This is a genomic window from Pseudomonas sp. R1-15, from assembly GCF_051132085.1.
Classification (GTDB): Bacteria; Pseudomonadota; Gammaproteobacteria; order Pseudomonadales; family Pseudomonadaceae; genus Aquipseudomonas.
Genome location: NZ_CP071660.1, coordinates 152,501 through 210,171, shown reverse-complemented (window position 1 = coordinate 210,171; position 57,671 = coordinate 152,501). Strand labels below are relative to the sequence as shown.

Here is a 57,671-nt window from a genome sequence, read left to right as displayed (position 1 = left end):
CAACGACACGCTCATCGGTGGCCTGGGCGGCGATACCTTCGTCTGGAAATCCGGCGACACCGGCACTGACGTGATCAAGGACTTCAAGGCCGCCGAAGGTGACCGGATCGACCTGCGAGACCTGTTGCAGGGCGAAACCGGCAGCACCATCGACCACTTCCTGAAGATCAGCACGGTCGATGGCGTGTCTTCCCTGCAAGTCAGCACCACCGGTCAATTCAACGCGGCCAACACTGCGGCGACGCCGGACGTGACGATCAAGCTGGAAGGCAACAACTGGTCGAACATTAACCTGAACTCGCTCATCGCCGGCAGTGACCCGACCATCAAGATCGATCACAACAACAGCTGAACCTGACACAGACTCTGTGGCGAGGGCGCTTGCTCCCTCGCCACAGGATAAGTGTTCATAATCCCCACAGTTGGCCTATGCTGCCCAGCATGACGCCGCTTCATACATGAGGGATGCCCGATGTTTTATGTGCAACGCGATGCGCAAGGCCTGCTGGTGCGCGTCGAAGCCGCCGCTTATGCCGAGGCCACCGAGACCTTGCCGGCCGACAACCATGAGATCCAGGATTGGTTCGCCAACCAGGCGGTAGAGAACAGCCTCAAGCAACTCAAGCAGAGCGACCTGGAGATGATCCGGGTACTCGACGACCTGATCCAGGTACTCACCAGCAAAGGCGTCATCCGCGTCACCGACCTGCCGCCAGCGGCCCAGGCCAAGCTGATGGACCGCAACCAGGCACGGGAAGCGCTGGGCGGGTTGAGTCGGTTGATCGATGACGATGAGAAGGGGTTGATCTGATTCACCGCTGACCGTGGCGAGGGAGCTTGCTCCGTCGCCACGGGTTATACGGTGCCTGAGCTGGCGCCATCGCGAGCAGGCTCGCTCCCACAGTGAGTGGGGGTAGATTTCAAGCCTCAGCCCAACAAAAAACCATGTGGGAGCGAGCAGGCTCGCGAAGGCTCACTGACAGACAACGCAGCACTCATCCCCAACGCTTAGGCTCGCCCACCAACTGCCCTTGCACCCCAAACAACCCCATCTCGCGAATCACCGCCAGTTCGCCTTCCGTCTCAACCCGCTCGGCAATCAGCGGCAGGTCGATGCTGTGGGCGGCGCGCTGGATGGCTTCGATGAACAGGCGCTTGTCGCTCTCCTGGTCGATGGCGCGAATATAACTGCCGTCGATTTTCAGATACGCCAGCCCCAGCCGCGACAAGTTGCCGATCATGCTGAACCGTCCGCCGAAACGCTGCAGGCTCAGGGAGAAACCGAGCTCGCGCAACTGCCGGGTCAACTGCTCCAGCACCGCTTGCTCAGGTAATTGCTCCTCACCGATCTCCAGGGTCAGGCGCGCCCCGAGATTGCCGTGAGCCCGCAGGATTTCAAAGACCTTGTTCAACGCCTGTGGGTCGGCCAGCGTGGCAGAGGACAGGTTGAGCGCCAGGGATTGCTCGTGCCCGGCCATTTGCTTGAGCACCTGTTCGAGCATCAGGCGGTCCAGGCGCGCAGTCCAGCCGAAGCGCTCCAGCCATGGCAGGAAACGCCCGGCGGGGATGCTCTGGCCCTGATCGTCGAGCAGCCGCGAAAGCACTTTGTAATGCAGCACCACCTGGGTGTCCTGGGCGGCCACCACCGGCTGGAAATACAGCTCGAAGCGCTGGTTGCTCAGCGCCTGGTCAAGCAGGTTGTGCCAGGCATGGTGATCATCGCCAACGCTGGCCGACGCGCTGTGATCCAGGCAGGCCCAGCCCGGTTCACCCTGGGTTTCGGCCTGGGCCAGCGCCTGGTCGCCGAGCTGGAGCACCGCTTGCGGTGAGTCGCCGTGGACGAACGGGGCCAGCCCGATGGAGGCCACCGATGCGACGTCCGTCGCGCCGGTGGCGTGCAGGCTCGCCAACGCGCCTTCGAGATTTTGCGCCAGTTGCAAGGCTTCCTCGCGCACCAGCCCGGGCGCCAACACGGCGAACTCTCCGCCGCGGATGCGCGTCACCAAGTTATGGGTTTCCGGATAACGCGCGCACTCACGCAGCAATTGCTCGCCCACGGCCTTGAGCAACTGATCGGTGCGCTGCCCGCCCAGCCGCTGGTTCAACCCGGCCAGGTCCCTGACCCGCAACAACAGCAGATAACCGGAACTGGCCTGCTCGGGATTGCTCACCCGGGCATGCAGCTGCATTTCAAAGTAACGTCGGTTGGCCAGACCCGTGAGGTTGTCCTGATAGGACTCGACCCGCAGCTTCTCGCTGCGCTCGGCCTGCTCCTGGAACAGCGCCTTGAGCTTTTCGACCATCTGGTTCATCGCCTGCACCACCCGGCGAAGCTCAGGGGTACGCGGCAGCTCCGGCAAGCTGAGGAACTCCCGACGGGCGATGGCATGGGACTGATGCACCATGTAATCCAGCGGCTTGAGCTGACGGCGCAGCAGCAAGGCCCCCAACACCGCGCTCACAGCGCCGCACAGCAACAGCCAACCCAGGCTGCCCAGCGCGCTCTGCCACAGCTTGGCGAGGGCGAACATAGGGTGGCTGACCACTTCGACCCGTGCTGCCTGCTCCCAGCCCCGACTGACGAGCGCATCGCCGCCGGCCGGCTCCAGGCCAATGAGCTTGATGAACCACTGCGGCACGTTGCCGGCGTCCGGAATGCCGGTGCGTTCGACGATGGTGCTGTCGTTCTTCACGTCGACCACGCGGATACTCGCGTAGTAGCCACTGTCGAAGATCGAGCTGACCATCAGCTCGACCATTGCCGGGTCGTCGATATTCGGCGTCAGCGACAAGGCCAGCGCCGTGGCCGCATCCTGCGCGTGCGAGCGCAATTGATTGACGTACTGGGTCCGCGAGCTTTCCAGGCTGACCATGAAGCTGCCGCTGAAGGCAACCACCAGGAACAGACAGATAGCGATCAACAGCTGTTTGAACAAGGACATCTGAGCGCGCGCTCCTAGTTAGTCGTCTCGACCGGAAAACCTTCGGCCTGCATTTTTTTCAACACATCCTGCCAGCGGGACAGGCGCTTGGTGTCACCCACTTTTTTGTTGCCCTTGGCGCCCGGCAGCCACAGCCCTTCGGCATTGAAAGAGTAGACCGGCAGCAGGTCGGTTCGCTGGCTGGCCGGCTGGATACCGTCGATCAGGCTGTCGAGTACCAGGGGCATGGCATCGGGGGTGGCGTAGTAGGTCAGCACCATGTGCGCCCGGTTCTGCCGCAAGGCCTTGACGTAGGTGATGCGCAGCTTGTCACTGGACACCCCGAGCCGGCGCAGGCTGAAATACTTGGCGATGGCGTAGTCCTCGCAATCACCTGCGCCCTTCCATAAGGCCTGGATAGGGGTTTCCCAGTAATCAACCTCACGCCACAGGTCGATGTCTTCGACGTAGCGCACCTGCTTGTTGAAAAACAGGTTCACTACCTTGAGTTGTTCCAGTTCCGGAATCTGCTTCTGGGTCGCCAACAGTTGCTGCCACGCGTCGATCCGTTGCTGCCCTTCGCCCAAAGGCCCATATAACGCTTGCGCCCGGCGGCTGATCTGCGCAAAGTCCCAATCGGCCCGCAGGCCGCCCAGCAGCAGGCCGGCCAGCAACAATGCCGAACACAGCCAACGCATGGACCTGAGGACAGGAAAAGGTGCAGCCAAGGGGAATACGTCCGAAAAGGGCCGTTGGAAAATTCGTTGGATGGTGAAGCCTGGCCGGGCAAAAGACAATGGCAGGATGCAATCACCGCAAGCAGTCTAAACTTTAGTTCAGGAACCGGCGCCGCGAGACTTTGACGGCTTGGCAATCTGTAACTAATGTTGGCTTGGATCCAATTTCGTTACTACCAGTCAGGGTGTTGTCGTGACAAAGAAGCCCAACCCGTTAAGCACTATCCAGGTCAACGGCCCCATTCCCGCATCCCAGGCCCGCGCCGTGATCGAAAGCTCGCTGCGCGAAGCCATTCTCGATGGGCGCCTGCCCAGTGGCACCGCGCTACGCCAACAGGAACTGGCCGACCTGTTCGGCGTCAGCCGCATGCCGGTACGCGAGGCATTACGCCAGCTCGAGGCGCAGTCATTGCTCAACGTGGTACAGCACAAGGGCGCCGTGGTGGCTCCGCTGATCACCAGCAATGCGATCGAGACCTATGCCTTGCGTTCGGTCCTGGAAAGCTTCGCCCTGCGCCTGTCCGTTCCGCTGCTCAACGATAACGACCTGACGATGGCCGCCCAGTACATCGAGCAACTCGAGGCGCAAACCGACTACGCCGAGATCGCCAGGCTCAATCGGCTGTTTCATATGTCGCTTTACCACAGGGCACCCAACGCCAAGCTGCTTGACCTGGTCGAGCACGAGCTCAATGAGGAAGAGCGTTTCCTGCGTTTTCACATGTCATCGATGGGCCTGGGCACGCTGACCCAGGACGACCACCGCGCGATGCTCGCAGCCGCGGTGGCGAAGGATGTCGACACAGCGGTCGCCTTGCTGGAGCAGCACTTGGAAAAAGCCTCCGTCACCATGCGCCGATACCTCAACCAATAAGCGCAACCCCATCTCTGCGCCGGCGACGCGGTCGGCGTAGCACTTTTTTACACATCCTTCCCACACCCCCCATGGCCTTGCCCGGCGCGGTCTGTCTGCGCCCGCGTTCCATCGCGACGTCAGTCCGATGGAACTGCTATCCATTTGGGCTCACTCTTGCGTTTATCGATTCAAAAAAGACCTGAAGAAGTCAGCGCCTGGCTGTGGCCCAGGCGAATCGAAGCCATCACGCAAGGAGCGTCGTCCGAACGGCGAGATGACCCGCAAGTCTGGTCGGTCTCCCGCCCACAAAACATCACTTACTTAATTCCCGTTCTCTGAAGTGCTCCGGGTGAGGCATTCACTCGTACCATTCGATTCTGATAGTTATAAATCGGAAGGAGCAACTTCGACCCAGTAAAACTTATATGAAAAGTTTTAACGGCCCTCTTCACGCCCAAGAAATACGCCAACTTAAATATATAAAAAATAACTTGCAGAGCCTTTGTTACATGCACTAACTTTTTCTACGTCGAGTTGCCTTCGGCCCCGAAACTCATGACAGAAAGGCCTCCAGCAGGCCTTTCAACCCTGAGCAAAAATAAAACATCTGTATCAAGAAAACATGGACTCCGGTTCACGCGCTCGCTCGCACCGAAAAAACTGGCGAAGCAACTTCCGGACAAAAATCATTGATGAGGACGTTCCAATGCAGCCAACCAAAGAACAACTATTCCTGAAGAAACTCGAACTTGGTGAACACCCGGTTTTTTCTGAAATAACATCAATCGACCTGTTGCGCCGTTTTATGGAAAGTCATGTTTTTGCTGTGTGGGATTTCATGTCCCTGACCAAGCGCCTACAGCGCGAGCTGACCTGTATCCAGTTGCCGTGGCTACCTCCGGCCGACCCGCACGCAGCACGGCTGATCAATGAAATCGTCTTGGGGGAAGAATCCGATGACCGTCCCGGAGCGGGCTATTGCAGCCATTTCGAGCTGTACCTGGACGCCATGCGCGAGGTCGGCGCGGATACCCGGGCCATTGAGCAATTCATTGCCCTGCAACAGGAAGGCGTCAGCCCCGAGACCGCGCTGGACAGCGTCGAGGTAGACCCGGCCGCGGCGCGCTTCGTACGCCAGACCTTGCACAATGCCTTGCACGCCCCGGCCCACAGCGTGGCCGCCGCGTTCGTGCACGGTCGCGAAAGCGTCATCCCGCAGATGTTCCAGCGCATGCTGGATGCCTGGGGCATCGGCCTGGACCAGGCACCGACGTTTCGTTATTACCTGCAACGGCATATCGAAGTGGACTCCGAAGACCACGGCCCGGCGGCGGAAAAACTCCTGGCACGGCTGATCGATGGCGACCCCCAGCGCGAGCGCGAAGTCCTTGCCGCCGCCCTCGCCGCCGTCCACAGCCGCGCGGCGTTGTGGGATGGCTTGCGCCAGAGCATGGCCCTGCCGGTTGCGCAGGTGACGCCATGAACGCCATTTCATACCAGTCCTTCGCCGACACCTGGGAAAGCCGCGCCACCATCCGTACCCGACCACGGCGCCGGGTCGAGGATGACGACAAGCTGATCTTCCCCATGAGCCGTCAGCCTCTTGTGCACAGCCAGACCTTTCTCAGCCACTGCCCGCAGTTGCGCGATTTTGTCCTGGTGCAGAGCCTCTACAAATTCATCAATGACGTGGTGATTTTCGAGACTGAGCTGGTGGACCACACCGCGCGGCGCATCGCCAAGAACCGCTTCGGCATCGAGTTTCCGTTCGCCTGTCGCTACGACGCGATGACTGTGGTGGTGGATGAGGACTATCACGCGCTGGTGGCCATGGACTTCATGCAACAGACCATCGACATGACCGGCATCGAGCCGATCCCGCTGCCCGACCAGATCGAACTCAGCCGCGCGGTCCCAGCCACGCTGGCGCGCGCACCGGAGCATTTGCTCAGTGCCGTGGAGCTGATCTGCATCGCCATTGCCGAGAACACGGTGACCAACGAAGTGGCGGCCTTTGCCCGGGATGATTCGGTCAAGGCCTCGATCAAGGGTCTGATGGCGGACCACTTGCAGGATGAGGGCCGACACTCCGGTTTCTGGACACGGCTGGTGCAGATTTACTGGCGCACCGCACCGGAAGAAGACCGCCAAGCCATCGCGCAACTGATGCCCGGCTTCATTGCCGAGTACCTGGCGAGCGACCTGCAACAACAGTTCGATTTCGAGCTGATCGCCCATCTGCCCGTCGATGAATCGGTACGTCAGTCGCTGCTGGATGAGGCCAGTGCGTTGGCGTACCCGATCAATCGCTTTCACCCGCTGGTGGGCAACATCACACGCTTTTTTCGCACCAGCTCGATGCTCGCTTCACCGTGCGTGCGCGATGCCCTGGCCGACTACCTGACACCATGAGGAGCTTTCGATGAAACGCCTCGAAATTGCGCTATCCGGCACCAGCCAGGCCATGGCCGAACTGGCCCGGGAACTTGAACTTCACGGTCATTCGGTCAGGGATTTTCGATCGCCAACCGCCCACGGCGCGGTAGACCTGTCGATCGATGACGGTACGCTGCCGTGTGCCACGCAGGCGCGCTTTCGACTTCATGTGCGCGTGGCGCTCCAGGCCCTGCCAGGCCAGGCATTACCGCAACCGGTGGTGGTTTTCCGCGACGCTGCACAGCGCCTGTTATCCGAGGCCGTGGTTGCCCCGCCAAACCGGGGCAACGGCCAGTCATTGCGCCTCTGCGCAATGGCGGCGGTGGTCGAGCACGGCGCCCGGCTGGTCAGCCAGCTCTCGAGGGACGAGACCCGCTTCGACACCTGGCCGACGCTGGAAACCGACGTTGCAGACGAGCTCCTGCACGGGCTCGATGCGCTGGAGCCGCTGGCTTTGGAACACCACCTCAACCGCGCCCCGGTGCCCTGGCTCCTGGCCGCCGCCCAAGTGCCAGTGATGCACAGCATCGAACAACGCATGCTTGATCAGCCGACGCAACCGGCCCTGTGGGTCGACGGTCAGCTCATCGACTACCGATCCTTGCGCGACCTGACGCTCAGGTTGCAACAATCGATGCTGGAAATCCTGCCGGGCGCGACTGACCGCCCGAGGATAATCGGCGTGTGCCTGCCCAAATCCGCGCCGCTGTATGCAGCGATCCTGGCGGTGCTGGGATGCGGAGCGGTGTACCTGCCGCTGGACCCGCAACACCCGGCGCAGCGGCGGCGCTTCATCCTGGAAAATGCCCAGGCCGATCTGCTGCTGCATGACGTGCAAAGCGATCTGGACGACTGCGCGGTACCCAGGCTGAACGTCCATCGACTGCCCACTTCGAAACCGGCCATCCCGCTCTCGACAATCCGGCGCGTGGCGGGCATCGACGAGCCGGCCGTGGCGATCTACACCTCCGGCACCACCGGCCAGCCCAAAGGCGTGTTGCTCAGCCAGCGCAACCTCAGCCATTTTTGCGCGTGGTACTGCGACCATGTCGAGTTGAAGCGCGACAGTCGCGCACTGCAGTTCTCCACCATTAACTTCGACGCGTCGCTGCTGGACATCCTGCCGACGTTCATCCAGGGCGGACTGTTGGTCGTGCCCAGCGAAGACCAGCGCCGCGACCCGCAGCAACTGGTCGCGTTGATTCGCGCACAGCGCGTCAGCCACGCCTTCCTGCCACCGGCACTGCTGAGCGTACTGCCGCTGGACGCGCCGCTGGGGCTGGAACACCTGGTCACCGGAGGGGATGTCTGCGAGCCGTATGTGATCGAGCAACTGGCGCCACAGTGCTGCTTCCACAATATTTATGGCCCGACCGAAACCACGGTGCTGGCGACCACGCGGCAGTTCGGCAGCGGCGACAACAACCGCAACCTTGGCAGGCCCATTGCCAATGCCCGGTTGCTGATTCTGGACGAGCAACGGCAACCGGTGCCCGACGGCACGCCCGGTGAGCTTTACATTGCCGGTCCGGGTGTCGGCCTGGGGTACCTGAACGCTCCGGGACTGACCGCCGAGCGCTACCTCAACCTGACGTTGCCCACCGGGCAGACGCTGCGGGCCTATCGCACCGGTGATATCGGCCAGTGGACGGACGCTGGGATCGAGCTGTGTGGACGTCGCGATAACCAGGTGAAGATCCGTGGCTTTCGGGTCGAGCCCGAGGAGATCGAACATTGCCTGCGCGACAGCCAGCTGTTTCGTCAGGTGGCGGTGGGGGTGGATGAACGACGGCGGATCCTGGCGTTCCTGGTGAACCCTGTGCAAGAACTTCCCGGCGCGGCTCTTCAGGCATTGCGCGAACATGTGCAGGAAAGGTTGCCCAGCTACATGCACCCGACGGCCTACATCGAGCTGCCCAGCCTGCCTTACACCAGCAACGGCAAGGTTGATCGCCGGGCGTTGCTTGCCTCGGCGGTGCTGGTCCAGGCCGGAGGCCAGGGACGCCAGCCGCAGAACGCCTTGGAAAACCAGCTGCGAGCGCTTTGGGCCGAGCTGCTGGAACTGCCGGCCGAGGACATCGCCACCGACGAGAGCTTCTTCAACCTCGGTGGGCATTCGATTCTGTTGTCGCAATTGCTGCTGAGCGTCCGCCAGTCGTTCGGCCGTAGCCTGTCGATCAATCGCTTCATCGAAGCGCCGACACTGATCACCCTGGCGAAGCTGCTCGACGACTCCGAACAGAGCGATACGTCAACGCTGAGCCCGCAGGCTTTCATCGACGCCGAGGCGGAGCTCAACCTTGATCCACTGCCCATCAGCCAGAGCGGTGACGTGCACAAAGTGTTGGTGACCGGTGCCAACAGCTTTCTCGGCGTACACATCGTCGAGGCGTTGCTGGCGTGGGGCGCCACCGAGGTTGCGTGCCTGGTGCGTGAGTCCGGCGGGCAAAGCGCGGCCGAACGGTTCGCCCAGGCGCTGCGGGACAATCGCCTGGAGCACCTGGACCTGAGTCGCGTCAGCGTCTACGCCGCCGACATCACCCAACCGCAACTGGGTTTGCCGGACGACATCTACCAACGCATCGACAGCACCTTCGGCGCGCTGGTGCACAATGCGGCCCACGTCAACCACGTGCTCGACTACGAGTCCCTGGCGCGGGACAACGTCGAGCCGATCTTCGAATGCCTGCGCCTGTGCGAAGGCCGGCGCAAGAAGATCTTCAACTTCGTCTCGACGCTTTCGGCTTCCAGCGCCCTGGACGCCGATGGCCAGGTGTTGGAGCAGCCAGCGGCGCAGACACCGCCGATCTACATCAAGAACGGCTACAACCTGTCCAAATGGGTCGGCGAGCGGATCCTGCAGCGGGCCCGTGACCTTGGCGTGCGGGTGAACCTGTTCCGCCCCGGTAACATCAGCTTCAACAGCCAGACGGGGGTCTGCCAACCCCACAAGAACCGGTTGATGCTGATGCTCAAGGGCTCGATCCAGCTCGGCCAGGTGCCGGCCCTGTCGCTCAACTTCGACCTGATGCCGGTGGACTTCCTGGCCCGTTTCATCGCCTTCCACGCCAGCCGCTACCAACCGAACCAGGCCGTGTTCAACCTGCACAACCCCGAACCGCTGAGCTGGGACGCCTACGTGGCGTCGTTCCGTGACAGCGGCCGGGCGTTTTCCCTGGTGAGCGTCGCCGACTGGCAACGGCAATTGGCGCGGGTCGATGCCGACAACGCGTTGTTCGGCGTGCTGGGCTTCTATCTGAACGGCTTCGAGGAGGACATCGGCGACATCTCGCTGATCCGTCATGACAACGCCCGGTCCGGCGTGCGGCAGATGGGCGCGCGCTACCCGGAAAAGTCCCCGGCCCTGCTACGCCGTGGCGCGGACTACCTCAAGGCCATTGATTTCATCTGAACCATCCCACCCCAAAGCAAGGAGCAAGACCATGACGACATTTCAACCCGACACACTGATCAAGAATCCTCAAGCCTGCCACGTTGAAACCTCGGTGCAAGTGTCCGCTGACGCGGCGCGAGTCTGGGAAGTAGTGGGCGACTTTGGCGGGTTCAACCGCTTTATTCCCGCGCTTGCGCGCATCGAGATGACAGGCGAAGGGGTGAGATCCCTGCGCAAGAAATTCTTCGTCGACGGACAGAACCTGGTGGTGGAACAGCTCAACAGCCGTGACGACCAGGCCATGCACATGACCTGGACGCTGATCTACAACACCCTGGGCATCGACAACCTCTGGGCGGCCATGCGCGTGGAGCCCCTGGCGGACAACCGCTGCCGCGCCACCTGGACCATCATTGCCGACCACACCGACGCCCATACCCCGTCGGGCTTCAGGGATTTCCTGCAAGGGTTCGCCGATGAAGCGATGGAGAACGTGGTGAAGATGTTCACCTGACCACTACTCCCTTGTGGGAGCGAGCCTGCTCGCGAAAGCGTCAGCCCGGACACCGCCCCCTTATGGACAACCCAAAACCCCCGTGGCCAGGGAGCTTGCTCCCGCTCGGCTGGCAGCAGTCGCCAAACCGGCTGATGCGGTCCGCCTGGAGACTGCCGGGGCCCGCTTCGCAGGCCAGCGGGAGCAAGCTCCCTCGCCACGAGGAAAGCCATGGAGAACCAGCGCGATGGCGCTGGTTCGGCTGGATCAGATCTTGAAGCTGTCCACCAGTTGCTTCAACCGATTGGCCTGTTGGGACAAGGCATCGCAATCCTTCAGCGTTTCGTTGAGGTTGGCGACGCTCTGCTGGTTCAGCAGGTTGATGTGGCTGACATCCATGTTAAGGGTTTCCACCACGGCGGTCTGTTCTTCGGTCGCGGCGGCCACCGACTGGTTCATGCCGTCGATCTCACCGATACGCTGGGTCACGCTGACCAGGCGCAGGCCGGCCTGGTTGGCCACTTCCACGCTTTCTTCGCTGGAAGCCTGGCTGGCGTTCATGGTGGTCACCGCTTCACGAGAACCGACCTGCAACGAAGTGATCATCTTGTGGATCTCCTCGGCCGACTCCTGCGTGCGGTGCGCCAGGTTGCGCACCTCGTCGGCCACCACCGCAAAGCCACGCCCGGCTTCACCGGCACGGGCCGCTTCGATGGCGGCGTTCAAGGCCAGCAGGTTGGTTTGCTGGGAGATGCCCTTGATCACATCGAGGATGTGCCCGATGTTGTCGGTGCTGGCGTTCAGGGTTTCGATCTGGGTGCACGACAGGCTGATCTTCTGCGACAGCGCGGTCATCGCCTGGATGGTTTTTTCCACCACCTGGCGCCCGTCATCGGCTTGCTCGCTGGCGCCGCTGGCCTGTTGCGAAGCATCGGCGGCATTGCGGGCGATTTCCTGGGTCGCGGCGCCCAGCTGGTTGATCGCGGCGGCCACGCTGTTGGTGCGGGCGCTCTGCTCATCCGAGCCGACAAGCGAGGCGTTGGACGATGTCATCACCCGTTGCGACAAATCGTGCACCTGCCGCGTGGCCGAAGACACTTCGGCGATCGATGCATGGATGCGCTCCACGAATTGGTTGAACGAGCCACCCAGCACAGCGAACTCATCCTTGCCCTGCACGACGAGACGGCGGGTCAGGTCGCCTTCGCCCTGGGCAATGTCCTGCATGGCACGGCCCATGGTGGTCAACGGACGCATCAATACCTGGATCAGCAGGCTCAGCAGCAACGCAATCGCCGCCACCGCGACGAACATCGCAATCAATGCAGACGTACGGAAATGGCTCAGTGGCGCGTAGGCCTTGGCTTTGTCGATCGACAGTCCGATATACCACTCGGCGTTCGGCAAGCCTGCCACCGGGGTAAACGAAAGGATGCGGTCCTCCCCGTTCAACTCGACTTCCTGGATACCTTTGCCGATGCGCACCGGCGTGCCTGGGTAAATGTCCTTGAGATTCTTCATCACATGGTCTTTGTCAGGGCTGACGATCACCTGACCGTCGCCGCTGACCAGGAATGCATGGCCGATGCCACCGAAATCCACCGAGTTGATGATCTTCACCAGGGTTTCCAGGCTCAGGTCGCCACCCACCACACCGAGCAGTTCGCCGTTGTGCTTGACCGGCAGGGCAATGGTTACCACCAGCCCGCCGACGGCCGCCATGTAGGGCGGGGTCAACATGGTTTTATCCGCGGCGACCGCCTGCTTGTACCAAGGGCGCTGACGCGGGTCGTAGCCGTCGGGCATCTTGGCGTCAGGCCGCTGAGTGAAAACGCCGGTGTTCTGGCCGACGTAGGTGAACTGGAAATTCGAGGTCAAGGCCGGCTGGTCGACGAGCCCCGGCAAATCGGCCCCCGCGCCCTGGTGTGCGATGTTCTGCGCCAGGTTCTCCAACACCAGCACACGACCGCTCATCCAGTTCTGGACGCTGCTGGCTGTCAGGTCGCCGGATTGCTCGATGGACGATTCCAGGCTTCGACCGATGGTGTTGCGCTGCAGGTAATCGTTGTAGAGGGTGAACAGGGCAAAAGCCAGGACCACCACACCAGAGGCGGCCAGGAGGATTTTGTGACTGAACTTGAGATTCATGGGTGGGCTTCTTATGCAGGAAGTGGAGTGCAACTGCCATGTAACCGGTGGGCGCGATATTGGATCCGCTCCATTTTGGTGCACCTATATCACTCTGTCGGCCAATGCCTACAAAAAATTAGGCCGCTGTTCGATTGTCCGACGGAACGGCTTGATCGGCGTCCCGTGACGCCCGCAGGCGAATGAATGGTGGTTGCAAAATTGACCCGCGCTGATGACAATGCGACCTATTATCATTTGTGACTCCAGGCCGTCGCGTTCATGTCATCCCCCCAGTTTGCAGTACAGGCGCTCTACAGTAGCCATCACGGCTGGCTCCACACATGGCTGCGCAACCGATTGGGCAATGCCGCCGATGCAGCGGACCTGGCCCAGGACACCTTCGTGCGCCTGCTGCAACGCACCGAACGCCTGGAACTCAAGGCGCCACGCGCCTTCCTGCGCACCATCGCCCAGGGCTTGGTGATTGACCATTGGCGCCGAGCGGAAATCGAACGCGCCTACCTTGAGACCATCGCGCACCTGCCGGAAGCGCAAACGCCCGGCGCCGAAGCCCAGGCATTGATCCTGGAGCTGCTGGAGGCCATCGCCCGGATGCTCGAAGGCCTCAAGCCCAACGTGCGCAAGGCGTTCCTGCTGGCCCAGTGCGAAGGCCTGACCTACAAGCAGATTGCCGAACAGATGGGCATTTCCCTGCGCTCGGTGGAACGCTACGTTGCCGACGCGTTGTATCACTGCTATGTGCTGCGCTATGAAGATTGAACCAATGGACCAGCCTTCGGGCCGGGGCCCATCACAGCAGGTGGTCAAGCAAGCGATCCATTGGTTGCTGCGCCTGCGCAATCATGCCGCCAACCCGGCCCTGCGCCAACAGTGCGAGGCCTGGCGCATCGCTCACCATGACCACGAACTGGCTTGGCAACGGGTGCAATCGCTGCACAGCGAACTGACTTCCAGCCTGCGGGCGGTACCTGGCGCCCGGACTGCCCTCGAAACCCTGGAGACCAGCGCCCAGCGCCTCGGCCGGCGCCAGGCCCTGAAGCTGTTGTCAGGCGTGGCGGTGATGGGCTGCGCCGCCTGGCTGGGCAAGGACCTGGGCTGGCAGCCGTGGAGCGCCGATTTTGCGACCGCCACCGGCGAACGACGTGGCTTCCAACTGCCAGACGGCACGCGACTGGAGCTCAATACCAACAGCGCGGCCGACCTTGACTACACGGCTTCACAACGCCTGATCACGTTGACGCGCGGCGAAATCATGCTCACCTGCGGCCGCGATCCCGGACGCCCATTATTGGTAAAAAGCCGACACGGCTTGTTCGAGGGGCTGGAGGGCCGCTTCGTCGTGCGCCAGGACAACGACTGCACGCGCCTGAGTGTCACCAGCGGACACGTCGCCATCCGCTCGCATGTGGGCAGCGACGGCGTCCCGATCCAGGTGGAAGCTGGCCAAAGCTACCTGATCAACGCATCCACCGCGGCGCTCGCGCCCCCCCTGGACATGGACGCCGGCGCCTGGGCGGACGGCTTGATCGTCACGCGCAACATGCGCCTGGAAGACTTCCTCAACGAAGTGGGACGTTACCGCCGGGGCTACCTGAAATGCTCCGCCTCGATCGCCGATTTGCGCTTGTCAGGCGTCTTCCGTCTGGCAGACACCGACAAGCTGCTGGCCGTCCTGCCGCACACGCTCCCCGTGCAAATACACTACCGAACCCGCTGGTGGATCACGGTGGAGCGTACGGCCTGATTTTTTTTGGCGGGTTTTGCGCGGGCGTCCGGCTAGGACAGTAAGCAACGCTTATCTGCCTCCAGCGACTCCAACGGAAACCTACAATGACTGAGCGCGTGACTATCAAGACTTCCCTCGGCTGTTCCTCGCCCACCGGCCTGCTGCGCCAGGCCATCCGCGCCGCGCTGTTGAGCACCGCGCTCGGTGTTGGCGCCCTACCGATGTCCGCTGTCGCGGCGCAGGATGGCGCGATCGCCGGCCGCCAGAGCTACAACATAGCCGCCGGCCCGTTGAGCGAGGTACTCAACCAGTTCGCCCGCCAGGCCGGTATCACCTTGGCAAGTACCCCTGGACAAACCGGCGGCGTCCAGTCCCCGGGCCTGAAAGGCGAATATTCGGCGGACCAGGCCCTGCAGCAGTTGCTCAGCGGCTCCGGGCTGGTTGCCGTCAGCCAGGATAGCGGCAGCTATGTGCTGCAAACCGTGGCCCCCGAAAGCACGTTGGCGTTGCCGACCACCGACGTCAAAGGCTTCGCCCTGGGTAACGCTCTCGGCAGCATGGAAGGCTACAACGCCACCCACAGCCAGGTGGCGACCAAGACCAGTACCGCCCTGCGGGAAACGTCGCAAAGCGTATCGGTGGTCACGCGCGAGCAAATGGACGACCAGGGCGCGCAAACCGTGTCCCAGGCCATGCGCTACACCCCTGGCGTGCTGACCAACCCCTATGGCGCGACCCACCGCTACGACTACGTGGCGATGCGCGGCTTCAACGATGGCTCGGTGGACAACATCTACCTGGACGGTCTGAAGTCGATGGGTGACAGCGGCACCTACAGCTCGATTCAGGTCGATCCGTATTTCCTCGAACGGGTCGACATCCTCAAGGGCCCGTCCTCCGTGCTCTATGGCCGCAGCTCGCCGGGTGGCCTGGTGGCGCTCACCAGCAAGAAACCGCTGTACGAGGCCTATCACCAGATCCAGGCCACGGTCGGTACCCAAGGCCAACGCGGCATGGGTTTCGACTTCAGCGGCCCGGTGGATGACGACAAGCGCATCGCCTACCGCCTGGTCGGCCTGGCCGATACGTCCGACACGCAATTCGACCACAACAAGGAAAAGCGCTTCGCCCTCGCGCCAACAGTGAGCATCGACTTTAGCGAAGACACCTCGCTGACGTTGCAAGCCTACCTGCAGCATGACCCCGACGGCGGCTACCACGGCGGCATGCCGGCGAACGGCACCTTGCACAAGCGCAACGGCCGGCGGATTTCGGAGAACTTCTTCGAAGGCGAGCCTGGCGTCGACGGCTACGAACGTGACCAGCAGTCGTTCGGCTATCAGTTCGAACACCGCTTCAACGACGTCTTCACCGCCCGACAGAATTTCCGCTACCTGGATTCGGACGTCAGCAATGACCAGGTCTATGCCTACGACTGGACCACGCCGACCAGCAACGAGCTGAACCGCTATTACACCGGCGCTGAAGAAAAGCTCCACGCCTTCATCGTCGATAACATGCTCCAGGCGGAATTCTTCACCGGCGCCACCAAACACACCGTGCTGATGGGCGCCGACTACCAGCGGCGCAAGACCGTGGTCGACTGGACCAGCGGCAGCCTCGCGCCGATCAACGCCTTCGACCCGGTCTATGGCAACTCGGCGATCAGCTACTTCAGCCCCACCAGCTACCTGCGGCGCCTGGAGCAGACCGGCGTCTACGTGCAAGACCTGATCGAAATGGACAAGTGGCGCTTCTCCCTGGGCCTGCGCCAGGATTGGGTCGAGACCTCGGACGAGAACCGCATCGCCGAATTCGGGCGCCCGGAAGGCACCGAGATCAACGACAAGCGCACCAAACTCACCGGCCGCGTCGGGGCGCTGTACCTGTTCGACAACGGCCTGGCGCCGTACATCAGCTACTCCGAGTCGTTCAACCCCAACTCCTACGCCGACAGCGCCGGCAATCCGCTATCGCCTACCGATGGCAAGCAGTGGGAACTGGGCCTGAAATACCAGCCGCCGGGCACCGACGACTTGTACACTGCCTCGCTGTTCCGCATCGACCAGGAGAACCTGGCGACCAAGCTGCCCCAGGAAAACTTCTACCGCGCCGTTGGCGCAGTTCGTTCCCAGGGCCTGGAACTGGAAGCGCACATGCAGTTGACCGAGCAGTTCAAGGTGCTGGGCAGCTACACCTTCACCGACATCGAATACTCGAAATCGATGGTCAGCACCCTGAGCACGCCCACCGACATCATCGAAAACAAAGGCAACTCTCCGACCCAGGCCCCGCGCCACATGGCATCGGTGTGGGCTGACTATAAATTCGACAGCGGCACGCTCGATGGCCTGCGGCTGGGCGGCGGCGTGCGGTATGTCGGCTACAGCTGGGCCGACGCGGAAAACACCATGAAGGTGCCGTCGTACACGCTGTTCGATGCCTCGGTGGGGTATGACCTGGGCAAGGTTGGCTTGAAGGGCGTGGATGTTCGCCTGAACGCGAACAACCTGACCAACGAGACCTACATCGCGTCATGCGCCAGCCTGAGCTATTGCTACATGGGCGAGGAGCGCAACGTGGCGGCTACGGTGAGTTATCAGTTCTGACCCGTTTTCTGCTTTGATTCACTTCTGTGGCGAGTGAGCTTGCTCCCGCTCGGCCGGGCTGGCTCCAGTGCGTAGCGACCGCAAGATCCTGGGGCTGCTGCGCAGCCCAGCGGGAGCAAGCTCCCTCGCCACAAAGGCATGTTCTTGTTCCTAAGCCTGGATCGCCTTCGCTTCTTCCCTAGCTACCCCTTCCTCGGCTGCAAACCGATTCGCCCGCCCAAACGTGCCGAAATCATTGAAGCGTACGCCCATCTCCCGCATCACCTTGTGCGCCACCGGCACCGTCATCTGGCGAATGTAGAACGGCTCCTTCACCACGAAATGATGGATGCCGTGGCTGCTGCCGAAATTGAAGCAGAACGCCTGCAACGGCCACAGCCACCAAGGGTTCAACACCTGGGTCTGCTGGATGACGTTGCCTGGCTCGATGTCGCCGTAGTAATGCATGTTCGAGCTGATGAAGTGCAGGCAAAAGGTGCGCAGCACATTCGGGCCGATGATCACCACCGCCGCGATGTCGATGACGTGCAGGGTCGCCAGAGTGCTGGTCGACCAGTCGATCGAAGTGCCGAGCAGCCCGGCAACCGCGTTGGCGCCATGGAAACCGAGGAACACGTACCACGCGCCCCAATGCAACAGCGCCAACGGGAAATACACCTTCAGCGTGCGCCTGAGGATGCTGCGCTTGTGCGCCCAGGTCCTGGCTCGCAGCAGGCGAATGAACGCCGACATCACGTTGTCGCCAACCATCAGCAAGCGCGCCAATCCCCACGGCTCGCCGTTGGTGATCGCGCGCTCCTCCAGGTCCGCCTCGCTGCCGGAAACCTTGTGATGATTGAGGTGCAGGTGGCGGCGAATCCACGGATTGATGGTGCTCGGCCGCGCCAGCCAGACCAGGCCCATCATCAGGTTGTGCGGCACGCGCTGCTTGCGAAAATACATGCTGTGGATCAGGTCGTGTTCCAGCTCGTGGGTCAGGGACGCAAAAAAGGCGTTGAGCAGCAGGCACGCCCAGCCGGCCAGATAGCCGTTGATGTAGAGCAGCGCCGAGCCGGTCATCCCCGCCAGGGCGAACGCCAGGATGCCCGCGCCCAGCGCATCCTGATGCCGCAGGATCGGATAGCGCTCGCGCAATTCTTCGCCCCGGGCCAGGACCACCTGGCGAATATGGGCGGCGCGCTGCTGTGCATTCAATCGCTCGGGGCTTGCGCAAGTGCCGTGCATGGCTTAATCCTCTGTTATCGATGAGCTAATCCTGCCGGGCCTTGCCTCACGGGGTGATAGCCGCAGACGCCAACCTGTTGACCGCAAGCGCCAATTGCCATGACGGAACCAACCTCCCTCGCCAGCTGGACCCGCGCCCTGCGCAAACAGCTCGATGCACTGGGCCTGGACAGCCATGCCTTGTGCCTGGAGGCGGGCCTGGACCCACAATGGATGGACGACCCGAACGCCCGTTATCCGCTCTCGGCCACCACGCGCCTGTGGGCGCTCGCGGTGCAGGCCAGCGGTGATCCGGCGATCGGCCTGCGGGTGTCGCGCTTTGTCAGCCCCACCACCTTTCATGCGCTGGGTTATGCCCTGGTAGCCAGCGGCAGCCTGCGGGAAGTGTTCGAGCGGATCGTGCGCTATCACCCGGTGGTCAGCGATGCGCTGACCCTGCAACTGAGCCGTGGCGAGGATCGCTACCGCTTCAGTCTCGACGTACCGGCGGGACGTCCGGCGCCGGCCCTGGAAGCCATCGACGCGTTCGCCGCGATTTACGTGCGCACCTGTCGTAACCGCCTCGGCCGCGATTACGCCCCGCTGGCGGTTTATCTGCGGCGACCGGAGCCGGCAGACCCCGCCCCTTGGCACAAAGTGTTCCGTTCACCGGTGCACTTCGATGCCGGACACGATTGCCTGGAGTTCAGCCTCGCCGATTTCGACAGTCACCTGGACGACGCCAACCCGGAACTGGCCGAACACAACGAAACCGTGCTCAAGCGCACCCTCGCCCAGCTCCAGCCGTTGACCTGGGAGCGCAAGGTCCGCGCCGCCATCGAAGCACAACTGCCCGACGGCGAACCCAGCGCCGAACGCATCGCCCAGACCATGCACCTGAGTCTGCGCAGTCTGCAGCGGCATCTGGCCGACGAAGGCTGCCGCTTCGACGCGCTGCTCAATGAATGTCGGGAAAACCTGGCGTTGCTACACCTGCGCGATCCGCAATGCTCATTGAGCGAGGTCAGTTATCTGCTGGGCTTTGCTGATACCAGCAGCTTCAGCCGCGCCTTCAAGCGCTGGACCGGGATGACGCCGGGGCAGTTTCGGGATGGCTTGCGTTAGGGATCTACCGTACCTGGGCCGGCCTCATCGCGAGCAAGCTCGCTCCCACATATGATCTGCGGTGCCCGTGGAACCTGTGGGAGCGCGCCTGCTCGCGATGGCCCAGGTCAGCCGTTGTCAGGTTTGAGGCTGCGTGCAAGCCCAGCCTTCCACGCCTCGCCCATCGCCTCGCCAGTTGCTCTGAACGTTTGGTTAGCGTCCATGTAGCGACGCATCTCGGCCAACGCAAGGTCCATCCCATGAATAACCTGCTCCAACAAATCCTTGCAGCGCCTCTCCGTCAGATTGCAGGCCGAGCGGCCAAACCCCATCAGCATTTTATATTTCGGCCAGGCTTTGGAACCGCCTAACAAGAGCGCCATGTTGTCGTTACGAATATAAACCGCTGTGCTGACGAGGTCGTAGGCGGGTGAGAGCCGGATAGATGCATCCGCGCCACAGTGGTTATAAAGCACCCCGAAATTTTTCAGGTGCGCATCACCATTCTTCAATCCGGCCGAGAGGGCCACGATTTTAAACAAGGACTCCAGCGCCTGATTGAGCATATGAGGCGAAACAAACGCCTTGATCTGCCGGGCCGCGCCTTCATACGAACCGTCATACTTGGCTTTCGATGGCGAGCCGTTGAGCACACAAAAATCCTCAAAGCCCAGATATTCGCCAGTGCGTGGCAGATCAAAACGCTTGACGATCAAAAATTTTCCGCGCTCGCTCAACTCGAATTCCGGCACTTCAAGCCCCGCATGCAACGCGGCCCGCATGCAAAAGAATTCATTGGCGGCCAACTCGGGGAACTCGTCCGAGCGAAACGCCTTGACCAGATGTGTAGCACCCCGGTGAGTCAAGCGATCAACAGCGGATGCGCTGTCGCGTACCAACACTTTGGGTTGTACTCCAGAAACACCCGAATATCGCCCGTAGGTGTCCAGCAAATCCTCGAACAGCCCCTCGGCCCCGTCATGCACCAACAAGTCCGCCAAACTGGTTTCGGGCGGCCCGGCCTCGGTATGCAAACGACCAATACCCACCCGGCCCAGCTGATGAGGTCCCACGATGGCAAGCATGGCGAAGTCGTCAAAACCCCGCACCGCTTTGCTGAAACGGCGCACCAGCTCTTCACGCAAGGCGCCTTCCGGCAGGTTCATTTCAAAGATCGGTGGTACGCCGGGCTCCCAGCTATAGCTTTCAAGACGCGCTGGCATGGTCAGCGAAACCGAATGCTCCTCATCCGCGTCAGGTGCATAAGTGAACACTGAATCGCTGCGCTGTTGGCCTCGCCCGAGGACGCCGATAGCCGCTTCGCTGACGGTGACTTGCAACCTGTCCAGACCTTGTTCATCAGTCATGGAAAGAGTCCTTTTTCAGTGTGTCGAGCGTCGGGCGCTTCGCCGGACGGGCAATCGCTGTCAACTGATAGCCGAAACCATTGAGAATAGCTTCGACCTTACGAATGCCGACTTCAGCAATAGTATTGTTTTCAATCCCCGAAATCGTCGCGCGGCTCATGCCGTACTGCGCAGCCAATGCCTGCTGGGAAAGACGGTGTTCCTTGCGCAATCGCCTGATCAACGCACCGAGGGTTTCCATACGCCAACTCCGCATCGTATACAGTGCAAAATTAATAAGACTAACAAAATGCACTATATTTAATTCAATTTAGCCGAGTGTAGCGCAATCACGATCCGTAGAAGTGGTCGGCTTCAGGTAGAAGCCAGCCGCCGCAACCCCTCGATATCGAGGATTTCGATCTCGCCATAACCAAGCTGAAGAATGCCCTGCCCCTGCAGATCCTTGAGAATCTGGTTGGTGGTTTGGCGCGACAGGGAAAGCATCAATGCCAGTTGGTCCTGGGGCAGTTGCAGAACCCGGCGGGCCGGTTCGATTTCACCGTAGCCTTCGGCAATCATCAGCAAGCGATGGACCACGCGGGCCGGAGCAGGCATCAGGCTCAGGTGTTCGAGGTTGACGAAGGTCAGGCGCAACTTGTGGCTCATCAACAAGGCCAGCTGCCGCCAATAACCCGGTTGTTCTTCGAGAAAAGCCAACAGCCCGGCCTGAGGTACATGCAACAACGTGCATTGCCCGACCCCCTGTGCGTCATGGGTACGTGGCTGGCCATCGAACAGGCTGATTTCGCCGAACCAATAGGGTGGCTCCACGACGCTCAGCAGCGCTTCCTTGCCCTGCTCACTGACGGCGCCGATCCGCACCGCCCCTTCGAGCACCGCGTACACGCCACACGGCGGATCGCCGCGCTTGAACAACCGCTGACCGGGCGACAGGCGACGCAGCCGCGACATCTCCAGCAGACTATTCTGTAACTCGGCGGGCAGATGGCTGTACCAGTGGCCGGTCATCAAGTGCGCGTGCCAGGGATGAGTATTCATGGAAACTCCGGGACAAGTGTCGGCTAGCTGACAGAGCGCCTGGTGGAACCTGGGCATCATGCGGGCATCACCTCAGGAGGAACAACAATGAAAAGCCTCGTCGATCATCTCAGTCAATACGCGGCCTATCACCGCGATCCACGCAACATCGCCAGCCACTTCATCGGTATTCCGCTGATTTTCGTTGCCGTCGCCGTGCTGTTGTCACGGCCGGGATGGCCGGTTGGCGCGATTTTGATTTCGCCCGCGCTGCTGGTTGCAGTGGCCAGTGCCTGGTTCTACCTGCGCCTGGAATTGCGCCTGGGTGTGCTGATGACCGTGCTGCTGGGGCTTGCCGTCTGGCTGGGCCAGGTGCTCGCCGCGCAAAACACCGCGATTTGGCTGGCCGGCGGCCTGGGCATGTTTGTGGTGGGCTGGGTGATCCAGTTCGTCGGCCATTATTACGAAGGGCGCAAACCGGCGTTCGTCGATGATCTGACCGGGTTGATTGTCGGGCCGTTGTTCGTCGTGGTCGAGGCGGGATTCCTGCTGGGCATGCGCCATGACCTCAAACAACAGATCGAGGCGCAGGCCGGGCCGGTAAGGGTCAATCAGAAGCGGGCCGCAGCCTGAGGCCGCCTTCGCGAGCAGGCTCGCTCCCACATTGGATTGGCGTCGTACACAAATCCCTTGTGGGAGCGAGCCCTGCTCGCGAAGCTTTTAAAGGTTTGAAACCTTCTGCCAGACCTTCGGCTTGAAGAACAGCGTCTCGCCCTTCGCCAACCCAACCAGGCTGTCATGGTCCTTCACCACTTCGGCCTCGATCAGTTCGCTCTGGCCTTCGACCTTCAACGTCACCCGCGTGGTCGCGCCAAGCGGACGAATGTCGCGCACTTCGGCGGCGTGGTGGTCTTCCAGTTCCGAGCGCGACAGCGACACTTCATGCGGACGGAACAGCACATGCCGGTCCTCCCCGAGATGCAGACGGTTCGAGTCGCCCAGGAAGTGATAGACAAAATCGCTGGCCGGGTTCTCGTACACATCGCCCGGTGAGCCGATCTGCTCGATAACGCCCTTGTTCATCACCACGATCCGGTCGGCGACTTCCATGGCCTCTTCCTGGTCGTGGGTCACGAATACCGAGGTCAGGTTGATGTCCTCGTGCAGCCGCGCCAGCCAGCGGCGCAATTCCTTGCGGACCTTGGCGTCGAGGGCGCCGAACGGTTCGTCCAGCAGCAACACCTTGGGTTCTACCGCCAAGGCGCGGGCCAGGGCGATACGCTGGCGCTGGCCGCCGGACAACTGCTCCGGATAACGGTCGGCGAGCCAGTCGAGCTGCACCATGTTCAGTAGCTCATGGACCTTGGTCGCGATCTGGCTTTCGTTCGGGCGCTGGTTCTTGGGCTTCATGCGCAAGCCGAAAGCGACGTTGTCGAACACCGTCATGTGGCGGAACAGGGCGTAGTGCTGGAACACAAAACCGACGTTGCGATCACGCACGTCGTGGCCGGATACGTCTTCACCGTGGAACACGATGTTGCCCTGGTCCGGCGTCTCGAGGCCGGCAATGATCCGCAGCAGGGTCGTCTTGCCACAGCCCGACGGGCCGAGCAGCGCCACTAGCTCGCCGCTCTGGATGTCCAGGCTGATATCGTCGAGGGCCTTGAAGGCGTTGAAATTCTTGCTGACGTTACGGACTTCGATCGACATGACTTATTCCTCCGCGGCGCTGGCGCGCAGGCGGTTGATTCGGTTTTCGCTCCACTGCTTGAGCAGCAGGATGAAGAGCGCCAGGATCAGCAACAGGCTCGCCACGGCGAACGCGGCCACATGGTTGTATTCGTTGTAGAGGATCTCGACGTGCAGCGGCAGGGTGTTGGTGACCCCGCGAATGTGCCCGGATACCACCGACACCGCGCCGAATTCGCCCATGGCCCGGGCGGTACACAGCACCACGCCATAGATCAGACCCCACTTGATGTTCGGCACAGTCACATGCCAGAACATCTGCCAGCCGTTGGCGCCCAGCAGGCGCGCGGCTTCTTCTTCCTGGGTGCCCTGCTCCTGCATCAGCGGGATCAGTTCACGGGCCACGAACGGCACGGTGACGAAGATCGTCGCCAGGACGATGCCCGGCAGCGCGAATACGATCTGGATGTCGTGATCCGACAGCCATGGCCCGAACAGGCCCTGGGCACCAAACATCAACACGTAGACCAGGCCAGCGATTACCGGCGACACCGAGAACGGCAAGTCGATCAGCGTCACCAGCATGCTTTTGCCACGGAACGAATACTTGCTCACACACCATGCGGCGCTGACGCCGAACACCAGGTTCAACGGTACCGAAATCAGTACCGCAATCACCGTGAGCTTGAGCGCCGACAACGCATCGGGCTCGAAGATCGCCGCGAAGAAAGTACCCAGGCCCGACTTCAGGCCTTGGGACACCACGATGAACAGCGGCAACAGCAGAAACAGTGCAAAAACCAGCCAGCCGAGACCGATCAGGATGCGCCGCGAAACCGCGCTGCCGCGGCGGGCAGCGTTGGTGGAGGCGGCGGAAATAGACGATTGGGACATGGTTCGCGCCTCCTTATGGGGTTTCGATGCGCCGCTGCAACAAGTTGATCAGCAGCAGCAGGACGAAGGAAACCACCAGCATCAGCACGCCGATGGAGGTGGCGCCGGTGTAGTCGTATTGGTCGAGCTTGACCATGATCAGCAGCGGCAGGATCTCGGTTTTCATCGGCATGTTGCCGGCGATGAAAATCACCGAACCGTACTCGCCCACGCCCCGGGCAAACGCCAGGGCGAAGCCGGTCAACCAGGCCGGCAACAATGCCGGAACGAGGATATGGCGGAACACCTGCCATGGCTTGGCACCGAGGCACGCGGCGGCTTCTTCGACTTCACGGGGAATGTCGGCGAGCACCGGCTGCACCGTGCGCACCACGAACGGCAGCGTCACAAAGGTCAGCGCGAGGGTGATGCCCAGCGGGGTGTAGGCAATCTTGAAACCCAGGTCGGTGGCGAACTGGCCGACCAGACCGGTCGGCGCGTACAACGCGGTCAGGGCGATACCGGCCACGGCGGTGGGCAAGGCGAACGGCAAATCGATCATCGCGTCGATGATCTTGCGCCCCGGGAAGGTGTAGCGCACCAGCACCCAGGCCAGCAACGTGCCAATCACGCCATTGATGATCGCAGCGTACAGCGCGGTGCCGAAACTGAGCTTCAAGGCTGCCAGCACCCGCGGCGCCGAAATGATCGCCCAGAACTGTTCCCAGGTGAGTTGGGCGGCATGTACGAACATCGCCGCCAGGGGTATGAGCACAATCAGACTGAGGTACACCAGGGTGTAGCCCAGCGTCAGCCCGAAGCCGGGTATGACGGGGGATATGCGACGCGACATAAAGGTCCTTGGTTAAAACTGGCCCGACGGTAAATCGGGACCCGTTAGCAAAGCCAGCCTGTTAGCGGGCGCAGCCTGTGGGAGCGAGCCTGCTCGCGAAAGCGGTGTCTCAGGCAACATGAATATTGACTGTGCAACCGCCTTCGCGAGCAGGCTCGCTCCCACATGAATTGCGCTCTACTGCAGCTTACTGCGCCTGATAGATCTGGTCGAACACACCGCCATCGTTGAAGAATTTAGGCTGTGCCGTTTTCCAGCCGCCGAAGTCCTTGTCGATAGTCACCAGCTCAAGTTTCGGGAACTGCCGGGCGTATTTGGCGGCCACGTCCTTGTCACGCGGACGATAGAAGTTTTTCGCTGCGATTTCCTGGCCGGCCGGGCTGTATAGGTGCTTGAGGTACGCTTCGGCGATCTCGGCATTACCTTTTTTCTCGGCGTTCTTGTCCACCACCGCCACCGGCGGTTCGGCGAGGATCGACAGCGACGGCACGACGATGTCGAACTTGTCCGCGCCACCGTCCTCTTTCAGCGCCAGGAACGCTTCGTTTTCCCAGGCCAGCAACACGTCTCCCTGACCGTTGTTGACGAACGTGATGGTCGAGCCACGGGCACCGGTGTCGAGGATCGGCACGTGCTTGAACAGCGCCTGCACGTATTCCTTGGCCTTGGCTTCGTCGCCACCGTTGGCTTTCAGGCCGTAGGCCCAGGCGGCGAGGAAATTCCAGCGGGCACCGCCGGAGGTCTTCGGGTTTGGCGTGATGACCGAGACGTCATCCTTGATCAGGTCGCCCCAGTCCTTGATGCCCTTCGGATTGCCCTTGCGCACCAGGAACACAATGGTCGAGGTGTAAGGCGTGCTGGCATCCGGCAGGCGTTTTTGCCAGTCCGCTGGCAGCGACTTGCCCAATTTGGCGATTTCGTCGATGTCGCCGGCCAGGGCCAGGGTCACGACGTCGGCACGCAGGCCGTCAATTACTGCTCGGCCTTGCTTGCCTGAACCACCATGGGACTGCTGGATTTTCACGGTGTCGTCCGGATGGGCTTTTTTCCAGAAGCTGGCGAATTCGGCGTTGTAGTCCTGATACAGCTCGCGGGTCGGGTCGTAGGACACGTTGAGCAACTCGTAGTCCTTGGCAACCGCGGAACCTGCAAAAACAGCGCTGGCCAGGGCGGCCAAGGCATAACGGCGAATCGACGACATGGTGAAAGCTCCTGGAATTCTGGTTTTTATGGCTTCTGGAAATCGTTTGTCCGGTAACCGGAATCGCAGCCTGCGGCAGCTCCTGCATCAAGCCCCCCGGCAGGGGCTGGCGCAGGCTGTGATCCTTCAGCTCGGTTTATGACTCGGTTGTTGCAAGCGGAATTTTTCCTTGCGCTCGATCTGGACCACCTGGGCGTTGTGCACGGTAATCTCCACCGCGCCAAAGCGCAGGTCACGCAATGCACTCTGGATCTCGCGCAAGATGGTTGCTTCGTCCTGGCCGTCAACGCTACGTAGGGATGCGCTCATGCTGCTGCTCCTTGGAATGAATGCCTGGCAGTGGGCGGCACTGCTTGCGGCGTGGGAGCAATATTAGATAAGTGCAGATATTCTTAAAAAGACTATTTAAGAATTTTTATATAACCAAATCGCAATTCCGCTTTCAGCCAATCACCGGTGCACGATTCCAATCCAACTGTTGCGCCACAACCGGTCGACCAAACCAGTAGCCCTGCCCGAGCTCACACGCCTGTTCAAGCAGAAATGCCGCTTGCTCTCGCTGCTCGATACCTTCTGCGTGCACCTGCATGCCCATGCTGCGGGCCAGGGCGATGATTACCCGGACGATCGCCGCGTCGTCTTCATCCCAGGGCAGCCCGGCGACAAAACCCTGGTCGATCTTGAGTTTCTGCACCGGTAGACGTTTGAGCCGCAGCAGCGACGAATAACCTGTGCCGAAATCATCAATGGCCAACCGCACGCCCAACTCCCGCAGACGGTGCATTTGTTCCAGCGCCACCTCCGGATCATCCATGACCGCACTTTCGGTCACCTCAAGCTCCAGGAAGGCCGGATCGAGGCCCGTGTCGTGAAGTACGCGGGCGACCTGCTCATACAATTCGCGGCGAGCAAACAAACGGCTGGAGACGTTGACCGCAACGAATGACAAAACCACACCGGCCTGTCGCCAAAGACACATTTGCCGACAAGCCTGGTCCATGACCCAGGCATCGATCTGAGCGATCAACCCCGTGCGCTCGGCGATGGGAATGAACTCCGCCGGCGAAACCAGACCACGCACGGGATGTTCCCAGCGCACCAGCGCCTCGACGCCGATCAACCGGCTGGTGGCCAGGTCGTGCACCGGTTGGTAATGCACCCGTAGCTCCTGCTGCTGGAGCGCGCGACGCAGTTCGAAGGCGATCTCGACCCTTTGCTGGGCATGGGCAGTGAGTTCCTCGGTATATAACGCGTAGCCGTCACGTCCGCTGTTCTTGGCCTTGAACAGTGCCGAGTCGGCGTTGCGCAGCAGTTGCCCGGCGCTGAGGGCGTCACCGGGAAACAGGCTGATGCCGATGCTGGCGTTGATAAACAGCGATTGCTCGCCGAGCTGCAACGGTGCTTTCAAGGCATCGAGGATACGCCGGGCCAAAGCCGCGGCCTGACCCGGCTGCGAGCAGTTTTCCACCAGCACCGCGAATTCGTCACCGCCTAGCCGCGCCAGGGTGATACCGGGCGCAAACAGCCCGAGGAAGCGTTCGGCAACGCCTTTGAGCAGCTCGTCACCGACGTTGTGCCCGAGGCTGTCGTTGATGTTCTTGAAATGATCCAGGTCCAGCAGCAGCAACGCGCACCCACGCTTGTGCAGTTGCGCCGAAGCCACCGCCTGCTCGGCGCGATCGGAAAACAGCAGGCGATTGGGCAGGCCAGTCAGCGGATCATGATGGGCCAGGTGCGCCAGCTCATGCTCCGAGTCCTTGATCGCACTGATATCGGAAAACACCGCGACGTATTGGCTGACTTCGCCGGAGTCATCGACGACGGCGCGGATAGTCTGCCATTGCGGGTAGATTTCACCGCTCTTGCGGCGGTTCCAGATTTCGCCACTCCATTCGCCGCGGCTGGACAGCGCCGCAAACATATCTCGATAGAAAGCCGGGCCATGCCGGCCGGACTTGAACAGATTCGGTTGCTGGCCCAACACTTCGTCGCGGGCATAGCCGGTGATTGCCATGAATGCCCGGTTCACATGCACGATCAAACCATGGCGGTCCGTGACCAGGACGCCTTCGCGGGTGCAGTCGAACACCGCGGCCGCCTGGCGTAACCGTTCACGGTCGACATTACCTTCGGCTTGCTCGAAAAAGCGTGCTATCCGCACCCGTGCGATGAAAATCAATCCGGCACTGACGAGTACCCAGGCATAACCGTTGATCAGTTGCCAACGCAGCCGATCGGCCGAATGATCGAAGAAACTGCTCAATAAATAACCAACCAGCTGCAGCCAGGCGACTGACAGCACCAGATAAAGCAGTGCCCCACGCATGGCAGCGCGGTGATAGACGGTCATGCGGTCATCCATGTCCCTGTAATGTGAGGGGATTATAGAGGAAGAAACATTCTGCCACTCTTATCTGAAAGGCCGACTGGTTTTATCGCCGGGGCCAGGGATAATGCAACGGCAGTTTTCATCTTTATCGAGGGCCCTACAGCCTATGTGGTACGAAGGTTTTCTTGGCTTGTCGGCCTGGTCGCTGGTGGCAGTCACCCTGCTGATGACTCACGTGACGATCATCAGCGTCACGGTCTACCTGCACCGGTATTCGGCTCACCGTTCCCTGGAACTCAACGCCGGTCTCAAACATTTCTTCCGCTTCTGGCTGTGGCTGACCACGGCGCAGAATACCCGCGAGTGGACCGCCATCCACCGCAAGCACCACGCCAAATGCGAAACCGAGGACGATCCCCACAGCCCGGTGATCAAAGGCCTGTCTACGGTGCTGCGCAAGGGCGCCGAGCTGTACCGCGCCGAAGCGGAAAATCCGGAAACCTTGCGCATCTACGGCAAGAACTGCCCCGAGGATTGGATCGAACGCAACCTGTACAGCCGCTTCCCCCTACTGGGCGTGGCGATCATGGGCGTCATCGACCTGCTGCTGTTCGGCACCATTGGCATCACTATCTGGGCCATCCAGATGATGTGGATCCCGGTCTGGGCCGCTGGCGTGGTCAATGGCCTCGGGCATGCCGTGGGCTACCGCAATTTCGAATGCCGTGACGCGGCCACCAACCTGGTGCCTTGGGGCATTCTCATTGGTGGCGAAGAACTGCACAACAACCACCACACCTATCCCAATTCGGCCAAGCTGTCGGTGCGCAAATGGGAATTCGACCTGGGCTGGGCCTGGATCAAGGTCTTCAGTTTCCTGCGCCTGGCCAAGGTCCAGCGGGTCGCGCCGATAGCCCACCGGGTCGAAGGCAAGGGCCACCTAGACATGGACACCGCCATGGCGATCCTCAACAACCGTTTCCAGATCATGGCCCAGTACCGCAGGCTGGTCATCGCGCCCCTGGTCAAGCAGGAGCTGGAAAAAGTCGATCACTCGGTCCGCCATCAGTTTCATCGGGCCAAACGCCTTTTGTCGCGTGAAACCAGCCTGCTGGACGAGCGCCATCATGTGCGCATCCAGAACATGCTGGAACACAGCCAGGCGCTGAAGGTGATCTACGAAAAGCGCCTGGCCTTGCAGCAGATCTGGGTCAAGACCAGCAGCAACGGCCACGACATGCTCGCGGCCATCAAGGAATGGGTCCACGAAGCCGAGGCCAGCGGCATCCAGTCACTGCGCGATTTTGCCGACCAGCTCAAGACTTATTCCTTGCGGCCGGCCACCGCCTGACCCCCTTGTGGCGAGGGAGCTTGCTCCCGCTGGGCCGCAAAGCGGCCCCAGAACCCGCCGAAACCGGACCATCAGGCCCACCGCTCCCGCCGGTTCGCGGCTGCTTCGCAGCCGAGCGGGAGCAAGCTCCCTCGCCACAAGTTCATCCCACATGTTCGAACGAAAGCTCCCGCCCTTCGTCGCCTGAAAAGGAACTTCGCCCACAATCCCCTATCTCAAGAGCACTTCGCCATCCTGGCGGGCTTTGGAGTGAGCGCGTGCAAATCCATAGCAATGCACGTTCCTTGAGATTTGTGCCGATGGTCGACAAGAACCTACAGGATTCATCCCAGCCACATTGGCCAGAAGCGGCCCAGACACTCATGGCGCTGATGCACGCCCAAGGGGAAGTGGCGCGTCTGAGCGAGCGGGAGCAGTTGTTCAGTTCGTTGCTGGTCAGCGTCAACGCGGTGCTCTGGGCATTCAATTGGGAAACCCGGCAAGTGCTGTATGTCAGCCCCGCCTACGAGCGGATTTTCGGCCGCCCGGCCGGCCTCGTGCTGGCTGACTACAACGAATGGCGTGACGCAATCTATCCGGATGATCTGGATTACGCCGAGCGCAGCCTGGCCGAAGTGTTGGTCAAAGGCGCCGTGGAAGATCGGGAATACCGCATCATCGCCGCCGACGGCCAGATCCGCTGGCTCAGCGACAAATGCTTTATCAACCGCCAGGCCGATCCGGGCCAACCGGTGATTGTGGTCGGCATCGCCGAAGACATCACCGAAAAGAAGCTGCTCGAAAGCGAACTGCAGCGACTGGCGACCACCGACGTGCTCACCCAGAGCAGCAACCGCCGTCATTTCTTCGAGTGCGCCCATCGGGAATTCGAGCAGGCAAGGCTGCAAGGCACACCGATGGCATTCCTGTTGCTGGACATCGATGACTTCAAACTGATCAACGACACTTACGGCCACCAGGAAGGCGATACGGTATTGCAAAAGATCGCCGAGAGCGGGCGGAGCGTGCTCAGGCGCGGTGACCTCTTCGGCCGGATTGGTGGTGAAGAGTTTGCCGCTGTTTTCCCCGGCTGTGCCCCGGACATGGCATTGCAGGTCGCCGAGCGCTTGCAGCGGGAAATCCAGCGCCTGGCGTTTCGCTGCGGGGAGCATAACTTCGGCATCACCGTCAGCCAGGGCCTGACCGGGATCAGCGCCGAAGACCAGACCCTCGACAACCTGTTCGCCCGTGCTGACGCGGCGATGTACGAGGCCAAGCGCCAGGGCAAGAACCGCATCATCGCGGCTTGAGTGTCTCACCCTCAATCAACTGTAGGAGCGAGCCTGCTCGCGAATACGGTATGTCAGTCAACTTATCCGTTACTGACACACTGCTTTCGCGAGCAGGCTCGCTCCCACAGGGGCCAGTGGTGAATTTACTGGCGGCGCAACCGCATCAACTCTGGCAGCCCGATCTTCAGCAAGCGCGCCGTGCGTCCCCGGGCCAGTTCTTCAAGCCCTTCGTGCGCGGGTAAATGCGCCATCTGCGCCGCCATGTTCATCACCAGCGCCTCGCGGGAATAAACCCCGCCACCGAGACCGTAGACCGCCGCGATCAATTCGCGCAGCTCCAGCGGCAAGCGCCAGCGGGTACGCAGCGCCGAGCCAAAACCGGCGCCGAACTGTTCGAGCGAATCGCCGATTTCCTCCGGCTCGTCCAGCTCGCCGCCGGCCTGCTTCCACTCTTCCATGCAGCGCAGCAGTGCCAGGTCGCCCAAGCGATGCAACAGGCCGGCGCAATAACAACGCTCCTGTTCCAGATCAAGCATGCGCGCCATCGTCCGGGCGTACTCGGCGGTGTGCAACGACAACTCCCAATAACGTTCGGCATAGTCCGCCAGCCAAGGCACGTTCAACCGGGCACAGCGCTTGAGGGTCAAGCCCAGGATCAGGTTCATGCTTTGCCCGGTGCCTAGCTGATGCAGCGCCTGGGCCACGGTCTGCACCGGACCGCCGCCCTGATGTTGCGCGGCGCTGTTGGCCGCGGCAATCAGCACGGCGGTGATCTGCGGGTCAGTACGGAGCTCTTCTTCCAGCAGTTTCAGATCCAGTCCACCAGGATTGAGGCTGCGTTTGATCGCGACCTGCACATCGGTCATCAACGGCGCGCCTTCGGCCATGTCTCGTCGACGCTCCAGGAACGTTGCCAATGTAAGGCCCGGTCCTGGAATTGGCGCGGCGTTGGATGTGTCCTCGCTATGGAGAAGTAACCCTTGCAGACGCTGGGTCAGGTTTTCCCGGTTCAAGGGCTTGGTCAGATAGGCCGTCGGCGCCAGGGGCAAGACCTCGCGCACGCTGGCGCTGTCGTTGCGCCGGCTCACCAGGATGAACGGCAACACGGGCGTGCGATGGTGTTGGCGCAAGCTGCGCAAGATGCTCAGGCCATCGACACCCGGCAGTTCCCAATCGGCGATCACCAGGTCGTAAGAATTATGCGCCAGCAATTCCAAGGCCTGCCGTCCCTCGCCACAAGTGTCTATCCGCGCATCGCAACGCACTCCGGACAGCACCTGCTCGAGCAGCTCCCTGGACGCCGGATCGGCCTCGGCAATCAACACACGCGGTACAGCGGGTAAATCCACAGCGGTCATGCCGCATCGCTCCCTTGCAATACATGCACCTTAGACAATAACGGCCATTCCAGACAGGTCGAAACCACCGTGGATCTGTAGCCGAATATGAAAAAACCCGCCGAAGCGGGTTTTTTGTGGATCAGCACAAAGCTCAGAGCTCGTAAGGATCAGAACTCGTAAATATCAAAGCTCGGAGAAACACTCTTCGATGATTGCCAGGCCTTTGTCCAGTTGCTCGTCCGGCGAAGTCAGCGGCACCAGCACGCGCAGGACGTTGCCATAGGTCCCGCAGGACAGCAGGATCAAGCCCTTGTCGCGCGCCTTGGCCACCACTTGCGCAACGGCGGCAGCGTTCGGCTTGTGGGTGTCGCCATCTTCGAACAACTCCACGGCGATCATGGCGCCCAGGGCACGGACTTCACCGATGACAGGGTACTTCTTCTGGATAGCCTTGAGGCCAGTCACCAGGCGCTCGCCCACGGCCTTGCAGCGATCCAGCAGGTGTTCTTCTTCGAACACGTCCATCACCGCCAGCGCAGCGGCGCAGGCAATCGGGCTGCCGGCGTAGGTGCCGCCGAGGCCGCCCGGTGCGATGGCATCCATGTATTCGGCCTTGCCGCACACACCGGCCAGCGGGAAACCGCCAGCAATGGATTTGGCAAAGGTGGTCAGGTCGGCGACGACGCCCATCTGCTCCATGGCGAAGAACGTACCGGTACGACCGGCGCCGGTCTGCACTTCGTCGGCAATCAGCAGGATGCCGTGCTGGTCGCACAAGGCGCGCAGGCGCTGCATGAAGGCTTTCGGCGCCACATAGAAGCCACCCTCGCCCTGGACCGGCTCGATGATGATGGCGGCGATGTCGCGTGGCTCGGCGTCGTTCTTGAAGATGCGTTCGATGCTGGCGATGGAGTCGTCGACGCTCACGCCATGCAGCTCGTTCGGGTACAGCGCGCGGAAAATGCCGCCAGGCATCAGGCCCATGCCGGCCGAGTAAGGCACGACCTTACCGGTCAGGCCCAGGGTCATCATGGTACGACCGTGGTAAGCGCCGGTGAAGGCGATCACACCGGCACGGCCGGTGGCGGCGCGGGCGATCTTCACGGCGTTTTCCACCGCTTCGGAACCGGTGGTCACCAGCAGGGTTTTCTTGGCGAAATCACCCGGGACCTTGGCGTTGATTTTTTCGCACAGCTCCACGTACGGCTCGTAGGCCAGGACCTGGAAGCAAGTGTGGGTCAGCTTGTTCAGCTGTTCGGTGACGGCGGCGATGATCTTCGGGTGCACGTGGCCGGTGTTCAGTACGGCGATACCACCGGCGAAGTCGATGAATTCACGACCTTCAACGTCGGTAACCGTGGCGTTCTTCGCCGATTCGGCAAAGATCGGGTGAATCTGGCCGACACCGCGGGGAACAGCGGCGGTACGGCGGGCCATCAGGTCTGCGTTGGTCTTGCTCATTAAAAATGTCCTCATTCGCCGCTCATCGGTCGGCGTGGCTCAAGGAATACATGGCGGGGAGGCAACTGCGACAGCATGCGATGATCGACTGCCGCAGCGTTCCGGCCACAAGAAACAGAACGGGGTGAAACGCGCAAAGGGACAGCGCTCTCGTGCCCTTTGCGCTTGTAGCAGATCAGATACCCAGGCAGAGGTATTTGATTTCCAGGTAGTCCTCGATGCCGTACTTGGAGCCCTCACGGCCCAGGCCCGAAGCCTTGATGCCGCCGAACGGCGCGACTTCGTTGGAGATCAAACCGGTGTTGACGCCGACCATGCCGTATTCCAGGGCTTCGGCCACACGGAACACACGGCCCAGGTCGCGGGCATAAAAGTACGAAGCCAGGCCGAACTCGGTGTCGTTGGACATCGCGATCACTTCGGCTTCGTCTTTGAAGCGGAACAGCGGCGCCAATGGGCCGAAGGTTTCTTCCTTCGCCACGGCGGCATTCTTCGGCACGTTGGTCAGAATGGTCGGCTCGAAGAAATTGCCTTCCATCGGCTTACCGCCCGACAGCACGGTTGCGCCTTTGCTGACCGCATCGGCGATATGTTCCTGTACCTTGGCAACGGCTTTTTCGTCGATCAACGGACCGGTAGTGATGCCGTCTTCCAGACCGTTGCCGATCTTGAGCTTGGCCACCGCTGCCTTGAGTTTCTCGGCGAAGGCGTCGTACACCGAATCCTGCACGTACAGGCGGTTGGCGCAGACGCAGGTCTGGCCGTTGTTGCGGTATTTGGAAATGATCGCGCCTTCGACGGCCTTATCCAGGTCCGCGTCGTCGAACACGATGAAGGGCGCGTTGCCGCCCAGTTCCAGGGAAACCTTCTTGATGTCCTTGGCGCATTCGGCCATCAACTGGCGACCGATCTCGGTCGAACCGGTGAAGGACAGCTTGCGCACGATCGGGTTGCTGGTCAGCTCGCCCCCGATGTCGCCGGCACTGCCGGTGACTACGCTCAACACGCCTTGCGGGATGCCGGCACGGTGCGCCAGCTCTACCAGGGCCAGGGCCGAGAACGGCGTCTGCGAAGCCGGCTTGATGACCATGGTGCAACCGGCGGCCAGGGCCGGGCCGGCCTTGCGGGTGATCATCGCGGCCGGGAAGTTCCACGGCGTGATGGCGGCAGTCACGCCAATCGGCTGCTTGATCACGATCAGGCGCTTGTCCGGCTGGTGGCCGGGAATCACATCACCGTAGATGCGCTTGGCTTCTTCGGCGAACCATTCGATAAAGGAGGCGGCATAGACGATCTCGCCCTTGGCTTCGGCCAGCGGCTTGCCCTGCTCCAGGGTCATCAGGCGACCAAGGTCGTCCTGGTTTTCGATTAGCAATTCATACCAGCGACGCAGCTTGTTGGCGCGTTCCTTGGCGGTCAACGCACGCCAGGCCGGCAGCGCCTTGTCGGCGGCTTCGATCGCGCGACGGGTTTCGGCAGCGCCCATCTTCGGCACTGTGCCCAATACTTCGCCCGTCGCCGGGTTGGTGACCTTGATCGTCTGACCATTGTCCGCATCGACCCAAGCGCCATCGATAAAGGCTTGCTGGCGGAACAACTGGGTGTCTTTAAGCTGCATGTCGGCTTTCCTTAACAGCACCGCGCGCACGCGGAGCGAATTAGAGTTGTAGAAAGGCGCCTCATGGGCTGCCGTCAGGGAAATCATCCACCGGGCTGAAGCACAGAAATAACGCACATAAGCACAGACGTGCGGTTCAGCACCCAGACAAGAGCGTTTGAAATCTCAAACGAATCCTAGGGCCGATGGGGTTGGAGGACAATAGCCTGTTCGAAAAAAAGAACGAAAAAGCTGCATTTGCCTGTTTTTTCTGATCAGCGTAGCCAACAGCCGCCGAGCGAGGCGAAAACAAACGGCAAATCAGCAGCATGGACGCCCGCCATGCTTATGAGTATCATGGCGCCCGCGTTGCACCAGTAGCTCAGCTGGATAGAGTACTGCCCTCCGAAGGCAGGGGTCGTGGGTTCGAATCCCGCCTGGTGCACCAGACATGAAAAATCAAAAGCCCCAGTCCTCACGGATTGGGGCTTTTTTGTGGCGAAAGTCTTACCCTTGGATATCTATAGGATCGGCAATTCAGCCCGATAAAAAACCCTGAGCGATATCAGCGCGGCAGCGCATCAACCGACGGGGCCGTGTTGCGAATACCTATAGAAACCACGCCCCACAACGGTTACCTCAAGCAGGCTCTCAGTGGTCAAGATCGGCCTCAAGTTGCTCAGGAGCCGGTTCAATATCTCCTAAGGACTTCACTACAAGTCCGCATTTCTGAGCCTTGGAATAAAGACCTGCGTCATGTGTCCACACTTCGTCAGCGTTGGTCGCAAGAGCGGTTGCTATTATCTGGCGATCAAAACGTAACTTGGCTTTGGTCGCTGCTGGGTCAAGCATCTTCAGCTCATTGTCATCGACTATGCGAGCACATTCGACCGCAGCGATCTGATCGAACGATATGATCTCAAAACACGAGAAGCCATTTATGACATCCAGGTGGCTCTGGTGGAAATTCCGATCAATGCCGACCAGATACTCAGCCAACGCCGGTGTGGGTATCAGTACCGTCCCGCCTCTTGCGTCGACCAGATCGATTAAGGCCTCAGCTCTCGCCTCTGCTCTATCCACGTTTTGACCAGTTGCGGGATCAACCAAGACGACACCGTCCTTGGCATTTCCCAAGGCTTGGACGAGAACGTTGGTATCGAGAACTATGCGCACCTCATCCCCTTAGGTTCTGAATCGTTCCATGGGGATCATCCATCTCGCTCCAAGTGATACCTCCGAGTTCTTTGAGCTGGGTAACGGCACTACGCAAAGAGGTTTTCTCAAGCTTTTCGTAAGATTGAATGAACATTTTTCGGAGCCGCCAGCCTCCGTGCGGCCGACTTTCCCATTCACCTTTCCCATGAACTCGGACGTACTTGAACAAGAGTTTGCCTAGTTGTTCAGCCAACGCCGTGTCGGCTTCGCAAAGAAGAGTTTCTCCGCCAGCGCCCTCAAGCCGGACAGGAACAGTTTCGTCTTTCCCACCTACGACATAGAGGCGACCTTGGACACTACCCTGCTTGATGACAATCATGGGAGGAGGAGCCGTCTTGGCTTTCGGAAACTGAAGGATGTTCGCATCCGCAGCTTGCAAGACACCGTCCACCCGATCTTGCTCCATCAGTGCAGATAGCTGCAGGTAAGCTTTTCGTGCGCGCTTGGGGCCAATTCCCTGCGCAGCCTCCCGTACCCTGTTCAAGACGTGGGGATACTTCTCATCCTCAACCCATGTATTCAGGCAGACACAGCCTTCGGTAACAGAGTCGAAATGAACATTATCCTGCGAGCCGAAAAGCTCAGTGAGCTCACACAGATAATCCGTCAAGCGAGCCATTGAGAGCTTGCTTGGATCAGTTCCGTCGAGTTCGAGCATCAGTTTTTTCATGCTGCCGAGTATAGTTCCGCCCAAATGATCCTGCTATGTCTGCATTTGTAACCCTATTCCAGAGGCGATTTCTGTAACTGCCGAACACGCAGCGCCCATCAGGCTCCCTGGCTGACCTCAGACGCTGGCAATGCCCCTTCACCGCTTGTGCAACGCCTCCAACCGCGCCGGCAAGTCTTCCTTGGGAAAGCGCTTGTGCAACGCCAGCAGCTTCTCGTCAGCCGCCTTGCTGTCACCCGCCTCGCGCAATCGCAGCACTTCCAGCAGCTCCTGCTCCAGTGTTGGCATTGCGGCGGGCGCGGCTTTGCTCATTTTCGCCGCAGGTTTATCCGCCAACGCCTGCATCGGGCTGGCCGGGGCTCGGGCCAGTTCGCCCTGGGGCGCCATGCGAGTGATCGGTGCGGGGGCGGGCATGGCTGGCGGCGGGGCAGCGGCAACCGAAGGCTGTTGCCGATCGGCGGAAAACTCCATCGAGGCGGGTGAAGCCAGTTGCTCCTCGGTCGGCGTACGCAGCACCAGGCCGATCATCAGCGCCACACCGGCAACCGTGGCGAACGCCATTTGCCACCGTGGTCGCTGACAAGCCTGTAGCCAGCGCTGCCACAGGCTCGGCGCCGGCGTCGGGGCTTCACGGCGGGCGGTGGCCAGGATGAAGGCATCCATGGAGGCCGGCGGCTCGCCGCTGGCGTGTTGGCGGAAATGTTCGACCAGCGTTTCGTCGATGGTATCCGGCGTCTGTTTGGGATCGATCATGCGGGTACCTCCTCGGCCAACAGGCGATGCAGCTTCTGTTGGGCGTAACGCAAGCGGCTCTTGACCGTTTCCAGCGGAACGCCGGTCAGGGCAGCGATCTGTGGCAGTTCGAGATTACCGTGCAGGCGCAGCAGGAACACTTCCCGCTGATCCTCGGGCAAGGCCTGCAACGCGGCGTCCAGACGAGCCTGGTCGCGACTCAGGCGCAACTGTTGCTCAGGATTGCCGGTGTCGTCGGGCTGGACATGAAGCTGCTCGTCGTAACTGTCGTGCAGCGGGTTGTGGACGCCGTGCTTGCGCCAGTGGTCAATCAAGCGGTTACGGGCAATCTGGAACAACCATGTACGAAAACTCGCCCGGCCTTGTGGCTGGGTGGTGCTGCGGATCAGGCTGAGCCAGGTGTCCTGGAAAATTTCCTCGGCCAGTTCGGCCTTGTTGCTCAAGGACACGAGAAAACGATAAAGCCCTTGCCGATGGCGGACGTACAGGGCTTCGAAACAAGCCCCGTCGCCTTCGCGATAGCGGGCCAGCAGCGATTCGTCGCTGGGAGAATCAAGCGCAGCGGGCATTTCGATGACGAACTCCTTTGTCATTGCAACACAGTCCTGGCGACGACATGGGAACCCTGTGGGAGCGAGCTTGCTCGCGATGACGTCGGTTCAGTTGGCATTGATGTGACTGATACACCGCCATCGCGAGCAGGCTCGCTCCCACATCTGAACCTGATTGTGCTCAGGATCAGCGTTTGGCCGCAGGTTCGAGGCTCTGGGCCAGCTCCACCAGTTGCACGAACTCGGCACGCAGCCCGAACGGATCGTCACCGCGCGCCGAGCGCGCCAACTGCACGGTATCCTTCAAGGTCATCTGCCCAGTGTAGCGTCCATCGCCCTTGAGCTGTTGGGCGAAGGCCGCCACGGCGGCCGAGAAGCGCAGGTCGTCGCTGGTTTTGTCATTGCGCGGTGAAACGGCAATGGGATGTTCGATCAACCGGCTGCTACCGCCTTCCGCCGGCTTGTAGCGTACGCGCAACATCGCCAGTTCGCCGGACTTGCCGTCCGAGTTGGGCGCGTTCCCATAACGCAGCGGCTCCAACCAGCCCTGCTCTCCTTTCGGGACAATTTCATACAGCGCGGTCACTGTATGCCCAGCGCCGATCTCGCCTGCGTCGACCTTGTCGTTGCTGAAGTCCTCACGCTTCAACGCGCGGTTCTCATAACCCAGCAGTCGATATTCGCTGACCTGGGCGGGGTTGAACTCCACCTGCAACTTCACGTCTCGCGCTACCACCGCCAGGGTGGAGCTGAGCTGGTCCACCAGGACCTTGCGCGCTTCGAGCAGGTTGTCGATGTACGCGTAGTTACCGTCACCGGCGTCAGCCAGTTGCTCCATCAGGTGTTCGTTGTAGTTATCCACACCGAAGCCCAGTGTCGTCAGAGAGACGCCGCTTTTGCGCTGATCCACGGCCATCTGCTTGAGGCTGTCGAAATCACTGATGCCGACGTTGAAGTCACCATCGGTGGCCAGCAGGATGCGGTTGATGCCTTTGTCGATAAAGCTCTCCCGAGCCATCTGGTAGGCCAGTTCGATGCCCGAGGCACCGGCGGTCGATCCACCGGCGTTCAGTTGATCGATGGCGTTGCGGATCTTCACCTTGTCGCTACCCGAGGTGGGCTTGAGCACGACCCGGGATTCACCGGCATAGACTACCAAGGACACCCGGTCCTGATCGCGCAATTGGTCCACCAGCAATTTCAGCGTGCTCTTGACCAGCGGCAGGCCTTCGCGACGGTTCATCGAGCCGGACACATCCACCAGAAACACCAGGTTGGCCGGGGCCAGGTCTGAGACGGCGCGGTCGCTGGCCTTGATCCCGACACGCAACAACCGGGTGTGAGGGTTCCAGGGCGATGGCGCGATTTCGGTAGTCACGCCAAAGGGCGATCCGTCGGTGGGCAACGCGTAATGGTAAGGAAAGTAGTTGACCATTTCCTCCAACCGCACAGCGCCCTCAGGCGGCAGGCTGCCCTGGTTGAGGAAACGTCGCACGTTGGCATAGCTGCCGGTATCGACATCCACGCTGAAGGTCGAGACCGGTGTCTCGGCGACGCTGTGGACAGGATTTTCCGGCAGCTTCTCGTACTGTTCGCGCGGCTCGCTGCGGTAATCATTGGAGGCAACATCGCCCATCGGCGCAGGCATTGATGCCGGCGCGGCCATGCGCTTGGCCATAGTCTGGCGCACGTAGGCGATCTCCCCTTGCGGCGCGACGATGGGCGCCGCCGCCACCGGTTCGGCCGGCTTGGCAGCCTCACGGGACGAAGACAACCCACAACCGGCCAACGCCACCAGCAGCGTGACGGCAAAGCCCTGGGTGGCGGGACGCATATACGAAAGCGGACGGGACATGGGCTGAACCTCGTGAGTGGATGATCCGTTCACAAGGTCAGACGCAAGAGATCAGAGGTTCGGGTTAACGACCAGAAAATTTTTCATGCACTTGTCCTGTCAGCGTCGGCAAATAGCATCAGCGAGACGGAATGGCCCGCAGGTCATCGGCGATGAAGCGGCTCAACTGGCTGGTGTAGTACTCCTCCACATCGGAATTGCCCCGTTTCGTGAGGGCTCCAGCGATGCCTTTCATGGCGTGAAATTGCCCGATCGCGCCGGCCGGCATCAGCCCCTCGCGAGCCTGGGCGAAATGCAGCACCTCGGCGCCGGCCTTCTTCACCTGGACCTGGTAGCTGAAGTCGACACTGGCAAGGTACGTACCGTCGGCAACGATACTCAAGACTCACAGGCCAGAGAGGGCCGCAGGATCTTTGCCTGCCGCCTCGGAAAATAAGCCGCCGCCCCTACTCCCACCGCGCCCATCACCACGCAATACGCCACGCAAACCCACGGGCTCCACGGCACCAGCGCAATCAACAACAACGGCGTCATGCTGGCCCAAAGTGCATAAGCGATGTTGTAGGTGAAGGAGATACCGGACACGCGAATCTTCGGCGGGAACAGGCTGATCATCACCGAAGGCACCGCGCCGACCACGCCGCAACCCAGGCCGGCCACGGCGTAGGCCAGGCCCAGCCAGTCGCTGCCGCTGATCAGGCTGGCATAGAGCACGGCGATGCCCAGCGGCAACAGCAGGCTATAGAGCATGACGGTGCGCCAGGCGCCGATGCGGTCGACGACGAGGCCGGCCAGGACGCAGCCGATGTTCAGGAAAACGATGCCGAGGCTGCTCAGGGCAAATGTGTGGCTGGGGGTCAGGCCGAAGCTTTTCTGCATCACTGTGGGGGTGATGACCACAAAGACCACCACGGCGGAAGTCAGTACGCAGGTAAGAATGGCGGCGGGCAGCAAGGCATGCCGATGGTCGCGCAAAACCGTGCGCAGCGGCAGCTCCGTCGCGCCTTCGCGATTGGCTTGCAGGGCCATGAAAATCGGCGTTTCGCTCAGCCAGCGGCGCAGCCAGACGCCGATCACGCCGAATATCCCGCCCAGCAGGAACGGCAAGCGCCACGCGTAGTCGAGGATTTCGGTCGGGGTGAAGATCCGCGCCAGCGCCGTGGCGGTCAAGGCGCCGAGCAGGTAGCCGAAGGTCAAGCCCGCCTGGAGAAAGCCCAAGGCATAGCCGCGATGCCGCAACGGCGCGTGTTCGGCCACGAACACCCAGGCACTCGGCACCTCCCCGCCCACCGCCGCGCCTTGCAGGATGCGCAGCGCCAACAACAGCAACGGGGCGAAATAGCCGATTTGCGCATAGGTCGGCAGTACACCAATGAGCAGACACGGCAACGCCATCATCAGGATGCTCAGGCTGAAGACACGCTTGCGGCCCAGCCGATCGGCAAAGTGCGCCATGAGTATCCCGCCCAGGGGACGCGCCAGATAGCCGGTGGCAAAAATCCCGAAGCTCTGTAGCAGGCGCAGCCACTCGGGCATTTCCGGCGGGAAGAACAGTTGGCTGAGGGTCAGGGCGAAAAAAACGAAAATGATGAAGTCGTAGATTTCCAGCGCGCCGCCGAGGGCGGCGAGGCCCAGGGTCTTGTAGTCGGAGCGGCTGAACCGCGCGCCTGGCAAATGATGGGTGGCAGTCATAGGCATGTTTGGAAAAATGGTTGGAAGAAGGCGTCGGATCAGGCAGCGGGACCCTTGTCCACGGGCTGCGCCGACGGTTGGCCTGGCTCGGCGTCTACGGCCTCGTCAGCAGGCAGAAAATCCTTGCGGCTCTGGGCGATGGCCCGGCGTATTTCGTCGCCCTTGGTGGGGCAGTTCTTGAGGCGGGCGATGCCGTCGGTTTGCTGCGTCATCGCCATCCTCCGGTATGAGTGAACAGGCGCCGATAGTGCTCGCTTTTGGCGCTCGATGCCAACTTACGTGACGATTGGGCCAGCCGGTCAGCGGTGGTAGCGGCGCACCACGCTGCTGTTGCGCAGTACGTGGCCTTTGAGTTTTTCCATCAACTGGGCGCGTGTGAGACCGGCGGGCAATGCGTCGGGTGGCAGGTCCAGGGCGAATATCTGGATCAGGTAGTGATGAGCGCTGTCGCCAACGGGTGGGCACGGACCGATGTAGCCGTGAGTGTCCTTGCTGTTGATGCCGCTCATGCCTTCCAGGGTGGATTTGGTACCCGCGCCCGCCGGGATCTGTCGGGTGCTGGCCTTGATCCCGTAATGGACCCAGTGGTCGACGCCCTGCCCGCGCTGGCCATCGGGATCGAGCATGACGATGGCATAGCTGAGGGTGCCAGGCGGGCCGGCGTTCCAGCTCAGCGCCGGAGAAATATTCTTGCCGCCGCAGGTGTTCGCGTCGCTCGCGGCGGCGGCAGTGAAGAGGCGGTCGTCCGACACACCGGGAATGCTCAGGGTGAAACGCTCTTCGGCCTGGACAACCCCTTGCGCGCACAGCACGAGGGTGACGGCCGCGAGCCAGGAGGAAAGGGAGGTCAATCGAGTCATACCGGGCACCTTAATTCGATTCAGGCCATGGACGGCCTGCGAACTATAGCCGCAGCGCCGGCCCGGTTGCAGTGACAATTATGCTGAACCTCGTTGCACTCCCCTGACTCGAACGGGAAACGCCTGTCGGAGAACGACCATGCCCATGCATCAAGTCGCCCGCCTCGCTGATGTGCGAGAGGACCGCGGCCTCGAAGTGACCCTCAACGAAACGCCCGTCCTGCTGCTGCGGGCTGGCGGACAGGTCCGAGCTTTCCAAGGCAAATGCCCGCATGCCGGGGCGCCGCTGGCCGAGGGCGCGGTATGTCACGGCAGGCTGATCTGCCCGTGGCACAAGGCCGCGTTCCGTGCCGAAGACGGCGCCCTGTGCGAGCCGCCGGCCCTCGACAGCCTGCAGCGTTATCACGTCGAGCTGCGGGGCGATGAAGTATGGGTCGATGAGCAACCACTGCCAGCCGAAAAAATCCCTCCCGCCGATGACCCGCGCACCTTCGTCATCATCGGCGCCGGAGCGGCCGGCACGGCTTGCGCGGCGGCGCTGCGCGAGAAGGGTTTCGGTGGCCGGATCCAGATGATCGACCGCGAAGCCGAGGCCGGTTATGACCGCACCGTACTGAGCAAATACGTGTTGGCCGGCGACATGGCCGCAGAAAAGACGCCGGCCTTGCGCGATGAAACCTACTTCACCCGGCAACGCATCGAAAGGCGCAACGGCGAAGTGGCCGGTCTCGACATCAGCGCGCGCCAGATTCATCTCGCCGACGGTCAACGCCTGGACTATGACGCACTGCTCATCGCCACCGGTGGAGTGCCCAGGACGCCAGACATACCCGGCCTCGACTTGCCCAATGTGTTCACCCTGCGCTCTTTGGCCGATACCCGGCAGATCCTCGACCGTGCCCAGCCGGGGCAGCGAGCGGTGATTATCGGCGACAGCTTCATCGCCATGGAAGTCGCCTCGTCCCTGCGCAAACGTGAACTGAGCGTGACCGTCCTGGCCCGACACCCGGTCCCGTTCGCCGCGCAGTTTGGCGACAGCATCGGCAAGGCGATCCTGGCCCGACACCGGGCCAATGGTGTGGTCTATCACAGCGAGGGCGAAGCGGCGCGGATCGAAGGTGCGGAAAAGGTTGAAGCCGTGGTGCTGGATAACGGTCAGCGTTTCGCGGCGGACCTGGTCATCATCGGTGTGGGCGTGCGCCCGGCGACCGAGCCGTTCGCCGATCTGCCACGGGAAAAAGATCAATCATTGATCGCTGACGACGGCATGCGCGTCGCCGATGGCGTCTGGGCCGTTGGCGATATCGCCACCTTTCCCCTCAACGGCCAACCCCGGCGCATCGAACATTGGCGCCTGGCCCAGCAACAGGCACGCATCGCCGCGACGAACATGCTCGGCGGTGAGGAACACTACCTGGATGTGCCGTTCTTCTGGACGTACCAATTCGGCAAACGCTACGACTACCTCGGTCATGCCGAGGAATGGGACGAGGTGCAATTCAAGGGCACGCCTGAGCATCCTCCGTTCATCGCTCTGCTCGGCAAGGACGGTCTCGTTGCCGCCGTCGTGGCCTGCGATGAAGGCCGGGCCATGGCGGCGCTGGCCCAGCGCATGAAGCAACCGCTGCCGGTGGATGAGGCCTGGCGGCTGGTCCGGGATTTTTCGGTGTAGCTTGCTCCAGACACAACACAAACCTGTGGGAGCGAGCCTGCTCGCGATGGCGTCCTATCAGTCGGCATCAGTGCTGCCTGGTACTCCGCTATCGCGAGCAGGCTCGCTCCCACAGGTGTCTTGCGTTGCTACGCAGAATGATCAGCCGGCAGATGAATCACCTGCGGCCGGTCCAGCGGTGCCAGGGGCGGCGGTTGCAAGTCCGGGCTCAGCAGATGGAAGTGCGGCACTACGTGGCTGATGTCGCCATCGGGGTTGTTATGGATGATTTTGGAGCCAGGCTGGCGCAACGTTTCCAGTCGTTCGTCAGTCAGCTTGAAACTTGCGCTCAAGCCTTGGTCATCCACCGCAGGCCTCGGCAGCCGACGCTGGGCGAAGCTGCGGCTTTTGCGCTGTTGATAACGCGCCCAGGTAATCAGGATGATTGCGTTGACCAGCGCGATCCAGCCATAGATCTGCAAGGTTCCCAGGGTATCGAACAGCGAACCACCCAGGCGCGGCCCGGCATGGCTGTCGAACAACGGCCAGAGCCCATTGACCAGCAGATACAACAGCCCAACCCACGCCAGCACGGTAAAGAGCACATCGATGACCACCAGAAAAGGCCGCTGCCGGGTCCTGATAATTTTCATCGGATCACTTCCTCTTCTTCGTCATCGAACGGCTTGATCCCGCGATCCGGGCTAACCCAGCGCGCACGTTTCTGATGCTGCCCGAACAGCACCTTGGGGAAGCTCACCAGGGTGGTGAACAGGCTGATCAACCAGAACACCAACGGGTACCAGACCACCCAGAACATGATGTGCCACAGGCCTTTTTCGTAGCGACGGTCGATCAGGATGCTCACCGCGAATTGCATCAGGCACACCACCGCCAGCAACAGCCCCGTGAAGGCCGGCGGCATGAGATGGTCCACCGCGATGGCGGCGGGCATCTCGATGAACTTGCCAGCGCCCCAGAAGATCACCGACAGCAGGAAGGTGAACGCCCAACCGGTGGACAGGCAGTATTCGAACAGCAGCGGCCACAGGTAACGATGGCGGTATTGCCAGATGCCGCGGATGTTCTTGAACAGCACTTCGGCACCGCCCTGGGCCCAGCGCAGCCGTTGCCGCCACAGGCCGCGCAGGGTTTCGGGCATGAGGATCCAGCACAACGCACGGGGTTCGTAGAAAATGCTCCAGTGGTCCAGTTGCAGCTTCCAGCTGATGTCGATGTCCTCGGTGATCATGTCCGGGCTCCAGTAGCCGACCCGGTGCAGCGCTGTGCGACGGAAGGCGACGATCACGCCGGACACGGTGAAGATCCGTCCGAAGACCCGCTGGGTACGCTTGATCAAGCCGATGATCGAGGAAAACTCACCGACCTGGACCCGACCCACCAATGTTGAACGGGTGCGAATGCGCGGGTTGCCCGTCACCGCGCCGAGGCGGGCGTTGTCCAGCATCGGCGCCACCAGGTAGGCGCAGGTATTCGGTGCCAGCAGCGCGTCGCCGTCAATGCACACCAGGTATTCGCTGCGTGCAGCGATGGCGCCCATGCGCAGGGCTACGGCCTTGCCCTGGTTTTCCGCCAGGTGCAGCACACGCAAGCGCGGGTCTTCGGCGGCCAGTCGGTCCAGCACCTCGGCGGTGTTGTCCTTGGAGCCGTCGTTGATGGCGATCACCTCAATGTTCGGATAGTGCTGGCCCAGTGCTGCGTGAATCGTGTCGGCAACGTTGTCGCCTTCGTTGAAGCACGGGATCAGGATGCTGATCAGCGGTTCGCCGGCCAGGGGCGGCGGCAAGGTGTCGTCTTTCCACGGCCAGTGGCGCTCCCAGTGCAACCAGAAATACAGGCCGCCGGCGATCCACAGCCCGGACATGAACAGCGGGTAGAAGAACACGAAGTCCATCAGGAATTGCCCAGTGACCAGGAAGATCAGGCCCAGGGGCACCCCAAGGACGATCGCCAGCACCAGGACGGCGAGCAGTCTGTCGAGCATGTCAACGATTCCACTTGTTGGAGAGCGCAGGCCGCACGGCTTTCACGGCAGGCTGGTCTTCGATGAAGTTGTCCGGGTAGTAGCCGAAACTGGTCACGCCCTGGCGCTTGAGGCGCCCCATCCAGTCGGCCAGTTGTTCGCCTTCGATATCGGCCACCGGCTGGCTGTGCCAGTCGCGCGCTTGCAATTCGAATACCGTGCGCTTGAGTGCACCGGGGCGAGCCTTGACGGTTTCCACCAGCCGTTCGAGCCAGGGCCCGGATTGCTCGCGGGTCTGCTTTTCCATCAACGGCATGGCCATCGGAGCCGTCCAATCGTAGGCGCCGAGGAAGTCATCGAGATTCTGGGCGAACCAGGCCTCGCTCTGCGGGTTGAGCATCGGCTCGGCAAAGATATTGCGCGCCGTGCGCACCTCCGGACCACGAATTGCCCGGACCTTGGCAGTGAGCTCAGCGGTGAAGTCGATCAGGTAGCGGCTCTTGAAACGGGTCCAGCGCTGCATGGCCGCCGGGTCGTCGCGCAGAGCGGCGATGGAGGTCGGCAAGCCGTTGGCCGCATAGACTTTCATCGCGGCTGGGCCGGCATCCTCGAAGTCGGAGAACACCGCGTCGTCATGGTACAGAACGCCGTCCACCGAACTCATCCGCGCCAGGTCTTCGTAGATTTCGCCGATGACCTTGCGCACGTTCGGGTCGAAGGGCGACAGGCGTACGTACTGGTCCGGGGCGACGCCAATCTTGCCGGTTTCAGGATCCCAGCGCTGTACACGCGGCAACTTCGGGTCCAGGGCAAAACTGAGCACCGGCATCCAGGCATACACCTTCACGTTGGCCCGGGTGCGCAATTGCCATGCGACCCGATCGAACAGATCGGCGCGTACCGGCAGATGCCGATTGGGGAAGTACAGCGAATGGACCAGGCCATCGCCCTTCGGGTCGGCAAAAGCTTGCAGGAAGACCGTGTTCGCGCCCAGATCGTAGATACGCTGGACCAGCCTGCCGACGTTGGCCTCCTGCTGCACAGGGTCCGGATCGTAGACGTAATCCAGGTCGACGTGGACCACCCGCATCGGGTCCATGGTCTGCACCGAGACGATGCTTTCGGCGAAGTGAGCACCGTCCGGATCGGAAGCCACCAGAAAACGCGGCCCGCTCATCAGGTTATCGAGGCTGTCGAGACCGTCTTCCAGGGTCAGCGCCATCTGGTAGCCCTGGCTGCCAATCACCTGCAACGCAGTGCCGTCCGCCTCGCCGTATGGCCAGACCCAGACGCGCGGACTGTAGCCGGTGACTTTGCGGATCTTCTCGGAAATGGCTGCCACATCCTTGCGCAGACGCGCCTGGAAATCGGCTTCCGCTTCATAACGACCGGTAGCCGGATCGTAGCGCCGCGTGGTCGCCGCCGGCTGCTGGTTGCCTTGCGGGTTGGCGAGTACGCCTTTGTGATTGGCATCGGTGTGGGCGGCGATTTCCACCAGGCCCGATTTCGACACCTCGCGAATCTGCTCCCAGGTCAGGAACTCGGAACGCTTGCGTGGCACGCCGGCAAAATCCACCGGTTGATTCAGCGGCGTGTCGATCCAACTGCCGACCGGAGCAAGGATGGCCGGCCAGTTGTAGGCGCGCAGGATGGGCATGACGCGGGTGTAAAAGCTTGAGTAGCCGTCGTCGAAACTCAGCAGTACTGCGCGCGGTGGCAGTTCGGGCCCGCCGTTGCGGGCAGCGATGATCTGGTCGATCGTGACCGGCTGATAATTGTTTTCCCGCAGCCAGGCCAATTGCTCGATCAGGCGCTCGGTGCGCACGGCCACCAAGGCTTGGTCGGGGTCGCGGTCTTCGACGTCGTGGTAGGCAATACCAAGCACGTGGTTTTTCGGCCACGGCGCATCGTTGGCCATCACCGGCCGTTGCGCAGGCGGGGCAAACGTCGGGGCTTGCTGGGCACAAGCGCTGATCAGCAAGACTCCCAGCAGAAGGATGAATCGCGAAATGACAGGCATTTTCAAACTCTTCTAGAAGCGGTAGGTGAGGTCGACAAGCAGGCGCAGATCGCTTTCACGATCGCCGTCGTAGGGGCGGTTGAGCCAGCTCAGCGCGGCCCCGGCTTCAAGCACATCGTTCCAGAGCAGACGCTGGCCGTAGCTGAGCAACCCCATGGCACCGGTGCTGTAGTCACTCTGGCTGTAGGTGCCGGCACCCGCCTGGAACTGCTGGCTCCAGGTGGTTTCGTAGCGGCGGTACAACACGTGATTGGCGCTCACGGTCGGCATGACGCTGAAGTCCGATTTCGGATTGAAGTACGGCACTTCATTCGAGCCGCTGTTGCGACTGGCACCGACTTCCAGGCCCAGCTCCACTTGTAGCCTCGGAGCGCTGTAGATGCCCTCGCGGCCGGTCAGCAAGGTCTCGAGGCGGTTGTTGCCATCGCTGAAGTGGGACGGGCTGACAGCCAGCCGCCACTCGCGGCTTTCATTGGCACGCCAGCGGACGAAACCGCTTCCGCCATTGGCGCGAATACCGCTGTTGAGGGCCCGCAGCGGGGTGTTGGCCGAGAGGTAGTCCAGGCTGCCGCCGTACTGCCAGTGATCATTGATGTCTCGGGCCACGGCTATTCGCGCGCCCTGTTTGTCACCGGAGCCATACGAATGGTTGGAGACTTCCGCCTCCAGGGTCATGTCGCGGGTACGCCGCTCCACTCCCAAACGCTGCCAGCGATGGTGGCCGGTGCCTTCCTCGAAGTCGCCGGTCGCGTATCCGGCACCGCCGAACAGCCGCCAGTCTTCATCGATGGGCGGGCTGTAGAGCAAGGTTTCGACACCAAAGTCGCGGCTGCCGGTCACCGCGCCAGCGTCGCCACTGCCGCCACCGTAGCTCTTGCCGGTGTAGGCCTCGATGCGCAGTTCAGCCATGTCATGGACGTCACGCTGGCGTTGCAGGCGCTTGACGTGAGCGTTCTCGGGATAGCGGGCGACGACGTCATCGGTAAGCGCATCCATTTGCCGCCATTCCTGCAGATCCATGGCGGCGCGGGCCTGGGCGACTTCCAAGTCGCGATTGCGCGGCGTCGTGGCCTCGACTTCCTTGAGCAGGCTTTCCGAACGTCGCGGCCATTCACGTGCCTGGTACAAATCGGCCTGGGCCAGGCGCAAGCCGATATTGCCGGGCCCGTGGTAGACCAGAGCGTCCAGGCGCGCCTCGGCGGTAGGCAGATCGGCGCCGTAGGTACCTGCTTGAGCGGCCAGGAGCTGCGCGTCCATCCACTCGTCGTTGGGATTGCCGATCGGCAGCCCCTTGAGCTCCACGCGGGCCGGCTGTGCTTTCGCCAGGTCTTCGGCCAGTGCGCGGGCCTCCTCGGATTTTTCGCTTTCCAGCAAGGCGTAGTAGAGCGCAGTGCTGTCTTCGAAGCGGTCCGCAGGATCTGCATCCGGTGCAATCAGCACGCGGCGGTACAGATCGACGGCGATCTCCGGTTCACGTTGCTCCAGATAGGAAGAAGCCACCCAGCGCAGCGCGTAGGTTGGAATGCTGACCCCTTCAGCGACCAGCTTCTGGTACTCGGCGATCACCTCGGCCCGGCGAGCCCGGGCGTTGAGGGCGCCCATGCGGTCGATCCGCCAGCGCAAGACATCATCGTGGGCCTCGGCCACCGGAGTCCAGGTGGCGAGCAGTTTGTCGTAGTCCGCCAGCGCGCGATCGGCGATGACAAAACGTTCTGTTTCGCTGCGACTGGCCATATCCGCCAGGCGCACCCGCTCGGCCGCCACATCGCCTTCGAGCCTGCGCTGCACGCCACGATCGATCAGGCCGGGCTGAAGCCGGGCCAGGCGCAGGGCCGGCTCAGGCAAACGGGCGCGTTGCAGGGCATAGACGTACTCGCGGGCGACTTCAGGCTTGTTGCTGCCGGCACGGGTGAACGCCTGGTCGTATTCGAAAAGCGCTTCGTGGGGATTGTCCGCACGCGTCAGCGCATAGCCCAAGGCCAACCGGCGCATCGGATCTTCTGGCTTGGCGGCAACGAGGGCCCTCGCGCGGCTGACGGCTTCATCTGGCTTGCCGGCATCGGCCTGGGTCAAGGCCAGACCCAGTTGCAGATCGGGGTTCTGTGGATCGATCGCCAACGCCCGGCGATACAACTCGACCGCCGGATCCCAGCGCTTGAGGTTGCGATAGGAGCGAGCAGCTGCGGTCAGCGCCTGAACCGGAAGGTCGCGGTAGCGGCCCTGGGTTTCGTAGACTTTCACCACCTCGGCATCAAGACCGGCCCAACTGGCGATCTGCAGATGGTCACTGATCTGTGCGGTGCTGGCCTGGCCAACCGGCACCTGGCGCAATACGGACAACGCGGGCGTGTAATGCCCCGCGCGGGCGTCGAGCACCATCTGGTCATAAGCGGTATCGGCAAACGCCGCCACCGACCAGCACAATTGGCTGCACAGCGCGACGCGAAACAACGGGCGCAAACCGAATTGAATAAGAGGACCCACAGTACGCGGCATTCGTCAGCATCCTTACATGGCCAGCCGGGTCGCAGTGCCCCCTTGCCCATCAAACAGAAGGCCGGATCAAAGGAACCCAGCCAAGCTCTAACGGGCCTAGTTTTGCACTCCGTGGCGGGTCATCTTCCAGATCGCCATAATTCTTCAGAATCCATGCAGATTTCAGCGCGGCATTTTCAACGGACAAAAAAAACCGGCCCGTGCACAGGGCACGGACCGGTCTTCAGATGTTGCCTGGGACGGGTTACTGAATGGCGACGCCACCGCCCAGCTTGTTCATCACAAACGCGGTGAACTGTTCAACGGTCATCTTCTGGCCGTTGAAATCGACCTGATTGTTGGCGTAGTGCAGATTGGTAACCACATCATTGCCTTCAAGCTTCGCCAGCTCCGTGCCTACCGCCATGGCGCTGAACATATCGCTGGTGGCAGTCGCCTGGTCGGCGATCAGTTTTGCGTCGGTCTGGCCTTCCATCTGCGCTTGCACGGTCAGGAGATCCACCAGCATTGGCTTGGAAACCTTGACCTTGAAGTCCAGCAGAGCGAGCAACTGGCGGCCCAGCTCATCGGGTGGCAGGTCCATGGACTGCGGCTTGGCCAGATCGACAACCAGGCTCGCGCGGCTTTCGCCGTTAGCGGTATTGAACGAGAGGTTCTCCAGGGCCACTTGCGGGGCGCCAGCCAGGAGTTTTTCCAGGTCGGCTTTGACCTGCGCTTCTTCTGCCTCGGTGAGGTTCAGCTCTGGAGCCGGCTCGCCCGCTTCAGCGGCCTCGGCAGCTGCCTTTTCGTAGGGTTGCAGCTTGGCCTGGTAGACCTGCATCAGCGACATGGTGGCAGGGATGTCCAAGTTCTTCAGGCTGACCGCCATCTGTGCAGAACCGATGACCTTGTCATTGAACGACAACTCGCCGATCTTGTAATCAGCGCGTCCCGAAGCACTGGTGCCGTTCTCGGAGCTGTTGTTCTTCATCTCGAAGTTTTTCAGGCCCAATACCGATTTCGGCTCGCCGAAGGTGGTCTTGCTGTTGCTCAGCAACAGGGTGTTGTCGCCCTTGTAGTAGCCATAGGTGCTCTTGGTCAGGTTGCTGGCCAATGTCAGGCCACTGAACTCTACCTGAACCGGCGTCTGATCTTCGGCGACGGTGGTCAACTTGAAGCTGTCCATGTAGCCGTCGGCCTTGATCTTCTCAGCCTGGGCGCTGGCGGCCACATCGATTTTCAGGCCGGAGAAGATCAGCTGGGATTGCTCATCCAGCTTGGTATCCAGAGGCAGCAGTTCGAACGTGCCGTTGGTGGATTGATCGTAACCGAGATTGAAGACGCCTTTGAGAGGCGATTTATCCTTGGCGGCAACGAACCATTTTTCGGTCAGCGGAGTCCGCTCCAGTTCGGTGTGGCTGGTGGCCATGACCGGCAACCATTTGAGCGTCATCAGGCGCGTGAATGGCAGTGGACCGTGTTCGATGTTGTCGACGAACAGCAGCTCGACCGGTTCGCCGCCGAACATTTCGCCTTCACCCTTGAGACGATAACGGGCGGTACTGCTGAAGGTGCCACGGTCCAGGGAGACCAGTTCAATCGAAGCGGTGCCATTGGAACCCGCCAAAGCCGTTTGCAGTTGCTTATTGCTGTCGGTAATGGCGGTTTGCAGTACGCCTTCAAGCTTGGTGCCGGTATACCAGGCGCCACCCGCACTGATTGCACCAACAACCACAACGATTCCCAGAAGTACGCTTGCTGATTTGTTCATGAGTGATCCGATCGTGTTCCATGGTTGAAAAGAGTCGTCTTCCTTGACCCGCAAAGGGCTGTGGTACGACGCGATAAAAGTGGTGGGGAGATTAGCATCAGGCAAGTCAGCAAGCCCAATGTTTAAAGGGGAAAAAGCGTGTTCTTGAGAAATGGTCTACGAATATTCGACTTCGATCTCGTCAAGTTGATGATCGAAGGTCTTGAGGCGTGCTGTCCAGGTGTAGACCAACACTTCGAAATCTCGATTGATTACTGCCGCACCCGATGAATCGTCACGCCCATCGTAGAAGTCCAATTGATAGCGCTCCCGAGCCATCGCGTTGGCCACATCGCACAGCTCGCGGGCATTGTTGAGCCAATGCCAGTCGTCTTGCGCGACTTGCTTGTCCAGGGCGGCGCATTGAGTTTTCAGTGCCTCGAGGCTTTTCTCCAGCGGAGTGCCGGTGAGCTCACCCATGACTTCTTGAAACGTGCGTCCAGGCTGCCAATAGCTGCCCCAGAAATAACGGTCGAATACCGTTTCAACCCGGCGCAGCGCAACCTTGGTATCCCAGATCAAGACCAGTGTCTTGCCTTGCACAAGCTGCTTCTTCTTGATGCGCTGGCCTTGGAGAGAAGCCCAGGCGACGATTGCGACAGAAATGACAGCGATCAGCGCAGCCGCGCTATCCAGGAAAATCAGTGCCTTGTCGATATGGTGAGTCAGCATGACGCCATAGAAGTAGGTGGCCGATAGCAGCACCAAGGCCGCGACAGCGCACCAGAAGCCGGGAGCATAAGGGTTTTTCATTATTGGAATCCCCATGACCAGTCACGTCGCGGGCTGTTGCTGCCAATGCCCGACAACCAAAGCATAGCAACGGCCTGGGGGTTTGCCGGGGGGTGGCGTCAATTAGGACGGCGATCCGATTATCGGCTCCGAAAACGACAAAACCCCTGTCTGCATTGGCAGACAGGGGTTCTGGAATTCAATCTTGACGATGACCTACTCTCACATGGGGAAACCCCACACTACCATCGGCGATGCATCGTTTCACTTCTGAGTTCGGGATGGGATCAGGTGGTTCCAATGCTCTATGGTCGTCAAGAAATTCGGTAACCAACCCGTTCAGGAACAACGTGTCGGTGAAAATCGAAGACTTCTACTAAAAACAAAACCCCTACCTGCGTGAGCAGATAGGGGGTTCGGAATTTAATCTTGACGATGACCTACTCTCACATGGGGAAACCCCACACTACCATCGGCGATGCATCGTTTCACTTCTGAGTTCGGGATGGGATCAGGTGGTTCCAATGCTCTATGGTCGTCAAGAAATTCGGTAGCCAGCGCGTGCCTTGCGGTCACGTTCCAGCGAATGGGTATGCGATAGTTTGTGGGTTTTGACTCGAACTTTCGGTTCATTGCGTCTTCACACACCGCAATCTGGCCTCTTTCGAGTCTACAGATTGCTTGGGTGTTATATGGTCAAGCCTCACGGGCAATTAGTACAGGTTAGCTCAACGCCTCACAGCGCTTACACACCCTGCCTATCAACGTCGTAGTCTTCGACGGCCCTTCAGGGGACTCAAGGTCCCAGTGAGATCTCATCTTGAGGCAAGTTTCCCGCTTAGATGCTTTCAGCGGTTATCTTTTCCGAACATAGCTACCCGGCAATGCCACTGGCGTGACAACCGGAACACCAGAGGTTCGTCCACTCCGGTCCTCTCGTACTAGGAGCAGCCCCTCTCAAATCTCAAACGTCCACGGCAGATAGGGACCGAACTGTCTCACGACGTTCTAAACCCAGCTCGCGTACCACTTTAAATGGCGAACAGCCATACCCTTGGGACCGGCTTCAGCCCCAGGATGTGATGAGCCGACATCGAGGTGCCAAACACCGCCGTCGATATGAACTCTTGGGCGGTATCAGCCTGTTATCCCCGGAGTACCTTTTATCCGTTGAGCGATGGCCCTTCCATACAGAACCACCGGATCACTAAGACCTACTTTCGTACCTGCTCGACGTGTCTGTCTCGCAGTCAAGCGCGCTTTTGCCTTTATACTCTACGACCGATTTCCGACCGGTCTGAGCGCACCTTCGTACTCCTCCGTTACTCTTTAGGAGGAGACCGCCCCAGTCAAACTACCCACCATACACTGTCCTCGATCCGGATAACGGACCTGAGTTAGAACCTCAAAGTTGCCAGGGTGGTATTTCAAGGATGGCTCCACGCAGACTGGCGTCCACGCTTCAAAGCCTCCCACCTATCCTACACAAGCAAATTCAAAGTCCAGTGCAAAGCTATAGTAAAGGTTCACGGGGTCTTTCCGTCTAGCCGCGGATACACTGCATCTTCACAGCGATTTCAATTTCACTGAGTCTCGGGTGGAGACAGCGCCGCCATCGTTACGCCATTCGTGCAGGTCGGAACTTACCCGACAAGGAATTTCGCTACCTTAGGACCGTTATAGTTACGGCCGCCGTTTACCGGGGCTTCGATCAAGAGCTTCGCGTTAGCTAACCCCATCAATTAACCTTCCGGCACCGGGCAGGCGTCACACCCTATACGTCCACTTTCGTGTTTGCAGAGTGCTGTGTTTTTAATAAACAGTCGCAGCGGCCTGGTATCTTCGACCGGCGTAGGCTTACGCAGCAAGTGCTTCACCCTCACCGGCGCACCTTCTCCCGAAGTTACGGTGCCATTTTGCCTAGTTCCTTCACCCGAGTTCTCTCAAGCGCCTTGGTATTCTCTACCCAACCACCTGTGTCGGTTTGGGGTACGGTTCCTGGTTACCTGAAGCTTAGAAGCTTTTCTTGGAAGCATGGCATCAACCACTTCGTCACCCAAAGGGTAACTCGTCATCAGCTCTCGGCCTTAAGATCCCGGATTTACCTAAGATCTCAGCCTACCACCTTAAACTTGGACAACCAACGCCAAGCTGGCCTAGCCTTCTCCGTCCCTCCATCGCAATAACCAGAAGTACAGGAATATTAACCTGTTTTCCATCGACTACGCTTTTCAGCCTCGCCTTAGGGACCGACTAACCCTGCGTCGATTAACGTTGCGCAGGAAACCTTGGTCTTTCGGCGTGGGTGTTTTTCACACCCATTGTCGTTACTCATGTCAGCATTCGCACTTCTGATACCTCCAGCAAGCTTCTCAACTCACCTTCACAGGCTTACAGAACGCTCCTCTACCGCATCACTTGCGTGATACCCGTAGCTTCGGTGTATGGTTTGAGCCCCGTTACATCTTCCGCGCAGGCCGACTCGACTAGTGAGCTATTACGCTTTCTTTAAAGGGTGGCTGCTTCTAAGCCAACCTCCTAGCTGTCTAAGCCTTCCCACATCGTTTCCCACTTAACCATAACTTTGGGACCTTAGCTGACGGTCTGGGTTGTTTCCCTTTTCACGACGGACGTTAGCACCCGCCGTGTGTCTCCCATGCTCGGCACTTGTAGGTATTCGGAGTTTGCATCGGTTTGGTAAGTCGGGATGACCCCCTAGCCGAAACAGTGCTCTACCCCCTACAGTGATACATGAGGCGCTACCTAAATAGCTTTCGAGGAGAACCAGCTATCTCCGAGCTTGATTAGCCTTTCACTCCGATCCACAGGTCATCCGCTAACTTTTCAACGGTAGTCGGTTCGGTCCTCCAGTCAGTGTTACCTAACCTTCAACCTGCCCATGGATAGATCGCCCGGTTTCGGGTCTATTCCCAGCGACTAGACGCCCTATTAAGACTCGCTTTCGCTACGCCTCCCCTATTCGGTTAAGCTCGCCACTGAAAATAAGTCGCTGACCCATTATACAAAAGGTACGCAGTCACCCAACAAAGTGGGCTCCCACTGCTTGTACGCATACGGTTTCAGGATCTATTTCACTCCCCTCTCCGGGGTTCTTTTCGCCTTTCCCTCACGGTACTAGTTCACTATCGGTCAGTCAGTAGTATTTAGCCTTGGAGGATGGTCCCCCCATATTCAGACAAAGTTTCTCGTGCTCCGTCCTACTCGATTTCACTTCTAAGATCCTTTCGCGTACAGGGCTATCACCCACTATGGCCGCACTTTCCAGAGCGTTCCGCTAAAATCAAAGAAGCTTAAGGGCTAGTCCCCGTTCGCTCGCCACTACTAAGGGAATCTCGGTTGATTTCTTTTCCTCAGGGTACTTAGATGTTTCAGTTCCCCTGGTTCGCCTCTTGCACCT

The 57,671-nt window shown here is 60.8% G+C and carries 45 protein-coding genes, 1 tRNA gene, 3 rRNA genes and 1 pseudogene (2 of these 50 running past the window's edge); 16 read left to right on the top strand and 34 right to left on the bottom strand.

Annotated features, from left to right (window positions below):
• Window positions 1–352 carry the final stretch of a retention module-containing protein gene (locus tag J3P97_RS00925; protein ID WP_434673263.1) on the top strand. The gene continues 11,678 nt to the left of window position 1, outside the view, so the window shows 352 of its 12,030 coding nt (coding positions 11,679–12,030); its start codon lies off the left edge, out of view; its stop codon occupies window positions 350–352.
• Between the two features lie 120 nt (window positions 353–472).
• Window positions 473–811 carry a tryptophan synthase subunit beta gene (locus J3P97_RS00920; RefSeq protein ID WP_305497599.1) on the top strand — a complete coding sequence of 113 codons (339 nt, stop codon included), beginning with the start codon at window positions 473–475 and terminating at the stop codon, window positions 809–811.
• Between the two features lie 184 nt (window positions 812–995).
• Here J3P97_RS00920 and lapD read toward each other — a convergent pair whose 3' ends face one another.
• Together lapD and lapG are read right to left on the bottom strand one after the other, a co-directional pair.
• Window positions 996–2,942 carry a cyclic di-GMP receptor LapD gene (lapD, locus tag J3P97_RS00915; RefSeq protein ID WP_434570448.1) on the bottom strand — a complete coding sequence of 649 codons (1,947 nt, stop codon included), beginning with the start codon at window positions 2,940–2,942 and terminating at the stop codon, window positions 996–998.
• A gap of 14 nt (window positions 2,943–2,956) precedes the next feature.
• A complete protein-coding gene (gene lapG, locus J3P97_RS00910; RefSeq protein WP_434570450.1) occupies window positions 2,957–3,619 on the bottom strand; it encodes a cysteine protease LapG in 663 nt (220 codons plus the stop codon).
• A gap of 232 nt (window positions 3,620–3,851) precedes the next feature.
• Here lapG and J3P97_RS00905 point away from each other — a divergent pair, with 232 nt between their 5' ends.
• From J3P97_RS00905 to J3P97_RS00885, 5 genes are all read left to right on the top strand, one after another.
• The gene (locus J3P97_RS00905; protein ID WP_434673262.1) at window positions 3,852–4,532 is read left to right on the top strand and encodes a GntR family transcriptional regulator; all 681 of its coding nucleotides are present in this window, start codon (window positions 3,852–3,854) and stop codon (window positions 4,530–4,532) included.
• A gap of 688 nt (window positions 4,533–5,220) precedes the next feature.
• Window positions 5,221–5,997, top strand: coding sequence for a DUF3050 domain-containing protein (locus J3P97_RS00900; RefSeq protein ID WP_434673261.1), 777 nt, complete (start codon window positions 5,221–5,223; stop codon window positions 5,995–5,997).
• Window positions 5,994–6,926: a diiron oxygenase gene (locus J3P97_RS00895; protein ID WP_434673260.1), complete on the top strand. Its 933-nt coding sequence runs from the start codon at window positions 5,994–5,996 to the stop codon at window positions 6,924–6,926. Before J3P97_RS00900 ends, J3P97_RS00895 begins: the two co-directional genes overlap by 4 nt.
• Window positions 6,927–6,936: 10 nt before the next feature.
• Entirely contained in the window at window positions 6,937–10,362 is a 3,426-nt protein-coding gene (locus tag J3P97_RS00890) for an amino acid adenylation domain-containing protein (RefSeq protein ID WP_434673259.1), read from the top strand.
• A gap of 31 nt (window positions 10,363–10,393) precedes the next feature.
• On the top strand, window positions 10,394–10,858 hold the full coding sequence (locus tag J3P97_RS00885; protein ID WP_434602460.1) for an SRPBCC family protein: 465 nt from the start codon (window positions 10,394–10,396) through the stop codon (window positions 10,856–10,858).
• 246 nt (window positions 10,859–11,104) lie between these two features.
• Here the strand turns inward: J3P97_RS00885 and J3P97_RS00880 are convergent, their stop codons facing one another.
• Entirely contained in the window at window positions 11,105–12,985 is a 1,881-nt protein-coding gene (locus J3P97_RS00880) for a methyl-accepting chemotaxis protein (protein WP_434570461.1), read from the bottom strand.
• 261 nt (window positions 12,986–13,246) lie between these two features.
• Here J3P97_RS00880 and J3P97_RS00875 point away from each other — a divergent pair, with 261 nt between their 5' ends.
• The 3 genes from J3P97_RS00875 (at window position 13,247) to J3P97_RS00865 (ending at window position 17,323) form a co-directional block, all read left to right on the top strand.
• Window positions 13,247–13,747, top strand: coding sequence for a sigma-70 family RNA polymerase sigma factor (locus J3P97_RS00875; protein WP_434654252.1), 501 nt, complete (start codon window positions 13,247–13,249; stop codon window positions 13,745–13,747).
• A gap of 4 nt (window positions 13,748–13,751) precedes the next feature.
• Window positions 13,752–14,732, top strand: coding sequence for a FecR domain-containing protein (locus J3P97_RS00870; protein ID WP_434674494.1), 981 nt, complete (start codon window positions 13,752–13,754; stop codon window positions 14,730–14,732).
• 86 nt (window positions 14,733–14,818) lie between these two features.
• The gene (locus tag J3P97_RS00865) at window positions 14,819–17,323 is read left to right on the top strand and encodes a TonB-dependent siderophore receptor (protein WP_434673258.1); all 2,505 of its coding nucleotides are present in this window, start codon (window positions 14,819–14,821) and stop codon (window positions 17,321–17,323) included.
• Between the two features lie 150 nt (window positions 17,324–17,473).
• On the opposite strand, the gene J3P97_RS00860 is transcribed toward J3P97_RS00865, so the two are convergent.
• Entirely contained in the window at window positions 17,474–18,547 is a 1,074-nt protein-coding gene (locus J3P97_RS00860; protein ID WP_434673257.1) for a fatty acid desaturase, read from the bottom strand.
• Window positions 18,548–18,646: 99 nt separating this feature from the next.
• On the opposite strand from J3P97_RS00860, the gene J3P97_RS00855 reads away from it, so the two are divergent.
• Window positions 18,647–19,651 carry an AraC family transcriptional regulator gene (locus tag J3P97_RS00855; protein ID WP_434673256.1) on the top strand — a complete coding sequence of 335 codons (1,005 nt, stop codon included), beginning with the start codon at window positions 18,647–18,649 and terminating at the stop codon, window positions 19,649–19,651.
• Between the two features lie 107 nt (window positions 19,652–19,758).
• Here the strand turns inward: J3P97_RS00855 and J3P97_RS00850 are convergent, their stop codons facing one another.
• From J3P97_RS00850 to J3P97_RS00840, 3 genes are all read right to left on the bottom strand, one after another.
• Window positions 19,759–20,997 (bottom strand): type II toxin-antitoxin system HipA family toxin, encoded by a 1,239-nt coding sequence (locus J3P97_RS00850; protein ID WP_434673255.1) that lies wholly within the window; start codon window positions 20,995–20,997, stop codon window positions 19,759–19,761.
• Window positions 20,990–21,238 (bottom strand): helix-turn-helix domain-containing protein, encoded by a 249-nt coding sequence (locus tag J3P97_RS00845; RefSeq protein WP_434570476.1) that lies wholly within the window; start codon window positions 21,236–21,238, stop codon window positions 20,990–20,992. Before J3P97_RS00845 ends, J3P97_RS00850 begins: the two co-directional genes overlap by 8 nt.
• Window positions 21,239–21,351: 113 nt before the next feature.
• Complete coding sequence (locus tag J3P97_RS00840) at window positions 21,352–22,038, bottom strand: Crp/Fnr family transcriptional regulator (RefSeq protein WP_434602453.1); 687 nt, start codon at window positions 22,036–22,038, stop codon at window positions 21,352–21,354.
• 87 nt (window positions 22,039–22,125) lie between these two features.
• Here J3P97_RS00840 and J3P97_RS00835 point away from each other — a divergent pair, with 87 nt between their 5' ends.
• A complete protein-coding gene (locus J3P97_RS00835; protein ID WP_434673254.1) occupies window positions 22,126–22,650 on the top strand; it encodes a DUF962 domain-containing protein in 525 nt (174 codons plus the stop codon).
• 87 nt (window positions 22,651–22,737) lie between these two features.
• Here J3P97_RS00835 and J3P97_RS00830 read toward each other — a convergent pair whose 3' ends face one another.
• The 6 genes from J3P97_RS00830 to dibA form a co-directional block, all read right to left on the bottom strand.
• Window positions 22,738–23,727 carry a sulfate/molybdate ABC transporter ATP-binding protein gene (locus tag J3P97_RS00830; protein WP_109756559.1) on the bottom strand — a complete coding sequence of 330 codons (990 nt, stop codon included), beginning with the start codon at window positions 23,725–23,727 and terminating at the stop codon, window positions 22,738–22,740.
• Between the two features lie 3 nt (window positions 23,728–23,730).
• Window positions 23,731–24,600 (bottom strand): sulfate ABC transporter permease subunit CysW, encoded by an 870-nt coding sequence (gene cysW / locus J3P97_RS00825; RefSeq protein WP_434602451.1) that lies wholly within the window; start codon window positions 24,598–24,600, stop codon window positions 23,731–23,733.
• A 13-nt stretch (window positions 24,601–24,613) separates the two neighbouring features.
• A complete protein-coding gene (cysT, locus tag J3P97_RS00820; RefSeq protein ID WP_013692011.1) occupies window positions 24,614–25,432 on the bottom strand; it encodes a sulfate ABC transporter permease subunit CysT in 819 nt (272 codons plus the stop codon).
• A gap of 187 nt (window positions 25,433–25,619) precedes the next feature.
• The gene (locus J3P97_RS00815) at window positions 25,620–26,633 is read right to left on the bottom strand and encodes a sulfate ABC transporter substrate-binding protein (protein ID WP_434602450.1); all 1,014 of its coding nucleotides are present in this window, start codon (window positions 26,631–26,633) and stop codon (window positions 25,620–25,622) included.
• A gap of 126 nt (window positions 26,634–26,759) precedes the next feature.
• The gene (gene oscA, locus J3P97_RS00810) at window positions 26,760–26,942 is read right to left on the bottom strand and encodes a sulfur starvation response protein OscA (RefSeq protein WP_003186967.1); all 183 of its coding nucleotides are present in this window, start codon (window positions 26,940–26,942) and stop codon (window positions 26,760–26,762) included.
• Window positions 26,943–27,075: 133 nt separating this feature from the next.
• Window positions 27,076–28,983, bottom strand: coding sequence for a phosphodiesterase DibA (gene dibA, locus J3P97_RS00805; protein ID WP_434673253.1), 1,908 nt, complete (start codon window positions 28,981–28,983; stop codon window positions 27,076–27,078).
• 145 nt (window positions 28,984–29,128) lie between these two features.
• Between dibA and desA the strand changes: the two genes are divergently transcribed.
• Together desA and J3P97_RS00795 are read left to right on the top strand one after the other, a co-directional pair.
• Window positions 29,129–30,313, top strand: coding sequence for a delta-9 fatty acid desaturase DesA (gene desA / locus J3P97_RS00800; protein WP_305497624.1), 1,185 nt, complete (start codon window positions 29,129–29,131; stop codon window positions 30,311–30,313).
• A gap of 299 nt (window positions 30,314–30,612) precedes the next feature.
• Window positions 30,613–31,602, top strand: coding sequence for a GGDEF domain-containing protein (locus tag J3P97_RS00795; RefSeq protein WP_434570491.1), 990 nt, complete (start codon window positions 30,613–30,615; stop codon window positions 31,600–31,602).
• Between the two features lie 125 nt (window positions 31,603–31,727).
• Here the strand turns inward: J3P97_RS00795 and J3P97_RS00790 are convergent, their stop codons facing one another.
• The 3 genes from J3P97_RS00790 to gabD form a co-directional block, all read right to left on the bottom strand.
• Window positions 31,728–32,942 carry an HDOD domain-containing protein gene (locus J3P97_RS00790; protein ID WP_434602448.1) on the bottom strand — a complete coding sequence of 405 codons (1,215 nt, stop codon included), beginning with the start codon at window positions 32,940–32,942 and terminating at the stop codon, window positions 31,728–31,730.
• A 165-nt stretch (window positions 32,943–33,107) separates the two neighbouring features.
• A complete protein-coding gene (gabT, locus tag J3P97_RS00785; protein ID WP_434673252.1) occupies window positions 33,108–34,385 on the bottom strand; it encodes a 4-aminobutyrate--2-oxoglutarate transaminase in 1,278 nt (425 codons plus the stop codon).
• 175 nt (window positions 34,386–34,560) lie between these two features.
• Entirely contained in the window at window positions 34,561–36,003 is a 1,443-nt protein-coding gene (gabD, locus tag J3P97_RS00780; protein ID WP_434570497.1) for an NADP-dependent succinate-semialdehyde dehydrogenase, read from the bottom strand.
• A gap of 350 nt (window positions 36,004–36,353) precedes the next feature.
• Here gabD and J3P97_RS00775 point away from each other — a divergent pair.
• Window positions 36,354–36,430: transfer RNA gene (locus J3P97_RS00775), tRNA-Arg, on the top strand.
• A gap of 203 nt (window positions 36,431–36,633) precedes the next feature.
• Here the strand turns inward: J3P97_RS00775 and J3P97_RS00770 are convergent.
• The 9 genes and pseudogenes from J3P97_RS00770 to J3P97_RS00730 form a co-directional block, all read right to left on the bottom strand.
• Entirely contained in the window at window positions 36,634–37,158 is a 525-nt protein-coding gene (locus tag J3P97_RS00770; RefSeq protein ID WP_434673251.1) for a type II toxin-antitoxin system VapC family toxin, read from the bottom strand.
• 1 nt (window position 37,159) lies between these two features.
• Window positions 37,160–37,870: a hypothetical protein gene (locus J3P97_RS00765; RefSeq protein WP_434673250.1), complete on the bottom strand. Its 711-nt coding sequence runs from the start codon at window positions 37,868–37,870 to the stop codon at window positions 37,160–37,162.
• 138 nt (window positions 37,871–38,008) lie between these two features.
• The gene (locus tag J3P97_RS00760; RefSeq protein WP_434673249.1) at window positions 38,009–38,623 is read right to left on the bottom strand and encodes a hypothetical protein; all 615 of its coding nucleotides are present in this window, start codon (window positions 38,621–38,623) and stop codon (window positions 38,009–38,011) included.
• Window positions 38,620–39,192, bottom strand: coding sequence for an RNA polymerase sigma factor (locus tag J3P97_RS00755; protein ID WP_434674493.1), 573 nt, complete (start codon window positions 39,190–39,192; stop codon window positions 38,620–38,622). Before J3P97_RS00755 ends, J3P97_RS00760 begins: the two co-directional genes overlap by 4 nt.
• Window positions 39,193–39,361: 169 nt before the next feature.
• The gene (locus J3P97_RS00750; RefSeq protein WP_434673248.1) at window positions 39,362–41,029 is read right to left on the bottom strand and encodes a vWA domain-containing protein; all 1,668 of its coding nucleotides are present in this window, start codon (window positions 41,027–41,029) and stop codon (window positions 39,362–39,364) included.
• A 118-nt stretch (window positions 41,030–41,147) separates the two neighbouring features.
• A pseudogene (locus J3P97_RS00745) lies at window positions 41,148–41,405 on the bottom strand (hypothetical protein); the annotation flags it as partial.
• A 2-nt stretch (window positions 41,406–41,407) separates the two neighbouring features.
• A complete protein-coding gene (locus J3P97_RS00740; protein ID WP_434604953.1) occupies window positions 41,408–42,721 on the bottom strand; it encodes an MFS transporter in 1,314 nt (437 codons plus the stop codon).
• Window positions 42,722–42,759: 38 nt separating this feature from the next.
• Complete coding sequence (locus tag J3P97_RS00735; protein ID WP_434570506.1) at window positions 42,760–42,933, bottom strand: hypothetical protein; 174 nt, start codon at window positions 42,931–42,933, stop codon at window positions 42,760–42,762.
• Window positions 42,934–43,020: 87 nt separating this feature from the next.
• On the bottom strand, window positions 43,021–43,581 hold the full coding sequence (locus J3P97_RS00730; RefSeq protein ID WP_434570508.1) for a YbhB/YbcL family Raf kinase inhibitor-like protein: 561 nt from the start codon (window positions 43,579–43,581) through the stop codon (window positions 43,021–43,023).
• Window positions 43,582–43,720: 139 nt separating this feature from the next.
• Between J3P97_RS00730 and J3P97_RS00725 the strand changes: the two genes are divergently transcribed.
• Window positions 43,721–45,253 carry an FAD-dependent oxidoreductase gene (locus J3P97_RS00725; RefSeq protein WP_434673247.1) on the top strand — a complete coding sequence of 511 codons (1,533 nt, stop codon included), beginning with the start codon at window positions 43,721–43,723 and terminating at the stop codon, window positions 45,251–45,253.
• 128 nt (window positions 45,254–45,381) lie between these two features.
• On the opposite strand, the gene pgaD is transcribed toward J3P97_RS00725, so the two are convergent.
• From pgaD to J3P97_RS00680, 9 genes are all read right to left on the bottom strand, one after another.
• Entirely contained in the window at window positions 45,382–45,885 is a 504-nt protein-coding gene (gene pgaD / locus J3P97_RS00720) for a poly-beta-1,6-N-acetyl-D-glucosamine biosynthesis protein PgaD (RefSeq protein WP_305497635.1), read from the bottom strand.
• Window positions 45,882–47,237 (bottom strand): poly-beta-1,6-N-acetyl-D-glucosamine synthase, encoded by a 1,356-nt coding sequence (gene pgaC / locus J3P97_RS00715; RefSeq protein ID WP_305497636.1) that lies wholly within the window; start codon window positions 47,235–47,237, stop codon window positions 45,882–45,884. The genes pgaD and pgaC overlap by 4 nt, the downstream gene beginning before the upstream one ends.
• Before the next feature lies 1 nt (window position 47,238).
• Window positions 47,239–49,236 carry a poly-beta-1,6-N-acetyl-D-glucosamine N-deacetylase PgaB gene (pgaB, locus tag J3P97_RS00710; protein ID WP_434673246.1) on the bottom strand — a complete coding sequence of 666 codons (1,998 nt, stop codon included), beginning with the start codon at window positions 49,234–49,236 and terminating at the stop codon, window positions 47,239–47,241.
• Between the two features lie 12 nt (window positions 49,237–49,248).
• Window positions 49,249–51,732 carry a poly-beta-1,6 N-acetyl-D-glucosamine export porin PgaA gene (gene pgaA, locus J3P97_RS00705; RefSeq protein WP_434673245.1) on the bottom strand — a complete coding sequence of 828 codons (2,484 nt, stop codon included), beginning with the start codon at window positions 51,730–51,732 and terminating at the stop codon, window positions 49,249–49,251.
• A gap of 244 nt (window positions 51,733–51,976) precedes the next feature.
• Entirely contained in the window at window positions 51,977–53,482 is a 1,506-nt protein-coding gene (locus tag J3P97_RS00700) for a YdgA family protein (RefSeq protein WP_434673244.1), read from the bottom strand.
• 156 nt (window positions 53,483–53,638) lie between these two features.
• Window positions 53,639–54,274 (bottom strand): NADH:ubiquinone oxidoreductase subunit N, encoded by a 636-nt coding sequence (locus J3P97_RS00695; protein ID WP_434570519.1) that lies wholly within the window; start codon window positions 54,272–54,274, stop codon window positions 53,639–53,641.
• A gap of 182 nt (window positions 54,275–54,456) precedes the next feature.
• Window positions 54,457–54,572: ribosomal RNA gene (gene rrf / locus J3P97_RS00690) — 5S ribosomal RNA — on the bottom strand.
• 108 nt (window positions 54,573–54,680) lie between these two features.
• A 5S ribosomal RNA gene (rrf, locus tag J3P97_RS00685) occupies window positions 54,681–54,796 on the bottom strand.
• 149 nt (window positions 54,797–54,945) lie between these two features.
• Window positions 54,946–57,671, bottom strand: a 23S ribosomal RNA gene (locus J3P97_RS00680) (it continues 166 nt past the right edge of the window).

Coding starts and splice junctions, on each gene's coding strand:
- J3P97_RS00900 (WP_434673261.1), top strand. CDS start 5,221: ATGCAGCCAACCAAAGAACAACTATTCCTGAAGAAACTCGAACTTGGT.
- dibA (WP_434673253.1), bottom strand. CDS start 28,983: ATGACCGTCTATCACCGCGCTGCCATGCGTGGGGCACTGCTTTATCTG.
- J3P97_RS00850 (WP_434673255.1), bottom strand. CDS start 20,997: ATGACTGATGAACAAGGTCTGGACAGGTTGCAAGTCACCGTCAGCGAA.
- pgaD (WP_305497635.1), bottom strand. CDS start 45,885: ATGAAAATTATCAGGACCCGGCAGCGGCCTTTTCTGGTGGTCATCGAT.
- J3P97_RS00885 (WP_434602460.1), top strand. CDS start 10,394: ATGACGACATTTCAACCCGACACACTGATCAAGAATCCTCAAGCCTGC.
- desA (WP_305497624.1), top strand. CDS start 29,129: ATGTGGTACGAAGGTTTTCTTGGCTTGTCGGCCTGGTCGCTGGTGGCA.
- pgaC (WP_305497636.1), bottom strand. CDS start 47,237: ATGCTCGACAGACTGCTCGCCGTCCTGGTGCTGGCGATCGTCCTTGGG.
- J3P97_RS00835 (WP_434673254.1), top strand. CDS start 22,126: ATGAAAAGCCTCGTCGATCATCTCAGTCAATACGCGGCCTATCACCGC.
- J3P97_RS00765 (WP_434673250.1), bottom strand. CDS start 37,870: ATGAAAAAACTGATGCTCGAACTCGACGGAACTGATCCAAGCAAGCTC.
- J3P97_RS00750 (WP_434673248.1), bottom strand. CDS start 41,029: ATGTCCCGTCCGCTTTCGTATATGCGTCCCGCCACCCAGGGCTTTGCC.
- J3P97_RS00730 (WP_434570508.1), bottom strand. CDS start 43,581: ATGACTCGATTGACCTCCCTTTCCTCCTGGCTCGCGGCCGTCACCCTC.
- J3P97_RS00830 (WP_109756559.1), bottom strand. CDS start 23,727: ATGTCGATCGAAGTCCGTAACGTCAGCAAGAATTTCAACGCCTTCAAG.
- J3P97_RS00840 (WP_434602453.1), bottom strand. CDS start 22,038: ATGAATACTCATCCCTGGCACGCGCACTTGATGACCGGCCACTGGTAC.
- gabT (WP_434673252.1), bottom strand. CDS start 34,385: ATGAGCAAGACCAACGCAGACCTGATGGCCCGCCGTACCGCCGCTGTT.
- J3P97_RS00920 (WP_305497599.1), top strand. CDS start 473: ATGTTTTATGTGCAACGCGATGCGCAAGGCCTGCTGGTGCGCGTCGAA.
- J3P97_RS00865 (WP_434673258.1), top strand. CDS start 14,819: ATGACTGAGCGCGTGACTATCAAGACTTCCCTCGGCTGTTCCTCGCCC.
- J3P97_RS00890 (WP_434673259.1), top strand. CDS start 6,937: ATGAAACGCCTCGAAATTGCGCTATCCGGCACCAGCCAGGCCATGGCC.
- J3P97_RS00815 (WP_434602450.1), bottom strand. CDS start 26,633: ATGTCGTCGATTCGCCGTTATGCCTTGGCCGCCCTGGCCAGCGCTGTT.
- J3P97_RS00695 (WP_434570519.1), bottom strand. CDS start 54,274: ATGAAAAACCCTTATGCTCCCGGCTTCTGGTGCGCTGTCGCGGCCTTG.
- J3P97_RS00790 (WP_434602448.1), bottom strand. CDS start 32,942: ATGACCGCTGTGGATTTACCCGCTGTACCGCGTGTGTTGATTGCCGAG.
- cysT (WP_013692011.1), bottom strand. CDS start 25,432: ATGTCGCGTCGCATATCCCCCGTCATACCCGGCTTCGGGCTGACGCTG.
- J3P97_RS00845 (WP_434570476.1), bottom strand. CDS start 21,238: ATGGAAACCCTCGGTGCGTTGATCAGGCGATTGCGCAAGGAACACCGT.
- lapD (WP_434570448.1), bottom strand. CDS start 2,942: ATGTCCTTGTTCAAACAGCTGTTGATCGCTATCTGTCTGTTCCTGGTG.
- J3P97_RS00795 (WP_434570491.1), top strand. CDS start 30,613: ATGGTCGACAAGAACCTACAGGATTCATCCCAGCCACATTGGCCAGAA.
- J3P97_RS00700 (WP_434673244.1), bottom strand. CDS start 53,482: ATGAACAAATCAGCAAGCGTACTTCTGGGAATCGTTGTGGTTGTTGGT.
- pgaB (WP_434673246.1), bottom strand. CDS start 49,236: ATGCCTGTCATTTCGCGATTCATCCTTCTGCTGGGAGTCTTGCTGATC.
- oscA (WP_003186967.1), bottom strand. CDS start 26,942: ATGAGCGCATCCCTACGTAGCGTTGACGGCCAGGACGAAGCAACCATC.
- lapG (WP_434570450.1), bottom strand. CDS start 3,619: ATGCGTTGGCTGTGTTCGGCATTGTTGCTGGCCGGCCTGCTGCTGGGC.
- J3P97_RS00735 (WP_434570506.1), bottom strand. CDS start 42,933: ATGACGCAGCAAACCGACGGCATCGCCCGCCTCAAGAACTGCCCCACC.
- J3P97_RS00760 (WP_434673249.1), bottom strand. CDS start 38,623: ATGATCGATCCCAAACAGACGCCGGATACCATCGACGAAACGCTGGTC.
- J3P97_RS00740 (WP_434604953.1), bottom strand. CDS start 42,721: ATGACTGCCACCCATCATTTGCCAGGCGCGCGGTTCAGCCGCTCCGAC.
- J3P97_RS00855 (WP_434673256.1), top strand. CDS start 18,647: ATGACGGAACCAACCTCCCTCGCCAGCTGGACCCGCGCCCTGCGCAAA.
- J3P97_RS00755 (WP_434674493.1), bottom strand. CDS start 39,192: ATGCCCGCTGCGCTTGATTCTCCCAGCGACGAATCGCTGCTGGCCCGC.
- J3P97_RS00860 (WP_434673257.1), bottom strand. CDS start 18,547: ATGCACGGCACTTGCGCAAGCCCCGAGCGATTGAATGCACAGCAGCGC.
- J3P97_RS00880 (WP_434570461.1), bottom strand. CDS start 12,985: ATGAATCTCAAGTTCAGTCACAAAATCCTCCTGGCCGCCTCTGGTGTG.
- J3P97_RS00870 (WP_434674494.1), top strand. CDS start 13,752: ATGGACCAGCCTTCGGGCCGGGGCCCATCACAGCAGGTGGTCAAGCAA.
- J3P97_RS00725 (WP_434673247.1), top strand. CDS start 43,721: ATGCCCATGCATCAAGTCGCCCGCCTCGCTGATGTGCGAGAGGACCGC.
- J3P97_RS00895 (WP_434673260.1), top strand. CDS start 5,994: ATGAACGCCATTTCATACCAGTCCTTCGCCGACACCTGGGAAAGCCGC.
- pgaA (WP_434673245.1), bottom strand. CDS start 51,732: ATGCCGCGTACTGTGGGTCCTCTTATTCAATTCGGTTTGCGCCCGTTG.
- J3P97_RS00875 (WP_434654252.1), top strand. CDS start 13,247: ATGTCATCCCCCCAGTTTGCAGTACAGGCGCTCTACAGTAGCCATCAC.
- cysW (WP_434602451.1), bottom strand. CDS start 24,600: ATGTCCCAATCGTCTATTTCCGCCGCCTCCACCAACGCTGCCCGCCGC.
- gabD (WP_434570497.1), bottom strand. CDS start 36,003: ATGCAGCTTAAAGACACCCAGTTGTTCCGCCAGCAAGCCTTTATCGAT.